This is a genomic window from Tumebacillus sp. BK434, assembly GCF_004340785.1.
Taxonomy (GTDB): domain Bacteria; phylum Bacillota; class Bacilli; order Tumebacillales; family Tumebacillaceae; genus Tumebacillus_A.
Window position 1 is genome coordinate 1 of record NZ_SLXS01000010.1, and the last position, 57,671, is coordinate 57,671.

Here is a 57,671-nt window from a genome sequence, read left to right on the forward strand (position 1 = left end):
AAGGTTGATAGGCTGGAGGTGGAAGCGCCGCGAGGCGTGCAGCTGACCAGTACTAATCGGTCGAGGGCTTATCCTAAGTATTCTTTGACTCACACACTCGCTATTCAGTTTTTGGGGAACACAACCCCAGATGCCGATGTAGCTCAGTTGATAGAGCAATCGATTCGTAATCGATAGGTCGCAGGTTTGAGTCCTGTCATCGGCACCATCTTCACATGCGGTCATGGCGGAATTGGCAGACGCGCAAGATTCAGGTTCTTGTGGGGGCAACCCCGTGGAGGTTCAAGTCCTCTTGACCGCACCAGATGAAAAAAGACTCGATCCATTCGGATCGAGTCTTTTTGCATTCATCATTAGGGACGGAAAAAAGCGGTGGAGATGATCCATGTAGCGAATCCGATCAAGAGCATGGCGATAAACACCTGCGAAAAGGGAATCACGTAATCAAACAGCATTTTGGTCAAAAAACTTGCAAAAAGTTCAACGCCCCCGACCCAGATCATGATGGATGCCAGGGAACGTATGGTTTGTCGGCGCACCTGACAGACTCCTCTCTAACCAGCAGATGGACATACGGTCATCAATTCTATTTTTCATCATACACCTGATAAAAGCACTCCCTCAAGGCGTCACAGTGCGAATCTTTGACAATTCTGTGCCTGCTTCCATCAATCTCTCAACATGGAGCGGCAGGCTTGCGGGAATAGTAGCGATAAGCAGGAGGGATCGACATGGCGAACAAGCATCCGCTGGGCAATACGCGCCGCACGGAACGCGTGGTGCAGGAACTGAAACAGATCACGCTGGAAGATAAGGTGAGTGTGTTGAGCGAACAGATCGAGCGGCTAGCCATTCATATGGAAAAGGCGAACTTTGCCGACTACGTGAGTATGCTCCTCAGGCCAAGGCGGATGATGTTCTATAGTCTGCTGGGCGGTATTGCACGCGGTGTCGGATTGGGCGTCGGGTTTTCCGTGATCGGTGCCACTTTGGTCTACCTGTTACAGAAATTGCAACTGTTGGGCTTGCCTCTGATCGGGGACTATATTGCTGAACTCGTTCGCATTGTGCAATCGAATCTGAATAACCCGTACATGCGATAACCTTGCACACACGCCGCAAAATCTGTCTGAACAGGAGGGGACTCAGATGATGAATCTCACCAACGATCAAATTCGACAGTTGCGTTCCCAACTTGAAGAAGAGATGTCTGACATTCGCGACCGGTTGGACAATCACGATACCTATCAGCTGCAGGAATCGCTGATGGATTCGACCGGCGAACTGTCTCACTATGACAACCATCCGGCCGACCTCGGATCGGAAGTGTTTGAAAGAGGGAAAGATCTGGCGTTGCGTGACGCGGATAGTTTGCGCATCGACGAGATCGACGATGCGCTCGAACGGATGGAGGACGGCACATACGGCACGTGCGCACAGTGCGGCGCAGTCATTCCATACGGGCGTCTGGAAGCCAATGCGGCTGCGAAGCATTGCGTGCGCTGCCAAGAGGAGTTGGACGAACAAGAGATCTCAGCGAATCGTCCGGTCGAAGAAAACTTCCTGTACCCGGGCTTTGGACGCTCGTTTATGGATCACAATGATGAAGACTACAACGGCTATGACGGGGAGGACGCCTGGCAGGACGTGGCCCGCTATGGAACGGCTGCGACCAATGATGAAAACCCGGACGCCCTGCACCCGAACGAATGTTACCTCCATGCCGATGAACGCCTCGGCTATGTTGAGGATATTGAAGGCTTCACGATCACCGACATCGAAGGCAATCCCGTTTCGGACCCGCAATACGTGCACAATGATGCGTACCGCCGGGCGTGGAGAGAAGCTGACGAAGGCTGAGAAAAAAGCTCTGTGCCGCAATTGGCACAGAGCTTTTTGGCCGTTACTTGAACGATCCATCGAGATGGTACGCGCCAGTGCCGTTATAAGAGTACACGCGGACGGTGTACGTGCCGGTCACAGTCGGCTGGAAGGTGATCGTCTCCTGACGCGAGGTGCTCAGCGAGGAGCCGACCTGCGTGCCGGACGGATTGGTTAGGTAGAGGTCGAAGTCGGGCGTCGAAGAACTGGTCCAGTTCGGCATAAGCAGGGTGAGGGCGATCGGTGTCGCCGTTGAAGTCACATTGAACGTGTAGGATTGCGATTGGCCTTTCGCTGTCAGATTGCCCGACCAGAACTGATGGTTCGGCACGCTCGGACCGGTTCCCGTATAGCCGCCGGCCGACTTGATCGCTTCATACGCTTGCAGGCGTCCCCAGCCGTAGTCGACGTCTTGCCCGGTCACGCCCCAGTCCTGTGCGGTGGTGATCAGCTTGTTTTTGATGTCGACCGGCGTCAGCGCGTAGTTGGCATCAAACATCAGCGCTGCCACACCGGCTGTAAACGGCGTTGCCATCGAAGTGCCGCTGTAGGAGACGTATTGGTTGGTCGAGTTCGCCCGCGGTGCCATGATGTTGTATCCGGGGGCCATGATGTCCGGCTTGACCCGCCCATCTGCAGTCGGGCCGCGCGAGGAGAAGGAAGTCACGTTAAACCCGCGTTCGCCAACATCGGCAAACGCCCCGACGGTGATCGCTTCACGCGCCGCACCCGGCGAACCGATCGTCGACTTGCGCGGCCCGGAATTGCCGGCAGCGATGACGGCGACAAGACCGTTGGCCACGGCGTTGTCGATCGCTTGTGACGTGGAGTCATTGCCATCGGAAGAACCGGAGGTGCCAAGCGACAGGTTGATCACTTTGATGCCGTACGTGTTTTTGTTAGCGATTGCCCAGTTGATCCCGGCGTCAACATCGGCCATGGTGCCGCTGCCGTTGCCGTCGAGCACTTTGATTCCGACCAGGCCGGCGCCAGGCGCCACGCCTTTGTATCCGGAATTGCCTTCCCCGGTGCCGGCGATGATGCCGGAGACGTGGGTGCCGTGCCCGTCATCGTCATAGGGTGCCGGGTTCGGAGTCGGACCGACAAAGTCTCGAAAGGCGAGAATTTTGCCGCCGTCGAGGTCGACATGGGTGCCGTCAATCCCGGTGTCGATGACGGCCACCACGACGTCCGTGCTGGAATAGGAAGTCTCGTTGCCGTCGCGGTCCCCGGTCAGGCCAAAGTCGATCCCGGCTTGGCGTGAACCGAAAGAGTCGGGCGCTGTGTTCATCGTCTTATGCACCGGCGCATCATATTGAATCGATTCGATCAGGGGATGTTTTTGCAGTTTCTCGATCTGTGACTTGGTCAAAGCAGCTGCAAATCCTTGGTAGGCATGCTCATAGGTGTGTTTGGTTTTGAAGGTGCCAATTTCGTCTTTGAGTTTGTTCAGCTTGTGTGCGGCAAATTTTTCGTTCAGGCGTACGATGACGTTGATCTCCTCGTTTGACGCTTTGCTTGTGAGCAGTGATTCGAGGTCATCAAACACTTTGTTTTTGTTGCTGTCGACCATTTTCTCGATGTTCTTGCTGTCGCTCGAATCGGGTTTTTTCTCTGCGGCTGCAAAACTCGCGGTCGAGGTGACCGTCAGCGCTGCGGACAGCGCGAGGACAGCCCATGCTTTTTTCTTCATTGTCATGACCACCCATCTTTTATTAATGTCATTATGTGTATTAAATATCGAACTCGGTGTAATTTTACAAGTTGCGCAGTGTTAATATTCCGTATGCTCAGAAAAATATTTTTGTTTGAAATCAAAGCCAGCGGAGCATGGTAAAGTGAAAGGGAATGTGCTACAATGGGCAAGCAAAAAACGGGCTTTTTTGCCTTTTAGAGGTGACAAGATGCTGTTTTATCTGCTGATCGCTCTTGTGGTGGTCCTCGATCAAGTGATGAAATATTACATACGCACGAATATGCAAGTGACCGAGTCGGTTCCGCTGTGGGAAGGCGTGATCAACCTGACGTCGCACCGCAATACTGGCGCTGCATTCGGGATCATGGAAGGACAGCAGTGGTTCTTCATCCTGAGCGTGGTGGCTGTGATCGTCGGGGTGATCTATTTCCGGGCCAAAGGTGAATTCAAAGGCCGGCCGCTGATGGAGACGGGCGTCGCTCTGCTCGTCGGCGGCGCGATCGGCAATGCGATCGACCGCGTGGTTTTTGGCGCGGTGACCGACTTTTTTGACCTGCAGTTCACGAAATTTGCGATCTTCAACATCGCTGACATCGCGATCAATCTCGGGGTTGGTTTGATGATCCTGTCGATGTTGTTGGAATGGGTGCGGACGAGCAAGAAAGTCAGCAGGAAGGGAGATGCCTGATGGAAGAGAATGTGCAAACGGAACTGAACGGGACGGATGATGAGTTCGCCGAACGCGACACGATGTCGTGGACGATCGGCGAGGAGGCAGGCGAGCGCATCGACAAGCTCTTGACCGGCTGGGTGAGCGAACTGTCCCGGACGCAGGTGCAGGAGCTGATCGAAGAGGAAGCGATCCTCGTCAACGGCAGCAAGTCGAAACCGAACTACAAGGTGCGCGCAGGCGACGTGATCACGCTCGACCTGCCCGAGCCGGCAGAAGTGGCTTTGGTCGCGGAAGACATTCCGCTCGACGTGCGCTATGAGGACCAGGATGTGATCGTCGTCAACAAGGCGCGCGGCATGGTTGTGCACCCGGCGGCGGGACATGCCAGCGGCACGCTTGTGAACGCCCTCCTGTTCCACTGCAAGGACTTGTCGGGCATCAATGGCGAAGTGCGTCCGGGCATCGTGCACCGGATCGACAAAGACACGTCCGGCCTTCTGATGGCGGCAAAAAATGACCTGGCGCACCGCCACCTGTCCGCGCAGCTCAAAGAGCACTCCGTGACCCGCAAATACATCGCCGTCGTCCACGGCGTGATCGAACATGATCTCGGCACGGTCGATGCCCCGATCGGACGTCATCCGGTGCATCGCCAGCAGATGGCGGTGATCCGTGAAGGCGGCCGCGAAGCGGTGACGCATTTCCAAGTCATCGAGCGGCTGGAGAAGCATACGGTCGTCGAGTTGAAGCTGGAGACGGGCCGCACCCACCAGATTCGTGTCCATATGGACTTCATCGGGCATCCGCTGGTCGGCGACCCGAAATACGGCAACCAAAAGCGCAATAAATTCGGCGACATCATCGATGGCCAGGCGCTGCATGCCCAAGTGCTCGGCTTTGTGCATCCGCGCACCGAGGAGTATCTGGAGTTCTCGACCGATATTCCGGAAGAGATGACGCGCCTGATCGACTTTTTGCGACAACAGGCTTGACGAGTCTCGCGAATATTGTTATCCTTCAATAGAACTGAATAAGTCCTTTAAACTGATCCTGTGAGGTCGGTAAGGAGTCGGCGCAGAGTCCGGATGCTTGCGAGCATCTCAGGTCTCTGCAACACAACTGTGCGCATAAGCAGTAGGCTTCTTCCATCCAGGGAAGAAGCCTTTTTTGTCGACTTGGGGACACTAGCAAACAAGCCATACCCGCAAGACTGTGTGAGACTGGAGGGGCCACGATGGAACTGACCGAAAAAACGCAGTTGCTCGATGCGGAAGCGATCCGCCGGGCTCTGACCCGCATCGCCCATGAAATCGTCGAGAAAAACAAAGGCACAGAAGATCTGGTGATCATCGGCATCAAAACGCGCGGCATCCACCTCGCCAAACGGCTCGCCGAGCGCATCCAGGCATTTGAGGATCAAACGGTGCCGGTCGGGACGCTCGACATCACCTTGTACCGTGACGATCTCAAACAGCGCACGGAAGAGGCGGTGGTGCACGGCTCGGAGATTCCGTTTGACATCACCGATAAGAAAGTGGTGCTGGTCGACGATGTGCTTTTCACCGGACGCACGGTCCGCGCTGCGCTCGACGCCTTGATCGACATCGGGCGGCCGACACAGATCCAACTGGCCGTGCTGGTCGACCGCGGACACCGCGAACTGCCGATCCGCCCCGACTATGTGGGCAAAAACGTTCCGACCTCCCGCGACGAAGTCGTAGCGGTGAACCTGGCGGAAACGGAGCAAGTAGACAAAGTCATCATCATGGAAAAAGCAAGCACTCTTTAACCGGGTCCCGTGAGGCGCGAAAGAGTGGGATGCTTTGGACAGGCCCTGCCGCACCCTGGCTGTGCCCTGCCCGAACACGCCCTCTCCGGAACGCTGCGGAGAGGTTTTTTGTTACCAAGGGATCGAGGGGTTTGTCATCTGGGGGGTATACATCATGAGTCAACAACGAGTTGTCGATGTCCACGAGCAACTGCCGCTCTTGCAATCGATTCCGCTTAGCCTGCAGCATCTCTTCGCCATGTTTGGCGCGACGGTGCTGGTGCCGTTTCTGACCGGACTGAATCCGGCGATCGCGCTCCTCACGAGCGGGATCGGCACCTTGATCTACATCTTCCTGACCAAAGGCATGATTCCGGGCTATCTCGGATCGTCCTTCGCCTTCATCGCGCCGATCATCGCGGTGTCGAAAGCGGAAAGTCCGGAAGCCGCCCTGTTCGGCTGCCTGATCTCCGGGATCGTGTACATCATCGTCGCTTTGATCATCAAAGGGGTCGGCATCGACTGGCTGAACAAGCTGCTGCCGCCGGTCGTCGTCGGTTCGATCGTCATCGTTATCGGTCTCGGACTCGCCGGTACGGCGGTCAACATGGCTTCGGAAAACTGGATGGTCGCTTTTGTCGCCCTGATCATCGCGATCATCGCCTCCGCGTTCTTCCGCGGGTTTCTCGGGGTGATCCCGATTCTGCTCGGCATCATCGGCGGCTACATCTTCGCGGCGACGCAAGGCATGATCGACTTCTCGAAAGTGGCGGAAGCAAGCCTCGTCGCCATGCCGGAATTCCAAACGCCGAAAGTGTCTTGGACGGCAGCGCTGTTGATCGCGCCGGTCGCGCTGGTCACGATCGCCGAACACATCGGCCACCTGCTGGTCACCGAGAACATCGTCGGCCGCAACCTGATGAAAAAGCCGGGCCTGCACCGTTCGATGCTCGGTGACGGCGTCGCCACGGCGATCGCAGGTGCGCTGGGCGGTCCGCCGTCCACCACATATGGCGAGAACATCGGTGTCATGGCGATTACCCGCGTCTACTCGGTCTGGGTGATCGGCGGCGCGGCGGTGTTCGCGATCCTCTTCGCCTTCAACGGCAAAGTCAACGCACTGATCTCGACGATTCCCGTCCCGGTCATGGGCGGCATCTCGATCCTGCTCTTCGGGATCATCGCTTCGGCCGGACTGCGCATGCTGGTCGAAAGCGGCATCAACTATGGCAACAAACGCAACCTGATCATCTCCTCCGTCATCCTCGTGCTCGGGGTGGGCGGCGCGAAGATCCACATTGGCGAGCTGCCGATCGAAGGGATGGCGCTGGCGACGTTCGCCGGCATCCTGCTCAACCTGATCCTGCCGAAAAACATCAACAATGACGGCGCGGTACAGGCAGAGACGCCGAAGGATCAAAACAAGTAAATAGGTGAAAATAGAAACGTTCTGTGCCTTCACAGCACCTTTAAACCAATACGAGAGATTGGTAAGGTCTGTTCTGTCGGACGTGTAGTTTACTCTGTCTGCGGGACTCCCTTGCCGAAGCGAAATGCCAAGCAATGGGAGTCTTTTTTGTGAGAAGAAACCGGGAGGTAGCCGACATGTACCACGTGCTCAGTGCTTATCAATTTGACCGCAACCAATTGGATCATCTGTTCCGCATGGCGGAGATTATGGAATATACCGCTGCCAACGGCGGTTCGAACGTTTTAAACGGCAAGATCATGGCGGCTCTGTTCTTCGAGCCCAGCACGCGCACCCGCCTTTCGTTTGAATCGGCGATGCTGCGCTTAGGCGGCAAGGTGGTCTCCACCGAAAATGCGGCCCAGTTCTCCTCGGCGATCAAAGGGGAGACGCTCGAAGATTCGATCCGGGTGATCTCGTCGTACGCCGATGTGATCGTGCTGCGCCACAATGAAGTCGGCGCCGCGACCCGCGCGGCGAAAGTGGCCGACGTGCCGGTGCTCAACGCCGGCGACGGCGCAGGCGAACATCCGACCCAATCTCTGCTCGACCTGTTCACGATCCAAAAAGAGTTGGGCACGATCGACAACCTGCACATCGCGATGGTCGGCGACCTGACCTATGGGCGCACCGTACACTCCCTTTCCTACATGCTCGCCCGCTACCAGAACGTGACGATCTCCTTCGTCGCGCCGGAGAATTGCCCGATTCCGCAAAAAGTCAAAGACTATCTCGATCAGCAAGGCGTCACCTACTTCGAAGAAAGCGATCTGCAGCAAGTGGCGGAAAAAGTGGACGTGCTGTACATGACGCGGATCCAGAAAGAGCGCTTCCCGAGCGGTGAAGAATATCTGAAAGCGGCAGGCAAATATGTGATCGACCAAACGGTACTCGATCTGATGAAGCCAAACGCGATCATCCTGCATCCGCTGCCCCGCGCCGGCGAGATTCTGCCGGAAGTGGATGCTGACCCGCGCGCGGCCTACTTCCGCCAAGCGAAAAACGGCGTCTACATCCGCATGGCCTTGCTCGCCTACTGCCTCGGCGGGAAACAGGCGGAAGCGGAACTGGAAGCATTGGCAAAAGTGATGGGCTAACCAAGCCTGGACATACAGAGGAGGATGACGATGGGACTGCTACTGAAAAACGGACGACTGCTGAACTTGAAAACGGGTGAGCTGGAAGCGCGCGAACTGCGTATCGAAGGGGAGATCATCGCTGAGGTGGCGGAGCGCATCGATGCGGCCGGCCATGAAGTGATCGACCTGAACGGCAACGTGATCCTGCCGGGCTTCCTCGACATGCACGTGCATCTGCGCGAGCCGGGCTTTGCAGCGAAAGAGACGATTGAGACCGGCACGGCGGCGGCGGCACGAGGCGGGTTCACCACCGTGGCTTGCATGCCGAACACCCGCCCGGTGATCGACTCGCCGGAACTGATCCGCTACGTGTATGAGACGACCGCAAAGGAAGGCTCCTGCACCGTCCTCCCGTACGGCGCGATCACCAAAGGGGAGCTGGGCGAAGAGCTGACCGACATCGCCGCTTTGAAAGCGGCTGGCGCGCTCGGCATCACCGACGACGGCGTCGGCGTGCAGTCCTCCTCCTTGATGCGCGAAGCGATGCGCGTCGCTGCGGCGCTCGATCTGCCGGTGGTCATCCACTCCGAAGATGAAGACCTCGCCAAAGACGGCTGCATGAACGAAGGCGTCGTCTCCAAGCGCCTCGGCCTGCCGGGCATCCCCGGGCTGGCAGAAAGCGCGATGATCGCCCGTGACATCCTGCTTGCAGAAGACACCGGCGCACACCTGCACGTCTGCCACATCTCCGACGCCGCTTCGGTCGAACTGGTGCGCTGGGCCAAAAGCCGCGGCTTGAAGGTGACGACCGAAGTCACCCCGCACCATCTGCTGCTGACCGAAGAGATCATCGACCGGACGGACGGCCGTGACGCCAACATGAAAGTCAACCCGCCGCTCCGCTCGGAAAAGGACCGCCTGGCCTGCCTGCAAGGGCTGCTCGACGGCACGATCGACATGGTGGCGACCGACCATGCGCCGCACACCGAAGAGGAAAAACAACGCCCGTTTGCCACCGCGCCATTTGGCTTCATTGGCCTTGAGATCGCCTTCCCGCTCCTCTACACCGAACTGGTGCAGCAAGGCACCCTGCCGCTGCATGAACTGGTGCAGAAGTTCACGGTGAACCCGGCGAACGTGTTCAAAATCGACCGCGGCAGCCTCGAAGCGGGCAAAGTGGCCGACCTGACCGTCGTCGATCTGGAGGAAGAGCGCGAGATCGCAGCGGCAGAACTGAAGACCAAAGGACGCAACACGCCGTTCCTCGGCAAAAAGGTCAAAGGATGGAGCGTGCTGACGATCAACCAGGGTCGCATCACCTACCAGAACCACTAGACGAAGCAGCGAACCGAGCAAGCAGACCGACCAGAACATACCAACCAGAGCAAACCAACCAGAGCATGAGACAAAAGAAGGGTGGAGAAGCGAATGCGAGCAAGGCTGATCTTAGAAGACGGAACGGTATTTGAAGGCACCGCGTTTGGCGCGGCCGGCGAGTCGTTTGGCGAAGTGGTGTTCAACACCGGCATGACCGGCTATCAAGAGGTGCTGACCGACCCGTCCTACTACGGGCAGATCGTGACGATGACCTATCCGCTGATCGGCAACTACGGGGTCAATGTTGACGACATCGAATCGAACCATCCGCACGTGCGCGGCTTCGTGGTGCGCGAGTGGTCGGAACACCCGAGCAATTGGCGCAACATGGGCAGCCTCGATGAGTACCTGAAGAAGCACAACATCCTCGGTATCCAAGGCATCGACACCCGCATGCTGACCAAAAAGATCCGTGTCAAAGGCACGATGGGCGGCGTGATCACCACGCTTGAGGACACGGTGGAGGAGTATGTGGCCAAGCTGAATACGCCGCACCTCCTGCCGCGTGACCAAGTGGCCCGTGTCACCACCAAATCGACCTACCGCAGCCCGGGTAAAAACCGCCGCATCGTCGCGATGGACTTCGGGATGAAATCGGGCGTGCTGCGCTCGCTCGTCGCCCGCGGCTGTGATGTGACGGTCGTGCCGGCCGACACGCCGGCGGAAGAGATCCTCGGCTGGAAGCCGCATGGCGTGATGCTCTCCAACGGCCCTGGCGACCCGGCCGACCTGAACGACATCATCGAAACGGTACGCCAACTGATCGGCCAAGTCCCGATCTTCGGCATCTGCCTTGGTCATCAGCTGATCTCGCTGGCTTGCGGAGCGAAGACCGACCGCCTGAAATTCGGCCACCGCGGCGCCAACCACCCGGTCAAAGACCTGCTCAACGGCCGCTGCTACATCACGTCGCAAAACCACGGCTATGTGGTCGTAGCCGAGTCGCTGGAAGGCACCGGCCTGGAACTGACGCACATCAACCAAAACGACGGTTCGGTCGAAGGCGTGCGCCACACCGAACATCCGGTCTTCTCTGTTCAGTACCATCCGGAGGCGCGTCCGGGTCCTGACGACTCCGACTACCTGTTTGACCGTTTCATGGAGATGATTGAAGCACACTGGGAGGGGAAATAAACCATGCCGCTGCGTACAGACCTCAAGAAAATTCTCGTCATCGGTTCCGGTCCGATCGTCATCGGACAAGCTGCAGAGTTTGACTATGCAGGCACCCAAGCCTGCCACGCCCTGCGCGAAGAAGGGATCAGCGTCGTGCTCGTCAACTCCAACCCGGCGACGATCATGACCGACATCGAAACGGCCGACAAAGTATACGTCGAGCCGCTGACCCCGGAATTTGTCGCCCAGATCATCCGCCAGGAAAAACCGGACGGTCTGCTCGCCACGCTCGGCGGCCAAACCGGCCTGAACATGGCGGTCAAACTCCACGAGCTGGGCGTGCTGGAACAAGAAGGCGTCGAACTGCTCGGCACCGCGCTCTCCTCGATCAAGCAGGCGGAAGACCGCGAAGAGTTCCGCTCCCTGATGCATGAGCTTGGCGAACCGGTGCCGGAGTCGGAGATCGTCAACACCTACGAAGGTGCGAAGCAGTTCGCCGAAGAGATCGGCTTCCCGATCATCATCCGCCCGGCATACACCTTGGGCGGCACCGGCGGCGGGATCGCCAAGGACTGGGCGGAATACGAAGAGATCGTCAACCTCGGCCTCCAGCTCTCGCCGATCTCGCAGGTGCTCGTCGAGCGTTCGATCGCCGGCTTCAAAGAAGTGGAATATGAAGTGATGCGCGACAAAAACGACAACTGCATCGTCGTCTGCAACATGGAGAACTTCGATCCGGTCGGCATCCACACCGGCGACTCGATCGTCGTGGCGCCGTCGCAAACGCTGTCCGACCATGAGTACCAGATGCTGCGCGCCTCGGCCTTGAAGATCATCCGCGCGCTCGGCATCGAAGGTGGCTGCAACGTACAGTTCGCGCTCGACCCGGACTCCTTCCAGTACTACCTGATCGAAGTCAACCCGCGTGTCTCCCGCTCCTCGGCGCTGGCATCGAAAGCGACCGGCTACCCGATCGCCAAGATCGCGGCGAAGATCGCCATCGGTTACACCCTCGACGAGATCGTCAACCCGGTCACCAAGCAGACCTACGCCTGCTTCGAACCGGCGCTCGACTACATCGTCACCAAGATCCCGCGCTGGCCGTTCGACAAGTTCGTCTCCGCCAAGCGCGTGCTCGGCACGCAGATGAAAGCGACCGGCGAAGTGATGGCGATCGAGCGCTCCTTTGAAGCATCGCTGATGAAAGCGGTGCGGTCGCTGGAGATCGGTCTCGACTCGCTCGACCTGCCGGGTGCAGACGAACTCGATCAGGAGTCACTGGAGAAACGCCTCGTCGCTGCGGACGATGAACGCCTCTTCCTGCTCGCCGAAGCTTTCAAGCGCGGCTACACGGTGGAGCAGCTGCACGACCTGACCAAAATCGACGAATGGTTCCTGGTGAAAGTGGAAGGCATCGTCCGCCTGCTGCAAACGATCGGCGCGGAAGGCCTGACCGAAGCGAACTTGCGCAAAGCGAAGAAATGGAGCATCACCGACTCGACGATCGCCCGCTATGCACAGACGTCGGAGGACGAGGTGTACGGCACGCGCCAAGCGCTCGGCCTGCGCCCGGTGTTCAAGATGGTCGATACTTGCGCCGCCGAGTTCGACGCCGAGACGCCGTACTACTACTCCGCCTACGAGACGGAAGACGAAGTGGCCGAATCGAACCACAAAAAAGTCGTCGTGCTCGGCTCCGGCCCGATCCGCATCGGCCAGGGCATCGAGTTTGACTACTGCTCCGTCCACGCGGTGTGGGGGTTGAAAGACGCCGGGTACGAGTCGATCATCATCAACAACAACCCGGAGACCGTTTCCACCGACTTCTCGACGTCCGACCGCTTGTATTTCGAGCCCCTGCACATCGAAGACGTCATGCATGTCATCGACCGCGAACAGCCGGAAGGCGTGATCGTCCAGTTCGGCGGACAGACGGCGATCAACCTCGCCGCACCGCTCGCCAAGCGCGGTGTGAAAATCCTCGGCACCCAGCTTGCCGACATCGACCGCGCGGAAGACCGCGAGAAATTCGACCAGCTGCTCACCGACCTCGACATCCCGCGCCCGCAAGGCAAGACGGTCTTTACCGTCGAAGCGGCGGTGCAGGCGGCGAACGAAACCGGCTACCCGGTCGTGGTGCGCCCGTCCTACGTCCTCGGCGGACGCGCAATGGAGATCGTCTACACCGAGCAGGACCTGCTGCACTACATGAAGCACGCGGTAAAAGTCAACTCTGAGCACCCGGTGCTCGTTGACCGCTACCTGACCGGCCTTGAGATCGAAGTCGACGCCATCGCCGACGGCGAGACGGTGCTGATCCCGGGCATCATGGAGCACGTCGAGCGCGCAGGGGTTCACTCCGGTGACTCGATCGCCGTGTATCCGACGCAAAAGCTCTACTCGCACCTGAAAGAGACGATCATCGAATACACGACGAAGATCGCCCGCGCCCTGAACGTCAAAGGGCTCCTGAACATTCAATACGTGGTCTCCAAAGACAAGGTGTACGTGATCGAAGTCAACCCGCGCTCCTCCCGCACCGTGCCGTTCCTCTCCAAAGTGACCGGGGTGCCGATGGTCGACGTGGCGACCCAGATCATCTTCGGCAAGTCGCTGACCGAACAAGGGTACCAAAACGGACTCTGGCCGGAGCCGCAGGACATGGTCGCCGTCAAGGTGCCGGTCTTCTCCTTCGCCAAACTGCGCCGCGTCGACGTCACGCTCGGCCCGGAGATGAAATCGACCGGTGAAGTGATGGGGCAGGAGCGCACGTTCGCCAAAGCGCTGTACAAAGGCCTGCTCGCCGGCGGCATCGACATCCCGGAGCACGGCACGATCATCGCGACGATCGCCGACAAAGACAAGGAAGAGGCGCTGCCGATTCTCAAGGGCTACGCTAACCTCGGCTTCCGCTTCCTGGCGACCAAAGGCACGGCGGCGCTCCTGCGTGCCCAAGGCATCTCGGCGGTCACCGAAGTCAAAAAACTGGCGGAAGGCTCGCCGAACCTCGTCGACCTGCTGCGCCAAGGCAAAGCCGACATGGTGATCAACACGCTGACCCACGGCAGAGACACCTCCCGTGACGGGTTCCGCATCCGCCGCGAATCGGTCGAACACGGCATTCCGTGCCTGACCTCGCTTGATACGGCGCAGGCGATGCTCGACGTGCTGCAGTCGATCCGCTTCTCGACCGTGCCGCTCGGCAAAGGGCAGAACTAACAAAAGGGGGCTGGGACACATGGCACGGCTTACGATTCTCGAACACAAAGCAATCGCCAGCAACATGATGTGGATGGTGTTTGAAGCGCCGGAGAACCTCGACTTTTCCCCGGGCCAGTTTCTGCACATCCGCGTGACCGACGGAGTGGATCATCTGCTCCGCCGGCCCATCTCCCTCTGCAAGGTGCTGGGGGACAAAGCGGGCATCGGCATCGCCTACCGTGTCGGCGGCAAAGGCACCCGGCTCTTGCAGGCGAAACGCCCTGGCGACACGCTGGACGTGCTCGGACCGCTTGGCAAAGGGTTTCCGCTGCACGACGGCGACGAACATGTCCTGCTCGTCGGCGGCGGGATCGGCGTGCCGCCGATGCTGGAGCTGGCCGAACAGCTGACCCGCCAAGGAGTGCGGGTCACGTCGATCGTCGGTTTCCAGACGGAGCAGGTGGCGATCCTGATCGATGAGCTGAACGTGTTTGGCGAAGTGCTGGTCGCGACCAACGACGGGACGCTCGGCAAGCAGGGGTTCGTCACCGATTACATGACCGATCAACTCCTCGCTTCGGCCGACCGCTTTTACGCCTGCGGGCCGACGCCGATGCTGCGCGCGGTGCAGGAGAAGATGAAAGGCAAAGTCGAAGGCTACCTGTCGCTCGAAGAGCGCATGGGCTGCGGCATCGGCGCCTGCATGGCCTGCGTTACTTCGTGCGTGCTGGAGGACGGCACGGTCGGGTATAAAAAAGTGTGCAAAGAAGGGCCCGTGTTCCCGGCGCCGGAGGTGGTTTTGTGATGACAGCAAACGTCGATCTTTCTGTGGAAATCGGCTCCTTGAAACTGAAAAATCCGGTGATGCCGGCATCCGGCTGCTTTGCGTTTGGCAAGGAGTTTGCCGACTTTTACGACTTGAGCCTGCTCGGGGCGATCACGGTGAAAGCGACGACGCTCGAACCGCGCCTCGGCAATCCGACCCCGCGCGTGGCGGAAACGCCGGGCGGGATGCTCAATGCGATCGGGCTGCAGAACCCGGGCGTGGAAAAGATCATCGCCGAGGAACTGCCGCACCTGCGCAAGTATGACATTCCGGTGATCGTCAACGTCGCCGGCACGACGGTGGAAGACTATGTGGCCGTCACGGAGCGCTTGATGGACAGCGAAGACGTCGATGCGATCGAAGTCAACATCTCCTGCCCGAACGTAAAGTGCGGCGGGATTCAGTTTGGCACCGATCCGCAGCAGGCGGCACATGTGACCCGCGAGATCAAGCGCGTGTCGAAGGTGCCGGTGATCGTCAAACTGTCGCCGAACGTGGCCGACATCGTGGGGATGGCGAAAGCGGTGGAAGACGCCGGGGCGGATGCGATCTCGCTGATCAACACGCTGGTCGGCATGTCGATCGACCTGAACAAGCGACGCCCGTTGATCGCCAACGGCATCGGCGGCTTGTCCGGCCCGGCGGTGAAGCCGGTCGCGGTGCGCATGACCTATCAGGTGGCGCAGGCGGTGCAGATTCCGCTGATCGGCATGGGCGGCATCATGACCGGGGAGGATGCGATCGAGTTCATGATGGCGGGTGCGGCGGCGGTGGCGGTTGGCACGGCCAATTTTGTAAACCCGATGGCCTGCCCGGAGATCATCGACGAGATGCGCGCGTATTGTGCGGAAAACGGCGTGGCGCGCGTGCGCGATCTGCAAGGCGCAGCGTGGAAGGAGCTGGCGTGATGAACATGGCACTTCAGCCGCAAGAACGGATCTTTGTCGCTCTCGACTATGACAACATGGACGATGCGCTGCGCATGGCGGAGCGGCTCGGCGACACGATCAGGACGATGAAAGTCGGGCTGCAGCTCTTTTTCAACAGCGGGCCGCAGATCTTGCACCGCTTGCATGACATGGGCTTTCAAGTGTTTATGGACTGCAAGTTTCACGACATCCCGAACACGGTGGCCGGCGCGTCCGACTCGGTGACGCAACACGGCGTGTACATGTTTAACGTGCATTGCGCCGGCGGTGTAGAAATGATGCAGCGCGCCAAGGCAGCGGCGGTCAGACGGGCAGAACAGATGGGCATCGCCGTGCCGAAGCTGATCGGCGTGACACAGCTGACTTCGACGTCGCAAGGGATGCTCAACGACGAGATCGGCGTGCCGGGCGATGTGCAAAGCTCGGTCCTCCACTACGCGACACTGGCGCAACAGGCCGGACTGGACGGCGTGGTGGCGTCGGGACACGAGATCGCGGCGATCAAGAGCGCCTGCGGAGACGACTTCTTGACGGTGATCCCGGGCATCCGGCCGACCTGGGCGGCGAGCAACGACCAAAAAAGGATCATGACGCCGAAGGAAGCGCTGCAGGCCGGTGCGCACTATCTGGTGATCGGGCGTGCGATCACACATGCGGACGATCCGAAAGCGGCCGCCTTGCGCATTCTGGAGGAAGTATAAGCGACACATTTCGAGGGGGAAACTTAGATGACCACGACGACAGCGAACAAAATCTCGAAAGCTTTGCTCGACATTCAAGCGGTGTTCCTGCGCCCGAACGACCCGTTCATCTGGGCGTCCGGAATGCGCTCGCCGATCTACTGCGACAACCGGCTGACCTTGTCCTACCCGGAAGTGCGCGATCTGATCGCGGAAGGATTTGCGGAGCTGATTCAGGAGAAATACGGCGACGTGGACATCATCGCGGGCATGGCGACCGGCGGGATCGCCCATGCGGCGTTTGTGGCGCAGAAGCTGAACAAACCGATGGTCTATATCCGCTCCTCGGCGAAAAAGCATGGCAAGGGCAATCAGGTGGAAGGGTCGCTTCCGGCCGGTAAAAAAGTCGTGATCATCGAAGACCTGATCTCGACGGGCGGTTCGGTGCTCGAAGGCGTGACGGCGGTGCGCGAAGCGGGCGGCGAAGTGCTGGGTGTGGCGGCGATCTTCACTTACGAGTTCCAAAAAGCGGAAGACAACTTTGCGGCTGCCGAGTGCCAATTTGACACGCTGACCAATTACTCGGCCTTGCTGCCGACCGCGGTGGAGTCCGGCTATGTGTCGGAAACGGACCTCGAACTGTTGAGAAAATGGAAAGAAGCGCCGGAGAAGTTTTAATATGCGATCTGCAAGAGACCCTGGACAGGGTCTTTTTTGCATGTTCAGGCAGGAAGTTCGGGGAATGGCGCAGAATGATTATAAATTGCGATAAGTTGTTTTTTAATATCAGTATAGTGAGGTGCGCGGAGATGAAAGTCACCAATTTGATGGAACAGATCGTGGAAGAGGTGCTGGACGAGCAGTGGCACTATCTGAACGTTTCCTGCCCCTGCGAGCTTTGCAAAAATGACATCCTGGCTGTCACGCTCAACGCTCTGCCGCCGCGCTATGTGGCGCATGACCGCGGGCGGGTGATCGTACAGGCGCGGATGATGCAGGAGCAGATGAAAGCGGATGTGCTTAGGGAGATCGCCCGCGCAGCGGGCATTGTCAGCACGAAACCGTCACATCAGTAACGACGGCCAAAGATCGCGGACAGCGGTCTTTTTTCTGATCGGTTGCGTGATTTTCTCGTTGCGAGGAGTACGCATCTGTGTTACTTTATAAAGGGAAGTAACACGATACGATCACACTGGCGAATGGGGAGGGCAGTTCTATGAGCGAATGTGCAATCTGCTACCTCGGACAATATGACCTGTTCAAAGATCTGACTGAAGATGAACTGGATATGCTGGGGCGAGGCAGTCAGCCGACTGTGATTCCAAAGCGCGAGTATATTTTCACGCCGGATGACCCGGGCAATCAGGTATATATGTTGAAATCAGGGCGTGTGCGCATCTCGCGTCTGTCGGAAACGGGCAAACATTTCACCTTGGTCATTTTGGAGCCGGGCGATGTGTTTGGTGAAAACGCGCTGTTTGCAGATGAACCGCGCCGCAATTTTGCAGAGGTGCTGGATGATGCGCAGATTTGCGCCATCGATAAAAAGGAATTCGAAAAGATCGCGATGCGCAATCCGTCTGTGTCGCTGAAGCTGGCCCAGATCGTCGAACATCGCTTGAATGAGGCGCAGGAGCAGATCGAGCATCTCGTGTTTTACGATGTGCAGACCCGTCTGGCCCGCCTGCTGCTGAAGCTGGCCGACATTCACGGCGAACGCGTGGACGGCGGCGTGCAGATCGGAATCAAATTGACGCATGAAGACATCGCGTCGCTGATCGGCTCGACGCGGGAAACGACGAGCAAGATTTTGAACGAATTTAAAGCCAACGGCTGGATCGATGTGAAGAAACGCCACATTATTTTGGTCGATCAAAAGGTACTGGCTGAGATGAAGTGAGAGAGTGCATACATAGCGCTCTCTCTTTTTTTGCGGGAAGAGGAAAGGCCTGACGAGGCACGAAATAGGTTGTAAGTACAGAAAGAAACCGCCAGCGTGGAGCGGGCGGCTTGAGCGCTGCTTAAGCATCATAGGAACGGATCTCGTAGGTGCGGGTGGCTGCAGGACGGGTGGGACGGCGTTTTACCGGGATCTTCGGTTTCGGTTGTGGTGCAGACGGTCGGCGGAATTGGGTGAACAGGAAGATGATGCCGACCAGTTCTGCCAAGCTTCCTGCCATCCCGACGGCGTCTCGGATCATGTAAAACATTTTGTCTTCCAAAGCTGCTCCCCCTTTCCGACCATTTTGATGCGAGTATATGGGAGTTGGACATCAAGCAGAACAAAGGGAGGCGAATTTGGTGCAAGCGATTCATACGGAAGTCTTCAAGGCGGGGCAATCGACGGGGCTTGCGGCGGTGCTGATTCATGGCGCTTCCGATCACAGCGCCCGCTATCGGCATGTGATCGAAACATTGAACGCGGGCGGTATCGATGTGATCAGCGGCGACCTGCCAGGATTTGGCCGTTCCAAGGGGCTGCACGGGCATATCGACCGCTTCGGCGACTATCTGGAAGCGGTGGACGGTTGGGTGCGCGAGGCGGAGCGGGTGGCCGGAGCAGCGGGGCGCGTGGTGATGATCGGGCACAGCATGGGCGGATTGGTCGCCGTGCGCTACCTGCAGGAGTACGGCGCACAGCGGGAGCGGATCATCGGGGCGGCGCTGTCCTCGCCGCTATTGCGCGTGGCGGTGGAGATCCCTGCCTGGAAGCGCCAGATCGCCAAAGTCCTCGACCGCGCGATACCGAAATTGCGCATGCCTAGCGGGATCAGCACGGCGTACCTGACCCGAAACCAAGAGGTCGTCGCACAGTATGAGCTCGACCCGCTTTGCGGCGGTGTGGTCAGCGCCCGCTGGTACGCGGAGATCCAGCGCGCGATGGAATTGGCCAAACGCGAGGCGGGCAAGATCGCCGTTCCGATCCTGTTGCTGCAGGCCGGAGCGGACCGAATCGTCGCGCCGGAGGAAGCGGAGCCGTTTTTCCGAACGCTTCCCGAGCGGGAGAACAACAAGTTCCTCTGCTATGGAGATTGCTACCACGAGCTGTTCAACGAGCCGGAGCAGGATGTGATTCTGGCTGAGCTGCTGGAATGGGTTGCCAAGTTGTAAGCGTTTGGCATATACTTGTGTTGTCAAACATTCCTATATTTCTGAAAGGTGGCATCAAGATTCTACATGATCTACTAAGTTTGCAATTCGACGATCACCAATTGAATCGGTGAGTAGAATTCAAACGCGGCTGCTGAGCTGCGAGAGCGGGACAGGTGTGCCCTGTCACGAGACTCTCGAAGTGGACCCATGTAGACAAACGATTGATGCGCCATTCGCATGCATTGGCTTATTTCGGTATGCGGAAATGGGGAATGGGATCGGATGTTGGAAGCCGTGGTCGCGTTTGCTGACTGCGGCTTTTTTGTGTGGGTGCCCTTCGAATCGGGAGGGATTCACGATGTTAGTTGTCAAGATCAACGATTTGAAAAAGATGTTCGTGACGCGGACGGTGTTTGAGCAACTGGATGCGGCGATCGCCTGGGGCGAAAAGGTGGCGATCGTCGGGCCGAACGGGGTGGGGAAAACCACGCTGCTGAAAATGTTGACCGGGGAAGAGACGCCGGACGACGGGGCGGTCGTGTGGGACCCGCAGCTGGACCGGCAGCGCGTCGGGCTGTTGACGCAGCAGATACAGTTGCGCGACGGCGAGACGGTGCGCGAATATGTGCGCGGGGCACGGCCGGAACTGCTGGCGGTGGAACGTGAGATGAGACAAATTGAGACCAGGATGTCGAAAGATATTTCTCGGGAAATAACGGCTGAAGAGCTTGTGTCACGCTATGGAACGCTGCAGGAGCGCTATGAAGAGCTGGGCGGCTATACGTTCGACAGTGAGCTGGAGCGGGTGCTGAAGGAAGCGGGGGTGGCACCTGAGGTCTGGGAGACGGAGCTTACGGCGGCCAGCGGCGGGCAAAAGACGCGGGCGCAGCTGGCGAAACTTTTGCTCGGTGAACCGCAAGTGCTGCTGCTCGATGAGCCGACCAACCATTTGGATGCAGAGACGATGGATTGGCTGGAAGCGGTGATCCGCGGCTTTGCGGGCACGGTGGTGACGGTGTCGCATGACCGCTACTTTCTGGATCGCACCGCCACGCGCATTTTGGAACTGAGTCCGAGGCAGCTCAGATCGTATCCGGGCAATTACTCGGCGTATCAGGAGCAAAAGGAGCTGGAGCGCCGCACGCAGCAGGCGCTGTACCAGAAGCAGCAGGTGGAGATGCAGCACTTGGAAGAGCTGATCGGGATGTACAAAACGTGGTACATCCGGGCGCACAATGCCGGCGGCGGCAACAAAAAGCGGACGAAAGGTCACATCAGCCGCATGCGCAACAAGGAAAAGCAGTTGGAGCGGCTGCAGGCGGCGCGAGTGGAGCAGCCCAAAGAGGCGCAGTCGATCCAGCTGTCGTTCAACAGCTCCGAGAAACTCGGCAACCGGCTGTTTCTGGTCGAGGATATGGCGGTGCGCTTTGGCGGGCGGACGCTGTACGAAGAGGTGAATTTTGCGGTGGAGCGCGGGGAGCGGATCGCGCTGCTCGGGCCGAACGGGATCGGGAAAAGCACGCTGCTGAAAGTTCTGACCGGCGAGCTGGTCCCGGCGGCCGGCACGGTCAACGTCAGCCCGCAAGTGCGGATCGGCTATTTCGGGCAAGAAGTGGAGCGACTCAACCCGGAGAACTCGATCCTCGAGGAAGTGCTGGAGCTGGAGACGCTGACCCAGACGGAAGCGCGGACGGTGCTGGCCGGATTCATGTTCCGCGGGGAAGCGGTGTTCAAGAAGGTTGGGACACTGAGCCAAGGTGAGAAATGCCGGGTGGCGTTTGTGAAGCTGTACTTCTCCGGGGCGAATGTGCTGGTGCTCGACGAGCCGACCAACTATCTCGACATCCCGGCCCGCCAGCGGGTCGAGCAGGCGCTGCAAAACTTCCCCGGCACGCTGCTGCTCGTCTCGCACGACCGCTACATGGTGCAGCGGCTGGCGACACAGCTGCTCCTGTTTACGCCGGGGCGGGTGACACACTTTGCAGGCGGCTGGCAGGCGTGGCAGGAGCATCAGGAACGCCGCCGCTATACGCCGGAGGACCTGCAGCGTCAGGAACAGCGGATGATCTTGCAGCTGGAGCTGTCGCGCCTGGCCGAAAAGCTCGACAATCCGCACTCGCGGCCGGAGGATCGGGAACTTGCAGCTGCGAAGTTGACGCTGGTGCAAGGACAGTTGCGCGCCTTGTCGTAATAATACGTTATCAAAGATCTTGATCAAAGACTGAGGAGGTTGAGCGAGATGGAGATTCAGATTCGACGCGGCTTGCGGATTCCGATGCGTGACGGGGTGACATTGGCGGCCGATCTGTACCGACCGCTTGGAGCGGGGCAGCATCCGGCGATCGTCGTGCGCACGCCCTACCTGATCAATACCGACATCATTCACGAGACGGCTACTTATTATGCGGAGCACGGGTTTGCCGTGCTGTATGTGGATGTGCGGGGGCGCGGCGATTCGGACGGGGTGTTCGTGCCGTACCGCCACGAAGCGGTCGACGGCTATGACACGATCGAATGGGCGGCGGCGCAGGACTGGTGCACCGGCGCGGTCGGCACGATGGGCGGCTCGTATCTGGGTCGCATCCAGTGGCTGACCGCGCTCATGCAGCCGCCGAGCCTGCAGGCGATGTCCGTCTCGGTGACGCCGTCCGACCCGTTTGTGGAATGGCCGACCGGCATCACCACGCCGCAGCACCTGTGCTGGCTGTACATGACCAGCGGGCGCCTGATGCAAAACGTCGACGTGGTGGACTGGGACAGCATCTACTCCCATCTGCCGCTCGTGACGATGGATGAGCTGACCGGGCGCGACCTGCCGCATTGGCGCGAAGAGATGGAGCATCAAGGGCTCGATGCGTGGTGGAAGGAGATCTGCTATCAGCACCGCTTTGCGGAGCTCGATTTGCCGGTGCTGCATATCTCCGGCTGGTACGACGATGAGCAGGTCGGCACCCCGCTCAATTTTGCCGGGATGACACAGCGGGCGAAAACGGAGCAGGCCCGCCGGAGCCAGAAGATGATCATGGGGCCGTGGCCGCACCGCATCAACGCGTCGACGACGCTTGGCGAGCTTGATTTCGGCCCGGATGCGCTGATCGATCTGCGCGGGTATCATGTGCGATTTTTCAACCATTGGCTGAAAGGGGAGCCGAACGGGCTAAACGAAGAAGCGCCGGTACGGTTGTTCGTGATGGGGGAAAACAAGTGGCGCGAAGAGCAGGAGTTTCCCCTGGCCCGCACCGCGTGGACGAAGTTCTATCTGCATAGCCAAAACGGGGCCAACTCGCGCTTCGGTGACGGCGTGCTGTCGCAAGCAGCGCCGCGTGAAGGGGGCGGGGAAGCGCCGGCCGACACGTATCTGTATGATCCGGCCGATCCTGTTCCGTTTCTGACCGAACCGACTTCAGCGCAGATCGGCGGGCCGGACGACTATGCGCAGGTGGAGGAGCGGCGCGATGTGCTGGTCTACTCCACGGAGGTGTTGACAGAAGACGTAGAAGTGACCGGGCCGGTCAAGATGGAGCTGTTTGCCGCTTCCAGCGCGGTCGACACCGATTTTATGGCCAAACTGCTCGATGTCTGGCCGAACGGATTTGTTCAGCGCCTGACAGACGGCATGGTGCGGGCGCGGTTTCGCGACGGGATGGAGACGATGTCGCTGATCGAGCCGGGCCGGATCTACCGCTATGAAGTGGACTGCTGGAACACCTCGCATCTGTTCAAAAAAGGCCATCAGATCCGCATCGAGATCGCGTCCAGCGCCTTTCCGAAATACGACCGCAACCTGAACACCGGCGCGCCGCTCGGCAAGACGGCCGAGATGGTGACGGCGGAGCAGAGAATTTATCACACCGCGGAGCATCCGTCGGCCATCCTCCTGCCGATCATCCCCCGCTAGCAGACAAAAGAGACCCTTTCCGGCGCAGAAAGGGTCTATTTTCACTGTAAGAAAGCAGTTATCTCGTAAAAGGACTTTCTTCCTATTTGGCGAATAGTACCAGCAGATCAAGGTACTCGGAATGGAGGAGCCACTGTGTTTGGCAAAATGTCGATCAAGTATAAAATCATCTGGCCGATGCTGCTGGTGATGACGCTCGTCATGGGCGTGATGTCGTCTTGGATCTATGTGCGGACGGCCGACAGCCTGCAGCGTCAAGGCTTTGCGATGACGGAGACGGTGCGGATGAGCATCGAAAATGCGCGGCTCGCCCGCCAGACGGCGGAGGAAGTGATGGAGCGGGAGATGGTCGGGCAGGCCGTGCTGTTGTCCAACCTGGTGGCGAAAGGCACGAGCTATGCAGAGCTTGAGGAGCTGGCCCGGCGCTCCGGGCTGGATGAGTTCTGGGTGACAGACGGCACGGGCAAGACGGTCTTGACGAACATGGCGCCGAAGGTCGAGTTTGATTTTGGCTTGGACAAGCAGGCGCAGGCGTATGAGTTTATGGATCTGATCACCGGGAAGCGCGAGACGGTCACGCAGCCGGCGCAGGTGCGCACGATCGACGACAAAGTGTACAAGTTTGTAGGCGTCACCGGCTGGCAGTCGCCGCAGATCGTGCAGGTCGGCCGGGACGGGGCGCGGCTGATGGAGCTGGAAGCGGAGGTCGGCGCAGGCCCGGTCATCGCCCAGATCAAAAATCAGCTCGGCGACCAGATCTTGTTTGCTGCGGTCGTCGGGGCGGACGGCAAGGTCGAAGCGGCGAGCGACGGACAGGTTGGTCAGCTGCCGGCGGAGTTGCTGGGCAAGTTGGGCGAGGCGTTGCAAAACGGGCAGACAGCGTTTTTGTCAAGCGATTATCAGGGGACGAAGGTGACGTACTTTTTTGCTGCGCTCTCGAACGGGCAAGGAGTGGTGCTGGCGTTATCGAATGAGCTTTTGACCTCGATCCAGTGGGTGACGGTCGGGGCGACGGCAGCCGGGCTGCTGGTCATCGCCGTCGTGCTGTTTGTGGTGGTGTCGCGCCAGTTCCGGCGGTTGCAGCTGCTGAAGGAAGCGCTTTTGTCGATCTCAAAAGGGAATGGAGATCTGACGCGCCGCCTGCCGGTCACCGCACAGGATGAGATCGGGGCATTGGCCGATTCGGCCAATGCGATGCTGCAGACGCTGCAAGGCACGGTCCAACGGGTGACGGGGGCGGTTGACAAGTTCCAGCTCGCTTCGTCAAACCTGAAGCATACGACGGAGCAGGTGCGGGTCGCCAACCATCAGATCGCCGATGAAACGCAGGAGGTGTCCAATCTGTCGTCCGCGTCGGATGCGCAACTGACTGCGATGAGCCGAATGATGACGGGGCTGGCCGGGAGGGTGGAGGAGATCGCGGCCAGCGCGAGAGAGTCGGCGCTGTCGACGGAGCACTCCGGGAAGATGGTCACCGCAGGGCGCGGAATTGTGACGTCGGCAACGAGCAAGATGCAAGTGATCCATGAGAACACGCAGGTGAACAACAAGGTGATTGACCAGTTGGCGGTGAAGTCGGCGCAGATCGAGAAGATCTTGAAGATGATCACCGACATTGCCGACCAGACCAACCTGCTGGCGTTGAACGCAGCGATCGAAGCGGCAAGGGCGGGCGAGTCGGGGCGGGGCTTTGCTGTCGTCGCCGGGGAAGTGCGGAAGTTGGCCGAACATGCTGTGCGGTCGACAGCCGACATCGCCAGCATCACGCATGACATTCGCGAAGAGATCCAGACCATTGTGCACAACCGGGGCAAGCATACGCGCGATCTGGAGGAAGGGCTGCAGGCGTTCGGCACCGTGGAGCAGGTGTTTGATGAGATCGCGGCGGCATCTGAAGAGATGGCGGCGCATCTGGAAGCGATCACGCAGGAGAATGAACGGCTGGCCGTCTCCTGGCAGGATCTGATGTCCGGAGTGGAAGACCTGCAGGCCGCATCGCGGCGCACGGTGGGCAGCACGGAGAACATCGCCGCCTGCATCGAGGAGCAGACCGCTTCGATGGATGAGATCGCCGGGTCATCGGCGCTGCTGGCCGACACGGCCGCGGAGTTGCGTGAAACGGTGGCAGGGTATCAGGTATAGCAGAGCGTGGATCGATGCCGTTCGGGGGAGCCCGGGCGGCATTTTTCTGTAGGCGATCCAATTTTTGCATGGCACAGGCGAAAGGTGGAAAGCTTGAGGTACGCGCAAGCTGGGCAAAGGAGGGATCCGACATGTCCGTCTGGTCGAAGTTGAGCCGTTTGTTGACGGTTGACGATACGATCATGGATGAAGACTTTTCGCTCATCGAAGGCGCGGAATACGTGGAGTTGAAAGGCGCCGACCAGTGCTGCGGGTTGGAGATCCTCGACGACAAGATGGAAAAGGTGGAAACAACGGCAGCGCACTATGTCGTCACCTCCAACCCCGGCTGTCTCCTGCAGATGAAAAAAGGCATCGAGCGCGCCGGACAGCAAGAGCGGATGCAGGCGATGCACATCATGGACCTGCTTGCCGATTTAGTATGAGCAAACGGAAAAACGGCGAGCCCTAAGGCTCGCCGTTGCTGCTTTCCTGGTCGTTGCCGCGTCGTTCACGCCGTCTCCACTTCAGACTGAGGATGCCGGGGATCAGCCAAACTATGATTTCCTCCAACTCCAAATTCATGAAGTTCATACGGTGTCACCTCCCAGTAGGGTAGGCAACCGCAGGCGACCGGTTTCCCGCTCTCGCTCTATATCTATGTGCCGTTCGCGATAAACATGACGAAGAGATCGATCAAGCGCATGGAGTCCAAGGACATCCCAAGCGGCAAGCACAGCCCGAGTGCGATCAGCGAAACTCCGGCCAGCATGGGTAGATAGTCTTTGATGCGCTGCATGAGTATCGACCGTCCTTTCCTGCTCTTTCCTGCTAAGAAGTTACGCAGCATAGTTGTCAATTTTGAGGGTCGTTACAAAAAAGGACGGGGTGAGCGTGGAAAAAGTTTCAAACCAACAAGAAAGCTTCCTCGCCGGGAGGAAGCTTTCTTGTTATTTGCCTTTGCTTTCGACCGCCGCTTTGATCGCGCGGGCGACGTTGATCTGACCGTAGCCGTAGTACTCGTCCGGTCCGGTCGGGCCGAGGTCGTCCGCCGTCTCTTCGAGGATGGTGCGGACGTCTTGGGGCGTGAGGTCTTTGTTGATCGAGCGGATCAGCGCCGCGACACCGGCGACGTGCGGTGAGGCCATCGAGGTGCCGGACAGCGCCGCATAGCGGTTGTTCGGGTAGGTGCTCGGGATCGCCACGCCCGGCGCGGAGACGGACGTGTGCTGGCCGTAGTTGGAGAAAGTGGCCGTCTCCTTGTTTTCGTCGTTGGCCGCGACGCCGATCACTTCTTCGTACGCGGCCGGATAGCTCGGGTCGGAGATGCCGTCGTTGCCCATCGCCGCAATGAGCACCACGCCTTTGTCATACGCATAGCGGATCGCTTCATGCAGATAATCGGAGCCGGCGTATTCGCCAAGCGACAGGTTGATCACGTCGGCGCCGTGGTCGGCCGCCCAGATGATGCCGTCGGCGATGTCGAGCACGGAGCCGGAGCCGTCCGCATCCATCGCTTTGACCGGCATGATCTTCCCGGCCCAGTCGATGCCGGCGATGCCTTCCAGGTTGTTGGTGCGCGCTGCGATCACGCCGGCGACGTGCGTGCCGTGGCCGTTGTCATCCTGTGGGCGGTCGGTGCCGGTGAGCATGTTGCGCCCGGCGACCAGTTGGCCTTTGAACTCCGGATGGTTGAGGTCGACGCCCGTATCGACGACGGCGATGATCACGTGCGGGTCGCCCGTCGTGGTCTGCCAGGCTTTGTCGGCCGAGATCAGGGGCAGGTTCCATTGATTGCTGCCGTAAAACATGTCGTTCGGCTGCTCGACCGCCCCGTGCGTCTCTGCGGGCGCTGGCTTCGTGCCGGTCGTGTTGGGGTGCAGCTTCACGTGCTGTTCGGCGATCACCGCGCCGTTGCGCTTGAAATAGGAGATCGCTTCCGACGGCGCGACGCCAAAGCTGAACAGGTAGGTGTGGCGCGAGTTTTTGCGGAGCAGGGTGCCGCTGATGTCGCGGGTGAAGCGTTTGATCTCCTCGTCGGTCAGGTCGCGGGTGAAGCGCACGACCAGCTCGTTTTGCAGCACTTGCGCGTGTTTCGCTCCACGGTTCTGCACGGAGGTGACGTGGACTTTCCAGGCGGTGCCGTCGACTTTCGCTTCTGCTTTTTTGCGGCTCAGCTGCTGGATGCGGATGTTGCCGTTCGGGCCGGACTCCGTTTTCTTCAGCATTTCGTTTTTGCCGTCCATGCCGAGCAGCCGGGTGTCGGTGCCCATCTCGCGGTCCTGGAGGGCGATGATCTGGTTCATGTATCCCATCTCCACATCGGCCGACAGGGAGCCGGTCACTTTCGAATCGCCGACCACAGGGACGCCGACGGTCATCGCAATTTTTTCCTTGGGATCGCCGGCGTGTTTTTTGGTGTAGAGATCGGAGACATAAAAGTCGTCGTTTTGCGTGGTTTTGTACGCTTGCTTGTGCAGATCCTGACGCAGCACGCGGCCGACGGTGACCGGCTCGCCGCTGTTGCTGTGCAGGGTCATCGAGACAAACTGCGGGTGCATCTGCAAGTGGTGCTGCAGCATCGCCCGCTTTTCAGCTGCCGTGTGCGTGTGCGCGAGGTCGTTGGTGATATCGGTCAGCATGATCCGGCAGTCCCGGACGCAAAGCGCCGCCGTGCGGGCGATGTCGCGGGCGACCAGATGCTCGTTGCCTGCCGTTTTTTTGGCGAGAATTCGCTGCACTTCAGCTGTGCGGGCGCTGTTCGTTCCCTGTGTTTTGGCCGGACCGGCTTCCGGGCGTCTGATCGGGTCCGGCTGCGCGTCATGCCAGAAAAATGGAACCATGAGGCCGAGTGTGAGCGCGGTGATCACGCCCCATTTGGCGCGCCGATTCATACTGATTACCTCCCTTGAGTCAACGTTTCCAAGGTAGTATCTGCGCTCCGTGACAGGAGTATGAAACGGGATGATGCGGATACTACTGGAAAGTTTGAAAATCGAGGGGGTGGGGGACAGGCATGAAGAGTTCGTTTTCCAGATTCGGCAAAAAGCTTTGGAACCGGCATCTGCTCCACGCTTCTCTCACCAACTCGGTGTTCCAGCTGCTGGTCTCGCTCGGACTGATGGCGCTGATCTTTCGCTTTACCCCGCCGTTTTTCGGCGGCGATCTCGATACGGCCCGGGGCTATCTGTCCACCGTCGCCTCGACGCTGGCGACGATCCTCGCTTTGTCATTTTCGATGATCATGGTCGCCATCCAGCTGACGGCGAGTAAATACACACACCGCGTGCTCGACTTTTTCGTGCGCTTTCCATTTAACATCACGCTGATCGCTTTTTATTTTGGGACGATCTTTCATGCGATCTATCTGTTGTCGCTGATCGAAGACCACCCCAGCGACCGCCCGTCGAACTGGCTGGCGCAGGGGATGAGCGCCGATCTGCTGCTCTTGATCTTCTGTTTTGTCGCGTTGATCGCCTATCTGTATTTTGTGATCCAGCTCCTGAAGCCGGAGACGATCGTCTATGCGATCCAGCGCGAGTATGTGACCGCCTATCAGAGCGGGGACTATCAGGAGGCGCTGGACAAAGTGGAGCAGATCTGCGACATCGCCAAAAAAGCGGTCTCGGAGATGGACGCGGTGACGGCGGTGTTTTGTGTGGAAAACATCGCGGAGATGATGCACGGGGCGAAACTGCCGAGCGAAGATGCGGACGATGTGCTCTGGTATCATGAACAGATCGTCGGGCAGCTGATCGGCATCGCCTCGATCTCATTCAAAGAGCGCGAGACGGCCGTGTCGGGGCGAATCTTGGACGAGTTGCACGAGATGGGGATGCGCTATGCGGAGAGCGGATCGCTGCAGGCAGCAGAGCTCGTCATCGACGCGTTTGCGCTGATCGTGCGCAACAACCTGGTCGGCCAGCAGTTGATGAACATGATCCAAAAGGCGGTGGAGCAGATCTATTCGATCACCTGTCACGTGGTGAAGAACCGGGAGATGACGAAAGAGACTTCGCGATTTGTGCTGTCGACGTTTCAGAATCTCGGCGACATCGGCAAACTGGTGATCAAAAATGAGACGTACGGGCACAGCTTTGTCGCCAAATGCATCGTGTCGCACGCCTTTGGGCAGTTGCTCAGCACGATCATCGGGTCGCAGGGGCACAAGACGATGGGCGTGGTGCGGGCCTTGCTGTTTGAGTACATGAAGCTCGCCAAGCGGCTGATCCTGAAGTCGGAGATCATCGATGTCGTGCAGATCACGACCTGGCTGCGCAAAGAGATGATCCCGCACCGCGACCAGCAGGAGCGCACCTATCCTTATCTGTATCTGTTTTTGCTGATGACAGCCGAGGCGGTCTATCTGCGGCGCACCGACATCGTGATGCTGCTGATCCGGGCGGTCGGAAAATATTTTGCGCCGGACCAGAAACTGCTCTTGAGCTTGTGCAGAAGCAGGCTGGAGATACGGCGTTTTTTTGACTACCATGAGCCGGAGCGCTACCTGATCAAAGCGTTTGTGCTCTGGCAGGGCTACCACGCCTACACCTCGCAGTATCCGTCCGGCCCGGAGCGGCAGATCGAGCTGAGCGGGGCGGTCGAGGATCAAAGCGCGTGGCGCGATCTGTTCGACGGCCTCGACCCGGAGCCGTTTCTAGGCGGCGGCGCGGCACATTGAGGCGAATGTTGCAGGAGTTTGTCGAGCAGGGGTCGAATGGTAGTAGAAGAGATTGGGTGTTTTTGACAAGCCCTGCAAAGGAGAATCGGACATGCGCAACATTGGCACGGGAAAGGTAGAATTTTTTCTGACCGACGGCAGCATCCGCGAGTATGAAGGGGAAGTCGAAGTAAGCGCTGACCGCGTGGTGGTCACCGAGATCATCAACATCAACGGGCGTCCTGCCGGAGCCCGCGAGATCAGCTTGCCGAAAGGGCAGTGCGTGATCTATTGGGTGCCGGAAGTATACGAAGAAGTATAAGACATAAGATGACATACCCGTGCGCACGTTCGGGGGTATGTCATTTTTGTTGCGAGAATCTGGCAGATGTTTGGGGGGCTTTTGATGCAACTGGAGATTGTAAAAATGGCGGACGGGGAGCAGGAGGCGGAGCTGCGCGCTTTTTGGGGAAAAGACCCGTACTACGGGTTGTTTTTCAGCGGCAACATGCGTTCGATGGGGCTCGGTGATCCGATGTTGGACTATTGGGGCGGTTATGTGCAGGGCCGCTTGGCTGCTGTGCTGATGCGGTACCGCGCAAATTGGTCGATTCTGACGCAGGAGGAAGCGCTCGACCTGTCACCGATGATCCGGCTGGCGGAAGACTCGGGGACGGTCAACACGGTGACCGGACGCGTGTGGGTAGTAGAGCGCTTTGAACAGCAGTTGACGCGCTTTGTCATCGAGGAGCAGTCGCCCAGCCATTTTTGCACGCTGCAGGTGGAACGCTTTGCACCGGCGGCGACAGACGGCGTGCGCCAGGCGTTCAGCGCGGACGGCGAGAAGATTCGCGAGCTGTACCAGGGCGGGGAGATGGATTACCTGTCCGCCGAGATCTTCCGCCGCCGCATGGAGAAAGAAGGAGCGCGCTGCTATGTGCTGGAGGCGGAGGATGGACGATTGATTGCCTGTGCGATGACGCTAGTCGAGACGGAGCAGGCGGCGATGATCGGCACGGTGTACACGCACCCGGTAGAGCGCGGCAAAGGCTATGCTTCACGGGTGATGAGCGCGCTGTGCGCGGCGCTGTTGGCAGACGGCAAAGAGCCGTGCCTCTTCTATTCCAACCCGGCGGCGGGCACCGTCTATCTGCGGCTTGGCTTTGCCGATATCGGCACGTTCAAAATGACCGACTTTCAAGCGGCCGACTAAAAGAGAGACCGGCGTGCCGAACTGGCAGACGGTCTCTCACACGTGTGGTGCTGTATGTAAGATCAACGATTAAAACGCGGTATGGCGGGCGAAGTGGTCGAGGACGCGCGGCAAGTCTTCCTGCCAGAAGCCCCAGGTGTGGTCTTTGTCATATTCGGCATAGTCGACCTCGACGCCTACTTGCTGCAGCAGGTTGTGCAGCGCGCGGTTCTGGCCGAGAATGTCGAGGATTCGGCCGGATGCGGACTGGAAATTCTCTTCCTGCAGGCCGACGACTTGATAGACCGGCACGGTGGCGAGGGTGTTGCCCAGCTTCTGGACGCCGGCCAGCGTCGCTTCGCGGTAGACGCCCGACTGCAAGGCCAAGTAGTGGAACTTCTTTGGGTAGGTGAGCAAAGTGTGGAGGGCTGCGGTCGCGCCGAGCGACGAGCCTAAGATCCCGCGCGCCGGCCCCATCGGGAATGCGGTGAAGCGCTCTTCGATCGCCGGCACCAGTTCGTCTGCGAAAAAGCGCACATAAGATTGGTGCTTGCTGCCTTCCGGGTGGTACTCTTCGCGGCGGACGCTTTTGTCGACCGGGACGAAGACGACGAGAAAGCGCCGCTGGTGGCGGTCGGTGAACCGTTCGTTGAGCAGCGTGATCATCCGGCCCATCGACTCGTAGTCGGAGCCGTCGTTGATGTAGAGAACCGGATATTTATAGAGTGGTGAATAGTTGTGCGGCAGGTAGACGTGGGCTTCGCGGGTTTCGCCTAGAAATTGGCTCTGGATCTCGACCCGCTCCACGGTGCCGGTCAGTTGCTTCTCGAGCGACATGAACATTCCTCCTCGTTCGATTCTTTCTCATTATACCATTCTCAAAGCCAGTTCGTTGTAGTATGCTTGTACGCATGAGCAAAACGGTTTTTCGTAAAGGGGAGTATGTGGTGTGAAGTCCTTTCTCAGAATTTTTCCGTATGTCTTAGTATTCGTTCTCGTCTTTTTGCTGCAGGTCAAGCTGGATGCGGATAACCGTGTTCTGCCGTTCTTGGAACCGTACGGACGTGAGACGGCGATCGGCACCGCGACGCCGAACCGCCCGGCACAAGTGCTGGGCGAGAACCGCTATGCCTGGTTGTCCGGGCAGGAACTGGTCGTGGCGCAGATCGACCCGGCGAAACAGAAGAGCGAACTGGAGAAGCGCCCGCTGCCTTCTTCAGACATCTATACGACCACTACCTTTAAAATCAGTGGCTCCGACCTGTATTGGGTCGGGGAGAAGCGCGTGCTGAAGCACGCCACATGGGAAAATGGCGCCTGGGGTGCCACAAAGTCGTTTGATGCGGACGTGATCGCGCTGGAGCTGCTGCAGCTTGGCGAGCAGCCGTACCTGCTGGTCGGGACGGAAAAGGGCATGAAGATCTACCAGGCGTCCGGCCCGGCGCTGAAAGAGGTCGCCAGTTTCCCGCAGCAGCGCACGATCTACGTGGACGGGGCGGTCGATCAGCAAGGTCTGGCGCACATCGCCATGATGGAGCAGGTCGGCGTGGAGAGCTACAACCTGCAGTACCTGACGTTTGACGGTGCGGCGCAGAAGGTGTCTCTGAAGCAAGTGGTCAAAGCTTTGTCGGTCGGCACGTCGAACATCATCGACGAGATGGTCTTCGGCATGGACCAGACGCACGGCTATTATTTCCTGACCTATAAATCGTCGCGCAAATCGACCACCGAACTGCGCGCCGTGTCCTTCGCTCTGAACGACCCGTCGCCCCGCTCGACCAAAGACATGAAGCTGATCCCGAAAACGCTGGTCGGCGAAGATGCGCCGAACTCGAACGCGCCGTATGTGCGCCCGATTCAGGAGGAGAAGCTGCAGTTCGCCTTCGTGGCCGACTTTGGGAAGAATCCGCGCAACATCGGCCGGGAAGTGCTGCTCTCCACGATGCAAAACGGCGAATGGCAACAAGATGATCTGACTCGTGTGTCCAACCTGCACTCGCTCGGCTTCAACCCGGTGTTTGACAAGCAAGGTGACACGACGACGATGGTCTACATGAAGTTCGCCAAGTTGAAAACGTATGATGTGCTGTTCAACTCGGACGACCAGGCGTATGCCGCGGCGACGAACAAGATCGTCAAGGACGACTATGCGCGGGCGGCGATGGAAGTGCCGCAGTATCTCGGCATGTCGATCATGATGCTCGTCATCGCTTTTGCCTGGCCGATGCTGCCGTTTGGCTACCTGTTCTACCTGGTGATGAAGAAGGAAGATGTGCTGTACGACCAGCCCAACCGTCACCTGCTGATCTCCGTCTTGCTGTACCTGGCGACGCAGATCGCCGTGTTCCTCAAATACGGCAATCTCGACACGCTGTACTACTACATGCCGGAGTGGATGCAGTCCGGCTTTGCTGTCGCTGTGCTGTTCGTGGTGCTGGCGGTGATCTCGTACGGATTTACGATGATCTATGCCCGCACCCGCTATGAGCGCAGCGCGATGGGTGAGTTCTCGTATTTCCTCGGCATCAACATCTGGACGGTCACCCTTGGCCTGTCCTACTATCTGGCCGGCTGATGAATGATCGGAAGCCCCTGATCTCAAGAGATCGGGGGCTTCTGCCGTTCCCAAGCGGACGACCTCGCCGTAGGATACTGGTAGAGGTGAACAGCATGAAATTAACGCCGGGCAGCAAATGGAGCAAACATCGCATCGCGGCGCAAAGCCCGGAGCTGCGGCGCTATCTGCCGGAGACGATGCTGTATTCGAAAGCAGCGCTGACGAAACTGCTCGACCGGCATGACGTGGTGTTCGTCAAACCGGTCTACGGCGGCGGCGGCTACCGCATTTTCCGAGTCCAAAAGCAGGGCGAGCAGTTCGAAGTCAAGCTGGAGCATCAAAAGCGGGTCTTGCGCTCGCTGGAAGCGGTGCATGCGTGGATTGAAAGCGTGCGCAAAGGCAACCGCTTTCTGGTGCAGCAAGGTATCGAGTTGGCTGTGCGGCGGGGGCGTCCTGTCGACATTCGCACCATCGTGCAGAAGATGGAGAGCGGAAGCTGGGAAGTCACCCGGCTGTTTGCCAAGACGGCCGGCCGCAATCTCGCCGTCACCAACATGGTGATCGGCGGCACTGCGTCCACCGTCCGCGAGTATCTGCTCGGCATCGGCTATTCAGCGAAACGTGCCACAGCGGCGATCCGACTCTTGAAAGCGATGTCGCTGCAGATCGCCCGCCAGTACGGACGAGGCTATGCGAATGCGATCTTCGGGCTGGATATCGGGCTGGACCGCAGCGGGAAGTTTTGGCTGATCGAAGTGAACACGGCGCCACAGCTGAGCATTTTCCGAGCGGGCAAGCTGACTTCGGCGGAACAGCGGTCGCTGAAGCTGTGGAAGCTCCATGAGAGCGTGAACAGAGCGGCAGAAAAGCACCGCGGCAGTTGGCGGCGCAGCAAGTAAAGGGAGGTTGCAGATGCAAAGCCTCCCTTTTTGCGTTTAGGTTCGTACGCGTGCATAGAGGGCGCGGAACTGCCGGGCCGTCCGTTCCCAGGAGAAGCGGCGTTCGACCCAGTTCCGTCCTGATACCCCCAGCTGCGCCGCGCCTTGAGGATCGTCAAGCAGTCGGCCGATCTCCCAGGCAAAAGCGGCCGGGTCGGCAAACGCTTCGACGAGGCGTCCGCTGACATCTTGGGCGACCGATTCACAGAGCCCCCAACGCCCGGTCGCCACGACGGGCAGCGCGGCGGCAGACGCTTCCAGATTGACAAGGCCAAACGCTTCCGGTTGCTGGGACGGGCAGACGAACAGGTCGGCCGCCGCATAGTAGGCGGGCAGCCGGTCATGCGGAAGGAAGCCGAAAAAGCGCACCGGCAGCCCGGCCGCCTTTTCACGAAGCAAGGTGTGAAACGGGTGCCGCTCATCGCGGGGGCGTCCGCCGATGATCCACAGCACGCTCTGTGGCTGGGCGGTATGGACGAGACGAAAGGCGTCGAGGAGCTCCGCGATCCCTTTGCGCGGCGTGAAGCGGCCGGCGGTGAGCACGATCTGCTGATCGTCCGCGATCTGGTGCCGCGCACGGACTTTGGCGCGCAAGGCAGCCCCAGTCGGTGAGAAGCGCGAGGGGAATTGCGTCAAGTCGATGCCGGGCTGGATGACGTGGACTTTTTCTTTCGGCAAAACCGGGTAGCGGGCGAGCAGGTCGCCTTGCAGATAGCGGCTGTTGACGACCAGCGCGTCAAGGCGGGAGAGTGACATGCGCAAGGTCAGCGGGGACAGGTCTTGGATCAGGACGTTCGAGTGCAAGTTGAGCACGAGCGGAGTCTGAGCAAAGCGTTTTTTGATAGGGACGACGAACGGGATGCGATTTTCGACATGGAAGAGGGCCGGCGGAGAAGAGTGTTGTTTCACCTCGCGCAGCACATGGCGCAGATAGGAGACCGGGGTGTCGGCACGGACAGCGTCCGTTTTGCCATAGAGCAGGAGCGGTTCGGTGCGGGAAAGTTCGCGGGCGAGATGCCACAGGTAGATCTCGACAGACGTGCAGGGTGCAGGCGGGAAGGGAAACGTGCCGGGGGCGATGCAGCAGATGGTCATAGGGCGGAACCTCCCTCGTACACAGGTTGGTAGCAGTATACGAGGGAATTGTCCGCGAGGTTCAGCAACAGCTTAGGAGCCGGTGCTTTGGTATTTCGTGATGCTGAAGTTCCACATCCGCACCGCCAGCAGCGTCAGGATCAGCGCGACGACCGGCGCGAACCAGGTCAGGAAGCCGAACGGCACCTGATCCGCTTTGCCGAGGAACAAGAGCGAGGGATAGTAGTTCATAAAGGCGAACGGCAGGATGATCGTTACGATGCCGCGCAGCACGTTGTTGAACATGTCGAGCGGGTACTGCTGGACGACGCCCCACGAGAACAGCGAAGCCGCGTTGACGATCGCCCGCGAGCGGGTGGTGAAGAACGAGGTGCAGGCGAGAAGCAGCGTCATCGCCGCTTCGACGATCGCCGATGAGAGCGCGATCAGGGCAAACCAGAGGAACATCCACCAGCTCCAGTCGAGGTGCAGGTTCTGGTAGCTCAGAGTGAGCATCGTCAAGGCCAGCAGCACGTCCCCGACGCCGAGGTAGTGGACTTCGCGGCCGAGGAATTGCACCAGCGGGTTGGCCGGGCGGGTCAGCAACTGGTCGAACGTGCCTTCGACGATAAACTGCTCCAGCATATTGATGTGCCGGAAGAAGATCGCGCGGATGCCGTGGCCGAGCAGCCAGAGGTTGTACAGGAAGACGATCTCCCAGAACAGCCAGCCGTGCAGGTTCTCAAAGCGGCTGAGCAGCACCCACGATGTGGCCAGCGTCCCGGCGTTCAGGATAAACACGCCGGCGATGCCCATCAGGAAGTCGGCGCGGTATTCGAGGCGGGCGAGGACGGCGGCGCGCAGCAGCGCCAGATAAACGGTCATGTTTTCGCGCATAGGCTCACCCTCCCTGTACGACCAAATGGCGGTGGATGCGCGTCCAGATCAAGCGGGCGAGCAGGAAGAGGCCGAAGATCCACGCCGTTTGGATCAAAAGATTTTGCCAGATCACCGCACCGCTGAACACGCCGGTGAAAATGCCGAGCGGCGTGTAGAACACCGCTTGAAACGGCAGCGCATACAAGAGCGGCTGCAATACATCCGGGTACATCCACAGCGGGATGATCTGCCCGGAAGCGAAGCGCACGAGGGCGAAATAGGTGAACATGAAGCCGAGCAGGTCGAGCGTCTTAAAAGAGATCAGGCCGAAGAGAAAATTGCAGAAAAAGAGAATCACCCACGCCTGCAGCAGGGCGAGCACAAAGGCCAGCGCTTCCACGGGACCGGGCAGCATCAGATCAAACAGGAAATAGGCGGCGACCAGCGGCGGGAGCAGGAAGAAGCAGACCCGGGTCACCATCAGGCCGAAGTTGCGCGCCATCATGTGCAGCATAAAATCGACCGGCTTCATCAGGTCGGACGTGATCATGCCCATCCGCACCTGCGTTTGGATGTAGGTATGGACGCCGTCGTCGATCGACAGCACGGAGCCGATCAGCATCCCGAGCACGGCATAGGTGATCATCTGGTTGAGCGACATCGCGCCAAACGAGGCGGGCGTCTGTTCGAACAGCACGCGCCAGAGCGTGGCGACGACATACAACTGCAGAAACAGGCCGAGCATCTCCATCCAGAAGTTCAGGCGGTACGCTGACTGCTGGAAGAAGAGCTGGCGGCTAAACGTCCAGAACAGCGACATGCGGCTCCTCCTTCTTCCGCCCGTTCATCCCGGTCTCGTAGATCTCGCGGACGATCGATTCGATCTCCGGCTCTTCGACGGTCAGGTCGCGGATGGTGTGCACCTGCGCGATTTTCATCATCACATCAGATGCGGTCAACAGGTCGCGGTTGTAGGACAGCCAGACGCGTGCCCCTTCTTCGCGCAGCACGCGGGTGCCGGGGATGTTCAGCGAGTACGGCGCATCGTCGAGCTCGATGATCAGTGTGCGCTCTGAGCCGAACTGCGACTTCAGGTGGTCGATCGAGCCATCGTAGAGGATCTTGCCGTCGTCGATGATCGCCATGCGCTTGCAGAGCTTTTCGATGTCGGTCATGTCGTGCGTGGTGAGCAGCACGGTCACGCCACGATCGCGGTTGATCTCGCGGATGAAAGTGCGCAGGCGCTCCTTGGCGAGCACGTCGACACCGATCGTCGGCTCGTCCAGGAAGAGGATCTGCGGGTTGTGCAGCATCGCCGCCGCCAGGTCGGCGCGCATGCGCTGGCCGAGCGACAGTTGGCGCACGGGGGTGTTTTCAAACTCGTTCAGTTCGAGCAGTTCCCGGAAGGTGTTCAGGTTTTTCGTGTACACGCTGTCCGGGATTTTGTAGATCGTCTTCAGCACTTTGTAGCTTTCGATGACGGGAATGTCCCACCAGAGCTGCGTTTTTTGGCCAAAGACGACGCCGATGTTCTGCGCGTGCTCGCGGCGCTGTTTCCACGGGATCAGACCTGCGATCGAAATATCGCCCGACGTCGGGACGAGGATCCCGGTCATCATTTTGATCGAGGTGGATTTGCCCGCGCCGTTCGGGCCGATGTAGCCGAGCATTTCGCCTTCTTGGACTTCGAACGTGATGTCGTCGACGGCGGTATGTGTGAAGTAGTTGGTATTCCACAGGTTGCGGACACCGGAAAGAAAGCCGGTTTTGGGAATCAAGCGTTTAAATTCTTTTCGTAAATTGCGAACTTCGATCAATGCCACAGTTCATTCGCCTCCATTCCAACATGATAGCACAGTCTGCCCGATTCCGAATGTGAGTAAGATCGCGAAAAAGACCCGTTCCTCCAGCGGGGGAAGAGCGGGCCTTTTCGGTTACAGCGTGGGCGGGGTCTGGATGGCGGCGGGAAGCAATCCGTCTGTCCCAAGCCCGGTGAGCAGCGTTTGTGCGAGATGTGTGAGCGGGGGCAAGAGTTCCGAGGAGGAGAGCGCCGTCTGCAGGCCTGCTGTCTGCGGCAAGTCGGCAAAAGCTTGCAAGATCAGCGCGAGGATGGCCAGTTCGAACAGCGTGAGGACGCCGCCGAGCAGCAGGCCGCCGGCCCGGTTGAGCACGGCGGGCACGAAGTCCTGCGCAATTTTGACCAGCGGCCGCAAGAGCAGATTGAACACGGCGCACAGCACGCCAAGCATGAGGATCAGGCCGAGCACCGTGTGCATCCATTCCGTATACGGGATGGCGATCGCTTCCAGCAGCGGGTGGGAGGCTGCGTACTCGATCATCTGCTCCCGATAGGCGGCCGGGACGCCTGCCGCTTCTAAAATCGGGCGGAGCTGTTCCGGCGGCACCTGCGCGTTGTGCAGCGACTCGGGAATCTGGCCGGCGATCATCGAGCGGACAAATCGCCCTACGCCAAGCCATTCCCCCGCCAGTTGCCCGATCGGGGCAGCGAAACGGGCGGCGAGGAAAAGAGCGGCGAGATAGGCGATGAGGCGGGAGATCCCGCTCAGCAGTCCGCGTGCAAAGCCAGCCCACAGGCCAAGCAGCAGCAGGACCAAAAACAACAGGTCGATCGGCGACATGGACGATTCTCTCCTCAGTTCATTGTCAGATGTTGTAACTGTGTGGGTTGCTATAGAGTACGTGCCGCCCTGCGCTTTTGCGTCGGGCGGCACTTGGCGAATTTTAGGAAGTGCGCAGCGTTTCGGTCAAGCGGGCGCCCGGCGTGACGTAGAGCGTCTTCTGGTTGTCGTACAGCACGAAGCCCGGCTTGGCGCCGTTAGGTTTCCAGACGTGTTTGATCAGGGTGTAGTCGACCGGGACCTGGCTCGATTCGCGCCCTTTGCTGAAAAAGGCGGCCAGCTGCGCCGCTTCGAGCAGCGTCGTTTCCGGCACTTCTTTGGCACGGATGACGACATGGCTGCCCGGGATGTCCTTGGTGTGCAACCAAGTGTCGGTGTTGTGGGCGAACTTCATGGTCAGGTATTCGTTTTGCCTGTTGTTTTTGCCGACGAACAGCTCGATGCCGTCGGAGGAGAGATAGCGCTCCGGCTTGATCGGGGCTTCCTTTTTCTTCGGCGGCTTCTTGCCTTTCGGGAGCGGCTTTTGCTTGATCTTCAGGTAGCCTTCCGCCTGCAGCTCTTCGCGAATCTCCTCGATGTCGCTCCAGGTGGCGGTGGAGAGCTGCTGAAGGACGTTCTCTAAATAGATGACTTCCGCTCGCGTTTCTTCGATCTGCTGGTGGAGGATCGGGATCGATTTTTTGACTTTGTTGTATTTCTTGAAACAGCTCTGTGCGTTTTCGTTCGCCGAAAGCGCCGGATCGAGCGGGATGGTGAGGTCGCTCAGGTTCTCGTCGTAATAGTTCTGGACGGTGACCGACTCCATGCCGCGCTCGATCTGGTAGAGGTTAGCGGTGATCAGCTCGCCGTAGATGCGGTATTGCTCCGCTTCGGACGCTTCGGCGATCATCGTCTCGAATTTGGCGATTTTGTTGATGTTTTTTTGCAGCTCATTCGACAGCAGGCGCTCCAGATCCTGAGATCGTTGGCGGAGGGCGTCGCGCCATGCTTTTTCTGAATAGAAGCGTTCGATCGCTTCGCTTATCGTGCCAAACGCTGTCGCTTCGCCTTCGACGTGGGTGAGGGCGACACAGGAGAACGCCTTGGGACGGTCTTCGTGGTAGACGATCGTCGGCTGGTAGCGGTGAGCGCGGCAATCGTCGAGGAGGCCGGCGAACGCCTGCCACTCCTGCTCTTGAGTCGGCGCGCCGCTGCCGAGGCGGTGCGTGATCTCTTTGGCGAGCAGCGGCGAGATCCCGGTGAAGCTGCTCACTAAAAATTTGTCAAAGGCGAGGCCTGCCTGCTCGTCGCGCAGGGCTTGAAAGCGGCCGAGCGAGACGCCAAACGGGTTCTCTTTGCCTTGCTCGGGCGGCTCGACGTAGGTGCGGCCGGGCAGCACTTCGCGGTGGCGGGACGTGCCGAAATTGACGTGGACAAGCGAATCGAGGATGCGGTTCTCCGCCGGGTCGAGCAGGATGACGTTGGAGTGGCGGCCCATGATCTCCACGACGAGGATGCGCTCGGTCAAGTCGCCGAGCTCATCGCGGTTCTCGATGGCGATGTGCAGGATGCGCTCATTGCCGACCTGTTCGATGCGCGTGATGCGCCCGCCTTCACAGTGTTTGCGCAGGAGCATGCAGAACATCGGCGGTTCGGCCGGATTGTGGCCTTTGTACTCCTGCACGAGATGCGCGCGCGGGAAGGAAGCGTTCGCGGTCAGGAGCAGCTTGTAGTTCTGGCCACCGCGGCGGATGTGCAGGAGCAGATCGCGGTCGAGTGGCTGGTAAATTTTATCAACACGTCCGGTCAAAAGCAGTTCGGACAATTCATGTGCAACAGCGTGCAGGACGATGCCGTCAAACGCCATATTCGATCACCTCTATATAAGAAAAGGCACTTCCGCCAAGGGGAACGTGCCAGTGTTTACGCCATTATACTTGGGATTTGGCGGCGTGGCAATGGGTGCTATACTTGAAAGATACAGAGTTGGAAGAGAAAGGAGCAGAAAGATGATTTTAGGAAATGCGACAGCGGAAGGCACGAAAGCGTATATGGAAAGTTTTGCAGATCTGCAGCATTGCGAGCTCGGGAGGACGGGGCTGTTGGTCAGCCAGGCAGGATTTGGCTGCTATCGGGTAGATGTCAGCGTGGAGGAGCATCGTATGGCGCTGCGCAAGGCGCTGCAATGCGGTGTGAATCTGATCGATACGAGCGCGAATTATGGGGACGGAGGCTCGGAGGAACTGGTCGGCGCGGTGCTGGAGGAGATGATCGCGGCAGGCGAGGCGGGGCGCGAACAGGTCGTGGTCGTGTCCAAGGCCGGGTATTTGCAGGGGCAGAACTACTTGCTCAGCCAAGAGCGCAAGCGCGAGGGCCGTCCATTTCCCGATCTGGTGTCGTACGGGCCGGGGCTGGAGCATTGCATCCACCCCGTGTTTTTGGCAGATCAGTTGACGCGGAGTCTGGCCCGGCTGCGCATGGAGCGGCTCGATGTGTATCTGCTGCACAACCCCGAGTATTATTTGATGGCGGCGAAACAGGAGAATGTGCCGCCGGAAACTGCACGGGCGGAGTATGAGCGGCGGTTGGAGCTGGCGTTTCGGCATTTGGAGCGGGAAGTGGAGCAGGGGCGGATCGGGTGCTACGGGATCTCGTCGAACACGTTTCCGGCCCGGCGGGACGATGTGACCTTTACGTCGCTCGAGGATGTGCTGGCCCTGGCTGAAAAGGTGTCGGCAGCTCATCATTTTCGAGTGATCCAACTGCCGATGAACCTCGTGGAGACGGGCGGGATGACAGAGGCGAACCAAGCCGGGGGAAAAAGCGTGCTGGAGCTGGCGGTAGAAAACGAGCTCGGCGTGTTGATCAACCGGCCGCTGAATGCGATCGTCGGTGGTCGCTTGGTGCGGCTGGCTGACGGGGATGCCGTTCCGGTGGATGTTGCGTCTGTGCAAACGCAGGTGGAGCGGCTGGCGGAGGCGGAGCGTTCGTTGAAAGAGAAGTTGTTGGCCGCAGTGCTCGAGGATGATCAGGAGCGGGAGGAGGCGGCAGACAAGTTGTCAGCAGGCCGTCTTTTGCAGGAACACTGGCGGAGCTTTTCTTCGGCGGAGCATTGGCGGGAGGTGCAGGGGCAGTTTTTGGTGCCGACGGTGCAGACCGGGATTCGCAAACTGCTGGAGAGCGGCAAACTGACCACAGCGGCTGCCGAGTGGGTGGAGGCCTATGTGGACGGCGTGAATGGCGTGCTTCCGGAAGTGACCGCCTACTATCAGTGGAAGGGAGCGGAACAGGTTCGCGCGATCACATCCCGCGCCGAAGCGGCAGCCGCAGACTGGGCCGGGGCCGGCCGTGCAAGCCACCTCGCGCTGCGTGCACTCCGCTCGACGCAAGGGGTGAGCAGCGTGCTCGTCGGCATGCGCCGGGCGGCGTACGTGGAGGATGTGATCGCAGAATTGAAGGAAACGGTGGCGATCAAGCCGCGCAGAGCGGAATGGGAAGCGCTGAGTTAAATAAAAAAGGCTGTGACGCAAGGCGTCAACAGCCTTTTGGGTTGGGATGATTTGAACAGGAGAAGTGGTGATGCGGGGTGTCAGCGGCGGTTCTTCAAGTTCATCGCGCGCAGAACTTGATTGAAGTTCGTCTCTTGATCTTCCTCCGATTGGCGAATGAAATCATAGACTTGATCGAATCGTTCTTCTAGAAGTGCCTGATTCTGATCGAACCGTTCCTTCATAAAAGTCAAAAGCTTCTCTTCGCCAACCTCGAGATGATCGAGACGCTGCTTGATAAACTCGGAATCTGCCTCCAAATGATCCAGCCGTCTGTCTTGTTGATCGAAGCGCTCTCGTATCGTTTGCAGGCCCTCCCGCAGTTCCTGCTGCAGGGCCTCCCATTTGGCGTCCAATTCTTTTTGGAGATGCATCTCCATTGCTGCCACTCTTTTGCCAATGCCTTCGAAGTACCCGTCAAGGCCGCGGAACCGTTCGTCGATCTGCTGCAACAGCTGGGTTTGCCATTGCGAGAAGAGGTCGAGGAACTTTGCTTCGGTGAGCATGTGCCATCGCTCCTTTCTATGAAATTTCACCTCGGAGCCAGTATATACGAGACTGCTTGTGTAAAGGTAGCCCCGGGACTTTTTTTAATCGTTTTGAAGGTCGTTCAAGGCCGTGGGGGACTTGTCATGCTTGGTCTACCTGCTGCGGGTCAAGCATAGACATGTTCTCAGGACAACGATGTGGAAAAAGGGGTGGCACCTGGTGCAGAAGAATCATTGGCATACGATGGACGTACATGACGTACTCCAGATGCTCTCCGTACCGCCGGACGGCCTGACGAATGCGGAGGCCGAAAAACGGCGTGAACAATTCGGGGAGAACAGACTGAACGAAGCTGAGCAAAAATCATGGCTGACTTTATTCCTGAACCAGTTCCGTGATTTTATGGTGTTGGTGCTGCTGGCAGCAACGTTGGTTTCCGGTCTGCTTGGCGAACACGCAGACGCGATCACGATTATCGCGATCATTATCGTCAACGGCATTCTCGGTTTCTACCAAGAACTTCGCGCTGAAAAATCGCTCGCTTCGCTGAAGCAGTTGACCGCGCCGTCCGCCCACGTGCTCCGTGACGGAAAGAAGATCAGCATTCCTGCTGCCGACCTCGTCCCTGGCGACGTCATCTTCCTCGAGAGCGGCGACCGCGTGCCGGCCGACGTCCGCATCCTCGAATCTGCCAGCCTGGAAGCGGAAGAATCCGCCCTGACCGGCGAATCGCTCCCGGTGCAGAAGATGACCGCTTCGATCGGCGACATCAACGCCACGCTTGGCGACCGCAAAAACATGGCCTACATGGGCACGATGATCACCCGCGGCAAAGCGAAAGCGCTGGTCACCTCCACCGGCATGCAGACGGAAATGGGCCTGATCGCCGACCTGATCCAGACGGCCGAAGAGACGGAGACCCCGCTCCAGCGCCGCCTCGACCAGCTCGGCAAAATTCTTGTCTACGTCGCGCTCGGCATCACCGCGGTCGTTGTGATCGCCGGCATCCTGCACGGCAATGACATCTATACGATGTTCCTCGCCGGCGTCTCGCTCGCCGTCGCGGCGATTCCGGAAGGCTTGCCCGCGATCGTCACCGTCGCGCTTGCCCTCGGCGTTCAGCGCATGATCAAGCGCAAAGCGATCGTCCGCAAACTGCCTTCTGTTGAAACGCTCGGCGCGGCGACCGTCATCTGTTCCGACAAAACGGGCACCCTGACGCAAAACAAAATGACCGTCCAGCGCGTCTGGATCGGCGGTCAGTTCTATGAAGTAACCGGCACCGGCTATGACCCGGCAGGCGAGTTTCACTTCGCGGGCAAAAAGTTCGATCCGAAGCGCCGCCCCGACCTGATGCGCCTGTTGGAAGTCTCCGTGCTTTGCAACAACGCCGTCCTCTTCCAAGACAAGCAGAAGAAGCACACCGAATGGGCGGTGCAAGGCGATCCGACCGAAGGAGCGCTGATGGTGCTGGCCGCCAAAGGCGGACTGCACGGTCCGGACATGGAAGCGCAGCAGCCGCGCCTTGATGAACTCCCGTTCGACTCCACCCGCAAAATGATGTCCGTCCTCACCCGCGATCAAAAAGGCAACCTGTTCATGCTGACCAAAGGCGGTCCGGACGTTTTGCTCGAACGCTGCGGCTACATGCTGATCGACGGTAAAGTCACGCCGCTCTCGGGGTCGCTGCGCAAGAGCATCATGCAGGCCAACCATGCGATGGGCGCTGAAGCGCTGCGCTGTCTCGCCGTCGCTTACCGCCCGCTGCGCCATGAGGGGCAGTTCAAAGAAAAGGATCCGGAGCGCGACCTCGTCTTCGTCGGTCTGACCGGCATGATCGATCCGCCGCGTGCCGAAGTGTTCGATGCGATCGCCCGCACCAAAAAAGCGGGCATCAAAACGATCATGATCACCGGCGACCATCAGGTGACCGCCGAAGCGATCGCCCGCCAGCTCGGCATCCTGCCGTCGGGCGGTTTGACAGTCAACGGACACGATCTCTATAATATGTCTGATGAAGAATTGCAAACGCGCGTCGATGACATTTTTGTCTACGCCCGCGTGTCTCCGGAACACAAGCTCCGCATCGTCAAAGCTCTGCAGGCGCGCGGCAACGTGGTCGCGATGACCGGCGACGGCGTCAACGACGCGCCGGCGATCAAAGCGGCCGACATCGGCATCTCGATGGGCCAGGGCGGCACCGATGTGGCCAAAGACGCATCGTCGCTGATCCTGTCCGACGACAACTTCGCCACCATCGTCGCCGCGATCGAGGAAGGGCGCGGCATCTATGACAACATCCGCAAGTTCGTCCGCTACCTGCTCGCCTCCAACGTCGGCGAGATCGTGACGATGTTCCTCGCGATGATGATGGGCATGCCTTTGCCGCTCGTGCCGATCCAGATCCTCTGGGTCAACCTCGTCACCGACGGTTTGCCGGCGATCGCGCTCGGCGTCGACCAGGCGGAGAAAGACATCATGCACAAGCCGCCGCGCAACGTGCGCGAATCGATCTTTGCGCGCGGCCTCGGCTTTAAGATTCTCTCCCGCGGGATTTTGATCGGTTTGGCGACGCTCGCCGTGTTCTGGTTCACCTTGCAGATGGAGCCGGACAATCTGGTCAAAGCGCAGTCGATGGCGTTCACGACGCTCGTCATGGCGCAGCTGATCCACGTCTTTGACTGCCGCAGTGTCGAAGGCAGTATCTTCTCCCGCAACATCTTTGAAAACAAATGGCTGATCGCATCGGTCATCTCCTCGGTCGTGCTCCTGCTCGGCGTCATGTACATCGAAGCGTTCCAGCCGGTGTTCCACACCGTTCCGCTGGACCTCGTCGACTGGATGATCGTGCTGGTGGCGGCTGCCATCCCGACGTTCGCGCTCGCCGCCCGCCGGGTGACCCGCAAACGCACCGCACACCTTGGCTTCTCCGGTGCAAGGAGGAAATAAACTCAGATGAAGTTCACCAAAATGCATGGTCTCGGCAACGACTTTGTCGTCGTTGCCGAGTTTTCTTCCGTTCCGGAGGGAATATCGGAACTGGCGCAAAAGGTCTGTGACCGTCATTTCGGCATCGGGGCGGACGGCCTGGTGCTCGTGCTGCCGCATGCCGGCGGGGCCGATTTTGCGATGCGCATCTTCAATGCGGACGGCACGGAAGCCGAACAGTGCGGCAACGCGGTGCGCTGTGTCGCCAAATACGTGTATGACAAGGGCCTGACCGACAAGACGGAAGTACTGCTCGAAACTCGCATCGGCGTGCAGAAGCTGACGCTGTTTGCGGAACGCGGCGCCGTGTCCCAAGTCACCGTGGACATGGGGGAACCGACGCTCGCCGGAGCGCAGATCCCGACGACGGTCGACCGCACACAGGTCGTCAGCCATCCGGTGGCTGTGCCGGACGGCGAGTTTTCCCTGACCGCCGTCTCGATGGGCAACCCGCACGCCGTGATCTTCGTGGAAGACATGCAGGAGATCCGTCTGCACAGCACCGGCCCGCAGATCGAGACGCACCCGATGTTTCCGCGCAAGACGAACGTGGAATTCGTGCAGGTGCATGCGCCGGATGACGTGACGATGCACGTCTGGGAGCGCGGCTGCGGCGAGACGCTGGCCTGCGGGTCGGGCGCCTGCGCCGTTGTCGTCGCCGGCGTCTTGACCGGACGGACGGCGCGCAAGACGACCGTTCATCTGAAAGGCGGCGACCTGCAGATCGAGTGGCGGGAAGCGGATGGGCGCGTGTATATGACCGGGCCGTCGGTCATCGTTTTTGAAGGCAGCTGGTAACGGCGCAAGGGTCACTTTTGCCGCAGTCACTTTTTCGCGGCAGGTGATCCTTTTTGCTTGCATCTTGGCAAGAAATTGCGTAATATGAGCAGGAAACGCCCGAAAAACGGCAATATCCTGTTCCTTGTTACATATTTCCGTAGTATGATAGAGGCGAAAGAAGGGAATCTCGATGCTCAAAAGCATGACGGGATACGGCCGGGCCGAAGCGTCAGATCACGGGTACCGCATTCTCGTCGAGATCAAAGCGGTCAACCACCGCTATGCGGAAGTGATGGTGCGCATGCCGCGTGACTACCTGATGTTCGAAGACGGCATCAAAAAGGCCGTTTCCGAGCGCGTCTCGCGAGGCAGGCTGGATTGTTACATAACCATTGAAATGACCGAGCAGCAAGGGCGCACAGTCACCCTTGATGAAGAGCTGGCCGTCAAGATCAAAAGCGCGGCCGACGCGCTGGCCGAGCGCCTCGGGATGGTGGAGCGGCTGGCGCTTTCCGACCTGCTGCGCCAGCCGGACGTCATGTCGGTGACGCAGGAGGAGAGCGATCCGGAGCTCCTCGGCCGTCTGCTGTTGCAACTGACCGGCGCTGCGGCAGACGATCTGGTCCGCATGAGGCAAGCGGAAGGCGCGCGACTGGCGGTAGACGTCAAAGAGCGCATCGACAAGCTGCGCATTGTCACCGAATCGGTGTCCGCCCGCTCGCCGCTTTTGGTGAGCGAATACCGCGAGCGTCTGGAAAAGCGCCTGCGGGAGGCGCTCGCAGGGCAGTCGTTCGTCGTCGACGAAGCGCGGCTTTTGACCGAGGTGGCCGTGCTGGCCGACCGGGCGAGCATCGTCGAAGAGCTGGTGCGGCTGAACAGCCACTGCGCCCAGTTTGACGAGCTGCTGCTTACCACCGAGCCGGTCGGCCGCAAGCTCGATTTTTTGGTGCAGGAAATGAACCGGGAAGTCAACACGATCGGTTCCAAAGCGAACGATCTGCAGATCGCCCAGCATGTGGTGGAGATGAAAGCCTTGCTGGAGCAGGTCCGCGAACAGATTCAAAACGTAGAATAACAGCCGGCTCTGGTATCAGAAGCTGCCGTCATGGCAACAATGCAGGCAGAGAGGCTGCGAATTTAGGAGGAATGGGTCGTGAGCATTAAGCTGATCAATATCGGGTTTGGGAATATCGTTTCCGCCAATCGCATCGTGTCGATCGTCTCTCCGGAGTCTGCGCCGATCAAGCGGATCATTCAAGAGGCGCGCGACCGCGGCATGCTGATCGACGCGACATACGGTCGCAGAACCCGCGCCGTCATCATCACCGACAGCGATCATATCATTTTGTCGGCAGTTCAGCCGGAAACTGTGGCGCACCGTCTGGTAGCGAAAGACAACAGCCAAGACGACGAAGAGTAAAACCACAACGTCCGGAGGGGTAGAATGATGATTCAGAAAGGGTTGCTCATCGTCTTGTCAGGTCCGTCCGGCGCAGGGAAAGGGACGGTCTGCAAAGCGCTGCTTCCGAGCATGAACACGACGCATTATTCCGTTTCCTGCACGACGCGCCAGCCGCGCGAAGGCGAGATGGAAGGCATCAACTACTTTTTCAAAAGCGTCGACCAGTTTCAGGAGATGGTCAAGCACGACGAGCTTCTGGAATGGGCCGAAGTATACGGCAATTATTATGGCACGCCGCGCAAGTATGTGGAAGACACGCTGAACGCCGGCGAAAACGTGCTGCTTGAAATTGACATCCAAGGCGCGCTGCAAGTCAAGCAGAAGTTCCCGAACGGCGTCTTTATCTTCCTGATTCCGCCGAGCCTCGATGAGCTGAAGAGCCGCATCATCGGCCGCGGTTCGGAGACGGAAGAATCGTTTAACCGCCGCTTCGGGGCAGCGACCGACGAGATGAAATACATCTCCGAATACGATTATGTCGTCGTCAACGACGAAGTGGACAACGCCTGCACCAAGGTGCGCAGCATCATCACCTCCGAGCTGTGCAGCGTCTCCCGCAATTTGGAATACTATAACCGTTTGATTCATGAGGGGGGCAAATAACATGATTTATCCTTCCATTGACAAATTGATGCATCTGGCCGACAGCAAATACTCGCTGGTCGTGGCCGCTTCCAAGCGCGCCCGCCGCATTCAGGACGGCGCCGACAAACTGGTGCAAGTGGCAACCAACAAAAATGTCACCGTGGCGCTGAACGAAATTTCTGATGAGAAAGTGCGTTTCGTGCGCACGAAAGACGGCATTAAGTAATACGACGAGAAACAACCTCCCGCAGGTTGTTTCTTTTTGTAGAAACAGAGATCGCCACTAGCGATCACCATGAGGAGAGGAGACGGTCGCCATGATCAAAGGCAAAACGATCGTGCTTGGCGTGGCCGGCGGGATCGCCGCATTCAAAGCGGCGTTGCTGGCCAGCCTGCTGACCAAAGCCGGCGCGAACGTGCATGTCATCATGACTGAATCTGCGCAAAAGTTTATCACCCCGCTCACCTTCCAGAGCCTGACGAAAAAGCCGGTGCACCTCGACACGTTCACCGAGCCCGACCCGTCCGAACTCGCTCACATCGCCCTCGCCGACAAGGCCAACCTGATCGTCGTCGCTCCGACCACCGCCAACGTGATCGGCAAAGTGGCGCACGGCCTCGCTGACGACATGCTGACCACGACGATCATGGCAAGCAAAGCGCCCGTCCTGTTCGCAGTGGCGATGAACGTCAACATGTACGACAACCCGATCGTACAGGACAACATCCGCTACCTGCAGGAAAAAGGGTATCTGTTCGCCGAGCCCGGCGTCGGCTATCTGGCTTGCGGATGGACAGGCAAAGGCCGGCTGATGGAGCCGGAGGAGATCGGAGCGTGGATCGAAGCTTTTTTTGCAGAGCAGGAGCAGCGACAGGACTTGAACGGCCTGCGCGTTCTGATCACCGCCGGGCGCAACGCCGAGCCGATCGACCCGGTGCGCTTCATCACCAACCGCTCGACCGGGAAGATGGGGTACGCGCTCGCCGAAGCGGCCGTACAGCGCGGTGCGGAGGTCACATTGGTGACCGGTCCGTCCGAATTGTTGCCGCCCCCAGGCGTCACGACGATCCGCGTGCAGACGGGACTGGAGATGCACGACGCCGTGATGACGCATGTCGAGGCGCAAGATGTGATCATCGGGGCTGCCGCGGTCGCCGACTATCGACCCAAGCTGCGCCATGAGCAGAAGCTGAAGAAAAAAGACGGCCCGCTGACCATCGAATTTGAGCGCAACCCGGACATTTTGCTGGAAGTCGGCAAACGAAAGCGCGCCGATCAAGTCTTGGTCGGCTTTGCTGCCGAGACGGAACAGGTCTTGGAAAACGCGCGCGGCAAACTGGAGCGCAAACACGCCGACCTGTTTGTCGCCAATGACGTGTCACAGGCCGGAGCTGGTTTTGGCACCGACACGAACATCGTCACTTTGGTCGACCGCCACGGCGACACCCCGCTGCCGCTGTTGTCCAAGCGCGAAGTGGCCGACCGCATTCTCGATCGCGTGCAAGAGCTTCGCAGGCAGGAGCGGGGCCCGGTCTCATGAGCGGCAAACGCTTTGCGGAAGTGATCGTCGAACTGCGCTCTTCGCAGGTCGACCGCCCCTTTCACTATGAGGTGCCGGAGCGCTGGCAGGAGCAGGTGCAGATCGGCACCCGCGTCCTCGTGCCGTTCGGTCCGCGGCGGCTGGAAGGCTACATCGTCGGCTTCTCGTTGGCGGCCGATGTCAGCAAGACCAAGCCGATCCTCGAAGTGCTCGACGACGAACCGCCGCTGACGCCCGATCTGGTCGACTTGGCGGGCTGGCTCTCCGAACGCTACCTCTGTACAAAAGCAGCCGCTGTGCAGGCGCTGCTGCCGAGCGGCATGCGGGCGAAAGCGAGCACCAAGCTCCATCTGGCCGGTGAGCCGCCGTATGTGCTGCCCGGCTCTCTGGAAGACGACCTGCTGCAGAGCCTGTACGAATCCCCGAACAAAACGAAAGAGCAACTGATCGCGGAACGGCCCGAGTGGCGGCCGATCCTCCGCGCCTGGGTGGCGGAAGGGATCTTGGCCGAATCGTACCGCGTCAAGCAAGGTGCGCAGGTCAAGACGATCACCGCGCTGGCATGTTCGCTGGACAGCGCCGCCTTCCAAGCGGCGCTTGCAGAGCTGAACCGCGCCAAAAAGCAGCAGGAGGTGCTCGCCTACCTGTTCGACAAAGGGGAAGCGGTGCCGATGAGAGACGTGCTCAGCGAGCTGGGCGCTTCCTCGTCGACGCTCAAGCCGCTATTGGCGAAAGGCTATCTGCAAAAAGTCGAGCAGGAAGTGCTCCGCGACCCATACGGCATCGCCCATGCACAGCCGGAGCAGCCGTTGCCGCTGACCGAACTGCAGCAGGCCGCGTACGATCAGATCGCCGCAGCGGTCGATACGCGCAAGCCGGAGACCTTTCTGCTGCAAGGCGTGACCGGGTCGGGGAAGACAGAAGTCTACCTGCAGGCGATCGCCACCTGTGTGGAGCAGGGACGTCAGGCGATCATGCTCGTGCCGGAGATCTCCTTGACGCCGCAGATGGTCGAGCGGTTCAAAAAGCGCTTTGGCGATGCGGTCGCAGTGATGCACTCCCGCTTGTCGGCCGGCGAGAAGTTTGACGAGTGGCGGCGCATTCGCCAAGGTGACGTGACGATCGTCGTCGGAGCGCGCTCAGCGATCTTCGCCCCGTTTCGCTCGATCGGACTGATGATCATCGACGAAGAGCATGAAGTTTCTTATAAGCAGGACGACCATCCGAAATACCTCGCCCGCGAAGTGGCGATGTACCGTGCCCGTCAGCATGGCGCGACCGTCGTTCTCGGCTCGGCAACCCCGGCGCTGGAAACGCGCTGGTGGGCGCATCAGGGGCAGATCGGCCGCATCGAGATGGGCGAGCGCGTCATGGGGCAGCGCCTGCCGAAGGTCAAAGTGATCGACATGCGCAACGAACTGCACGAAGGCAACCGCTCGATGTTTTCCAAGGCATTAAAAAAGGGCATCGAGGCGCGATTGGAAAAAGGGGAGCAGATCATCCTCTTTTTAAACCGCCGCGGGTTTGCGACGTTTGTGCTTTGCCGATCCTGCGGATATGTCGCCCGCTGCCGGGAGTGCGAGATTCCGCTCACCTACCACAAAGCGCGCGGGCTGGAGCAGCTGCGCTGCCACTATTGCGGCTATGCGGAGCGGATGGCGGAGACCTGCCCGGACTGCAAAGGCGATCACGTCCGCCACTTCGGCACCGGCACGCAGCGCGTCGAAGAGGAGCTCCACCGCGTGTTCCCGGAGGCGAAGGTGATCCGGATGGATGTGGACACAACGTCCGGTAAAGGGTCGCACGCCGAGCTTTTGCAGCGCTTCCGCAACAAGGAGGCGCAGATTCTGCTCGGCACGCAGATGATCGCCAAAGGGCTCGATTTTCCAAACGTCACCCTGGTCGGCGTCATCTCGGCCGACACGTCGCTGTTCGTTCCCGATTTCCGGGCGGCGGAGCGCACCTTCCAGCTGTTGACACAGGTGGCCGGGCGCGCCGGGCGGCACCAGCTGCCGGGCGAAGTGGTCGTGCAGTCCTACAATCCGCAGCATTACGCCGTGCAGTTTGCGAAGCGGCAGGAGTATGAGGAATTTTTCCAGCATGAGATTCGCGTTCGCTATGGCGTGCACAATCCGCCGTTTCGCGAGCTGACCGCGTTCACGTCGGTCAACACCGATGAAGACGGGGCGCTGCTGATCGCCCGCAAGCTCGAAGACCGCCTGCGCGCGCAGTTTCACGGGCGGGACGACATCATCATTCTCGGCACTTCGCCCGCGCCGCTTTCCCGTCTGCAAGGGAAATACCGCTTCAACGTGGTGCTCAAATACGTCCGCTTCAAACAGGTCGGCGACACGATTCGCGCCGTCTATCTGGAGGCGGCGCAGGAAGCGCAAAAAGCGGGGGGTTATCTGTCGATCGACGTCAATGCACAAATGATCCTGTAGGGGAAAATCTTCCCTTTCGAAACGCGGGTTGGTTTGGTAAGATGAAAGATGGTGCTTTTTCGTTTTCTGGAAGCATTGGAAGCGCAGTCAGGAGGTAACCATCAGATGGCAATCAAAATCATCCGCAAGGAAGGAGACCCGGTGTTGCGCCAGGTCGCCAAACCGGTCGCGGAAGTGACTTCACATATACAAAAACTGCTGACCGACCTCGCCGACACGATGTACGACGCCGGCAACGGGATCGGGCTCGCCGCAACGCAGATCGGCATTTTGAAGCGTTGCATCGTCGTCGATGTCGGGGACGGGCTGATCGAACTGGTCAATCCGGAAGTCGTCACCGCAGAAGGTGAGCAGGTCGGCCCCGAAGGCTGCCTGTCGATGCCGGGCAAGTCGGGCGAAGTGCTGCGCGCGTACCGCGTCGTCGTCAAAGGGCTGAACCGCGAAGGGGAAGCGATCACCATCACAGGCGAAGGCATGCTGGCCCGCTGCCTGTTGCATGAGATCGACCACCTCGACGGCATTTTGTTCACCGACCGTCTGGTGCCGGAGGGCACCGCAAACAAGACGGCCGGGAAAAAACGTTAAGGGCAGGTGATTGCAGATGCGTATTTTGTTCATGGGAACACCCGATTTTGCCGTGCCGTGCCTCGACGCACTGATCGAAAACGGCTATGAGGTCGCGGCGGTCGTCACCCAGCCGGACCGCCCGAAAGGCCGCAAAGGCGAAATGACGCCGCCGCCGGTGAAAGTGGCGGCACTGCGCCACAACCTGCCGGTGCTGCAGCCGGAGAAAGTCCGCGTGGAAGAAGCGCTGCAGGAGCTGGAAGCAATCGGTGTCGATCTGCTCGTCACCGCCGCGTACGGGCAGATTCTGCCCAAGCGCCTCTTGGACATGCCGCGCCTTGGCTGCGTCAACGTCCATGCGTCGCTGTTGCCGCGCTGGCGGGGCGGCGCGCCGATTCACCGCGCCATTCTCGAAGGCGATGCCAACTCCGGCGTGACGATCATGCGCATGGTGCAGGCGCTCGACGCCGGGGACATGATCTCGCAAGTCGTCGTGCCGATCGCCGAAGCGGACACCGTATCCTCCCTGCATGACAAACTGGCGGCGGCAGGCTCGAAGCTGCTGATCGAAACCCTGCCGTCGATCGAAAACGGCACGCACACCGAAACACCGCAAGATGAGAGCCTGGTGACCTATTCGCCGAACCTGTCGCGCGACGACGAACGCATCGACTGGAGCCGCGACGCCCGCACCCTTTACAATCAGGTGCGCGGACTCAACGCCTGGCCGGTCGCCTTTACGACCTACTCTCATAAAGTGATGAAGATATGGCAAGCTAGGATAGAAGAGGAAACGAGCGCTCCGCATGCCGAGCCGGGCACCGTCGTCAAAACGACCGATGACAGCATCATCGTGCAGTGTGGCCAAGGCACGCTGGCGCTCCTTGAAATTCAGCCTGCGGGCAAGCGCCGCATGCTCGTCAGCGAGTATCTGCGCGGCGTGCAGCCGGCCCCGGGCAGCAAGTTTGGAGATCGGGAGGAGTAAGCGCATTGGTTCAGACAGCAAGAGACACCGCTTTGGACGTACTGCTTGCCATCGAAGAGAGAGGCGCCTACAGCAACCTGGCGCTGACCAACGCGTTGCGCAAAACACGGCTCAGCCCCCGCGATGTGGCGCTGACCACGGAACTGGTGTATGGCACGGTCGGGCGGATGAACACGCTCGACTATTACTTGACCCCGGCACTCAAGACTCCGCTGCATAAACTGGAGCCTTGGGTGCGCAATCTGCTGCGCCTGACCGTCTACCAGCTGTTTTATCTGGAACGGATTCCGCCTTTTGCGGCGATCAACGAAGCGGTGGAGATCGCCAAGCGCCGCGGCCGCAAAGCGAGCGGCTTCGTCAACGGCGTGCTGCGCGGCACTTTGCGCAACAAAGACGCGATCAAACTCCCCTCGAAGGAGAAACATTGGACGCGGCACACGGCGCTGCTGCACTCCCACCCGGAGTGGATGGTGCAGATCTGGGCGGACGCGTTCGGGCGCGAGACGGCCGAGCAGCTCTGTGCCGCGAACAATGACCGTCCGGCGCTGACGCTGCGCGTCAATTCGAACCGCGCCACCCGTGACGAACTGCTCGAAGAGCTGGCCGAACAGGGCATCGGCGCCCACCCCTCGCTCGTTTCGCCATTCGGGATCATCCTGCACGAAGGGCTGGACGTGACCCGGCTGCCCGCTTTTCAAGAAGGGCGCTGCACCGTACAGGATGAAAGCTCGATGCTCGTCGCGCAGGCGCTCGACCCGCAGGCCGGGGAGCGCGTCCTCGACTGTTGTGCGGCACCAGGCGGCAAGACGACACATCTCGCCGAGCTGATGGGCGACGATGGCGAAGTGGTCGCCGTCGATGTGCACGAGCATAAGATCGAACTGATCGAAAACGTGGCGGGCCGCCTCGGCCTGCAATCGATCAGCACCCGGGCCGGCGACATTCGCCGGGTGATCGCCGACGCCGGCACGTTCGACCGCATCTTGCTGGACGCGCCGTGCAGCGGGCTTGGCGTGATCAAGCGCAAGCCCGATCTGAAATGGCGCAAAGTTCAAGGCGACATCACAGAGATCGCCGAGTTGCAGCGCGATCTGCTGAACACGGTCGCCCAGGCGCTGCGACCGGGCGGTGTGCTCGTCTATTCTACCTGCACGGTGATGCCGGAAGAAAACATAGACGTGGTGCGCGCTTTTTTGGCCGAGCATCCCGATTTCGAACCCGACCTCATCGCACCGTTCCTGATGGAAGCGGTGCACGGGGCGATTCAAGACGACTGCGCGGTGCAGCTCATGCCGCAGCAGTTTGACAGCGATGGATTCTTCATCGCACGCTTACGTCGAAAGCAGGTGACCTAACATGGAAACGATCCCCATGATCAACGAACAACAGAACCTTTCAGATGCCGGGCAAAAAATGCATCTGCTCAACCTCGAACTTGAAGACTTGGAAAAATGGGTGCAGAGCATCGGGCAGCCGAAGTTTCGCGGCAAGCAGATCTACCAGTGGCTGTACGTCGAACGCGTGACCGAATTTGACGCGATGACCAACCTGCCGCAAAAGCTGCGCGATCAGCTGAAGGAGACGGCGGTGATCTACACGATGCGCGAAGTGACGCGCCAAGTGTCGACCGACGGCACGATCAAGTGGCTGTGGGAGCTGTACGACGGCTCGACGATCGAGACGGTGCTGATGCGCCATGACTATGGCAACTCGGTATGCGTCTCTTCGCAGGTCGGCTGCCGGATGGGCTGCACGTTTTGCGCCTCCACGCTCGGCGGGCTGGTGCGCAACCTGACCGGCGGCGAAGTGGTGGAGCAACTGCTCAACGTCCAGCGCTTTCTGGACGAAGAAGAAGAGCGCGTTTCGTCGGTCGTACTGATGGGCTCGGGCGAGCCGATGGAGAACTACGATGAGGTGATGAAGTTCGTCGACATCATCAACGACCAGAACGGCTTGAAGATCGGCGCGCGCCACATCACGATCTCCACGTCCGGCCTGGTGCCGGCGATCCGCCGTCTGGCCGATGAAAAGCGCCAGATCACGATGGCGATCTCGCTGCATGCGACGCGCGATGATATCCGCTCGGCGCTGATGCCGATCAACCGCCGCTGGGGCATCGACGAACTGCTCGAAACCTGCCGCTACTACATCCGTCAGACCGGGCGCCGCATTTCCTTCGAGTACGCGCTGGTCGGTGGGCAGAACGACGATTTGGCGCACGCGCGCGAGCTGGCCGGACTGCTGACGAACATCGACTGCCACGTCAACTTGATTCCGGTCAACTACGTGCCGGAGCGCAACTATACGCGGACCCCGAAAGATCAGATTCGGGCGTTTGTGAACGAACTGAACCGCCTGGGAGTCAACGCGACGGTCAGACGGGAAAAAGGACACGACATCGCGGCTGCCTGTGGACAGCTGCGTGCCGAGCAGGGGAGAAGCTGAGGTGATGGAGATGCTTTATGCGGCGAGAACCCATATCGGACTCGTCCGTCAGCTCAATGAAGACTGCTATGCGGTCGCCGCCGATCTGACGCCGTTTGGCGTCGCGGTGTTAGCGG

At 59.5% G+C, this 57,671-nt stretch carries 54 protein-coding genes and 2 tRNA genes (1 of these 56 running past the window's edge); 42 read left to right on the forward strand and 14 right to left on the reverse strand.

Features of this window, described 5'->3' with window-relative positions:
- The first annotated feature begins 132 nt into the window (after nt 1-132).
- Nucleotides 133-208 (forward strand) — tRNA-Thr (locus EV586_RS18230).
- Nucleotides 209-217: 9 nt separating this feature from the next.
- A tRNA-Leu gene (locus EV586_RS18235) sits at nt 218-304 on the forward strand.
- Between the two features lie 49 nt (nt 305-353).
- Here EV586_RS18235 and EV586_RS18240 read toward each other — a convergent pair.
- Nucleotides 354-539, reverse strand: a complete 186-nt coding sequence (locus EV586_RS18240) for a hypothetical protein (RefSeq protein ID WP_087457695.1) — start codon at nt 537-539, stop codon at nt 354-356.
- A 192-nt stretch (nt 540-731) separates the two neighbouring features.
- Between EV586_RS18240 and EV586_RS18245 the strand changes: the two genes are divergently transcribed.
- Nucleotides 732-1,103, forward strand: a complete 372-nt coding sequence (locus EV586_RS18245) for a DUF5665 domain-containing protein (protein ID WP_243653086.1) — start codon at nt 732-734, stop codon at nt 1,101-1,103.
- A gap of 46 nt (nt 1,104-1,149) precedes the next feature.
- Entirely contained in the window at nt 1,150-1,860 is a 711-nt protein-coding gene (locus EV586_RS18250) for a TraR/DksA C4-type zinc finger protein (protein ID WP_132946521.1), read from the forward strand.
- A gap of 43 nt (nt 1,861-1,903) precedes the next feature.
- Here EV586_RS18250 and EV586_RS18255 read toward each other — a convergent pair whose 3' ends face one another.
- On the reverse strand, nt 1,904-3,574 hold the full coding sequence (locus EV586_RS18255; RefSeq protein WP_207893941.1) for a S8 family serine peptidase: 1,671 nt from the start codon (nt 3,572-3,574) through the stop codon (nt 1,904-1,906).
- A 211-nt stretch (nt 3,575-3,785) separates the two neighbouring features.
- On the opposite strand from EV586_RS18255, the gene lspA reads away from it, so the two are divergent.
- The 14 genes from lspA (at nt 3,786) to EV586_RS18325 (ending at nt 18,594) form a co-directional block, all read left to right on the forward strand.
- Entirely contained in the window at nt 3,786-4,265 is a 480-nt protein-coding gene (lspA, locus tag EV586_RS18260) for a signal peptidase II (RefSeq protein ID WP_243653087.1), read from the forward strand.
- Nucleotides 4,265-5,242: an RluA family pseudouridine synthase gene (locus EV586_RS18265; protein WP_132946523.1), complete on the forward strand. Its 978-nt coding sequence runs from the start codon at nt 4,265-4,267 to the stop codon at nt 5,240-5,242. The genes lspA and EV586_RS18265 overlap by 1 nt, the downstream gene beginning before the upstream one ends.
- 242 nt (nt 5,243-5,484) lie before the next feature.
- Nucleotides 5,485-6,039 carry a bifunctional pyr operon transcriptional regulator/uracil phosphoribosyltransferase PyrR gene (pyrR, locus tag EV586_RS18270; RefSeq protein ID WP_132946524.1) on the forward strand — a complete coding sequence of 185 codons (555 nt, stop codon included), beginning with the start codon at nt 5,485-5,487 and terminating at the stop codon, nt 6,037-6,039.
- Between the two features lie 154 nt (nt 6,040-6,193).
- On the forward strand, nt 6,194-7,447 hold the full coding sequence (gene uraA, locus EV586_RS18275; protein WP_132946525.1) for a uracil permease: 1,254 nt from the start codon (nt 6,194-6,196) through the stop codon (nt 7,445-7,447).
- A 176-nt stretch (nt 7,448-7,623) separates the two neighbouring features.
- Nucleotides 7,624-8,583 carry an aspartate carbamoyltransferase gene (gene pyrB, locus EV586_RS18280; protein ID WP_132946526.1) on the forward strand — a complete coding sequence of 320 codons (960 nt, stop codon included), beginning with the start codon at nt 7,624-7,626 and terminating at the stop codon, nt 8,581-8,583.
- A gap of 30 nt (nt 8,584-8,613) precedes the next feature.
- Complete coding sequence (locus tag EV586_RS18285) at nt 8,614-9,900, forward strand: dihydroorotase (protein ID WP_132946527.1); 1,287 nt, start codon at nt 8,614-8,616, stop codon at nt 9,898-9,900.
- Nucleotides 9,901-9,993: 93 nt separating this feature from the next.
- On the forward strand, nt 9,994-11,076 hold the full coding sequence (gene carA / locus EV586_RS18290; RefSeq protein WP_132946528.1) for a glutamine-hydrolyzing carbamoyl-phosphate synthase small subunit: 1,083 nt from the start codon (nt 9,994-9,996) through the stop codon (nt 11,074-11,076).
- A 3-nt stretch (nt 11,077-11,079) separates the two neighbouring features.
- Complete coding sequence (carB, locus tag EV586_RS18295) at nt 11,080-14,277, forward strand: carbamoyl-phosphate synthase large subunit (protein ID WP_132946529.1); 3,198 nt, start codon at nt 11,080-11,082, stop codon at nt 14,275-14,277.
- A gap of 19 nt (nt 14,278-14,296) precedes the next feature.
- A complete protein-coding gene (locus EV586_RS18300) occupies nt 14,297-15,064 on the forward strand; it encodes a dihydroorotate dehydrogenase electron transfer subunit (protein ID WP_132946530.1) in 768 nt (255 codons plus the stop codon).
- On the forward strand, nt 15,064-15,993 hold the full coding sequence (locus EV586_RS18305) for a dihydroorotate dehydrogenase (protein ID WP_132946531.1): 930 nt from the start codon (nt 15,064-15,066) through the stop codon (nt 15,991-15,993). Before EV586_RS18300 ends, EV586_RS18305 begins: the two co-directional genes overlap by 1 nt.
- Nucleotides 15,993-16,715, forward strand: coding sequence for an orotidine-5'-phosphate decarboxylase (gene pyrF / locus EV586_RS18310; protein WP_132946532.1), 723 nt, complete (start codon nt 15,993-15,995; stop codon nt 16,713-16,715). Before EV586_RS18305 ends, pyrF begins: the two co-directional genes overlap by 1 nt.
- A 27-nt stretch (nt 16,716-16,742) precedes the next feature.
- Nucleotides 16,743-17,372: an orotate phosphoribosyltransferase gene (gene pyrE / locus EV586_RS18315; RefSeq protein WP_132946533.1), complete on the forward strand. Its 630-nt coding sequence runs from the start codon at nt 16,743-16,745 to the stop codon at nt 17,370-17,372.
- A gap of 131 nt (nt 17,373-17,503) precedes the next feature.
- Nucleotides 17,504-17,770: a late competence development ComFB family protein gene (locus EV586_RS21255; protein WP_165898693.1), complete on the forward strand. Its 267-nt coding sequence runs from the start codon at nt 17,504-17,506 to the stop codon at nt 17,768-17,770.
- Nucleotides 17,771-17,910: 140 nt separating this feature from the next.
- Nucleotides 17,911-18,594: a Crp/Fnr family transcriptional regulator gene (locus EV586_RS18325; protein WP_132946535.1), complete on the forward strand. Its 684-nt coding sequence runs from the start codon at nt 17,911-17,913 to the stop codon at nt 18,592-18,594.
- A 121-nt stretch (nt 18,595-18,715) separates the two neighbouring features.
- Here EV586_RS18325 and EV586_RS18330 read toward each other — a convergent pair whose 3' ends face one another.
- Nucleotides 18,716-18,916, reverse strand: a complete 201-nt coding sequence (locus EV586_RS18330; protein WP_132946536.1) for a hypothetical protein — start codon at nt 18,914-18,916, stop codon at nt 18,716-18,718.
- Between the two features lie 79 nt (nt 18,917-18,995).
- On the opposite strand from EV586_RS18330, the gene EV586_RS18335 reads away from it, so the two are divergent.
- The 5 genes from EV586_RS18335 to EV586_RS18355 all read left to right on the forward strand — a co-directional run bounded on the left by EV586_RS18335 (nt 18,996) and on the right by EV586_RS18355 (nt 26,252).
- Nucleotides 18,996-19,805: an alpha/beta hydrolase gene (locus EV586_RS18335; protein ID WP_165898694.1), complete on the forward strand. Its 810-nt coding sequence runs from the start codon at nt 18,996-18,998 to the stop codon at nt 19,803-19,805.
- Between the two features lie 340 nt (nt 19,806-20,145).
- Nucleotides 20,146-21,978, forward strand: a complete 1,833-nt coding sequence (gene abc-f, locus EV586_RS18340; protein WP_165898695.1) for a ribosomal protection-like ABC-F family protein — start codon at nt 20,146-20,148, stop codon at nt 21,976-21,978.
- 48 nt (nt 21,979-22,026) lie between these two features.
- Nucleotides 22,027-23,685 (forward strand): CocE/NonD family hydrolase, encoded by a 1,659-nt coding sequence (locus EV586_RS18345; protein ID WP_132946539.1) that lies wholly within the window; start codon nt 22,027-22,029, stop codon nt 23,683-23,685.
- A gap of 135 nt (nt 23,686-23,820) precedes the next feature.
- On the forward strand, nt 23,821-25,827 hold the full coding sequence (locus EV586_RS18350; protein WP_132946540.1) for a methyl-accepting chemotaxis protein: 2,007 nt from the start codon (nt 23,821-23,823) through the stop codon (nt 25,825-25,827).
- Between the two features lie 131 nt (nt 25,828-25,958).
- Nucleotides 25,959-26,252, forward strand: a complete 294-nt coding sequence (locus tag EV586_RS18355; protein WP_132946541.1) for a heterodisulfide reductase-related iron-sulfur binding cluster — start codon at nt 25,959-25,961, stop codon at nt 26,250-26,252.
- A 22-nt stretch (nt 26,253-26,274) separates the two neighbouring features.
- On the opposite strand, the gene EV586_RS21675 is transcribed toward EV586_RS18355, so the two are convergent.
- The 3 genes from EV586_RS21675 to EV586_RS18360 form a co-directional block, all read right to left on the reverse strand.
- Nucleotides 26,275-26,400: a hypothetical protein gene (locus EV586_RS21675; RefSeq protein WP_279388310.1), complete on the reverse strand. Its 126-nt coding sequence runs from the start codon at nt 26,398-26,400 to the stop codon at nt 26,275-26,277.
- Nucleotides 26,401-26,464: 64 nt separating this feature from the next.
- Complete coding sequence (locus EV586_RS21260) at nt 26,465-26,605, reverse strand: hypothetical protein (RefSeq protein ID WP_165898696.1); 141 nt, start codon at nt 26,603-26,605, stop codon at nt 26,465-26,467.
- 151 nt (nt 26,606-26,756) lie between these two features.
- Nucleotides 26,757-28,700, reverse strand: coding sequence for a S8 family serine peptidase (locus EV586_RS18360; RefSeq protein ID WP_243653088.1), 1,944 nt, complete (start codon nt 28,698-28,700; stop codon nt 26,757-26,759).
- Nucleotides 28,701-28,822: 122 nt separating this feature from the next.
- On the opposite strand from EV586_RS18360, the gene EV586_RS18365 reads away from it, so the two are divergent.
- The 3 genes from EV586_RS18365 (at nt 28,823) to EV586_RS18375 (ending at nt 31,679) form a co-directional block, all read left to right on the forward strand.
- Nucleotides 28,823-30,487: a DUF2254 family protein gene (locus EV586_RS18365; protein WP_132946542.1), complete on the forward strand. Its 1,665-nt coding sequence runs from the start codon at nt 28,823-28,825 to the stop codon at nt 30,485-30,487.
- Nucleotides 30,488-30,578: 91 nt separating this feature from the next.
- Nucleotides 30,579-30,788: a hypothetical protein gene (locus EV586_RS18370; protein ID WP_132946543.1), complete on the forward strand. Its 210-nt coding sequence runs from the start codon at nt 30,579-30,581 to the stop codon at nt 30,786-30,788.
- A gap of 84 nt (nt 30,789-30,872) precedes the next feature.
- Nucleotides 30,873-31,679: a GNAT family N-acetyltransferase gene (locus EV586_RS18375; RefSeq protein ID WP_165898697.1), complete on the forward strand. Its 807-nt coding sequence runs from the start codon at nt 30,873-30,875 to the stop codon at nt 31,677-31,679.
- Nucleotides 31,680-31,748: 69 nt separating this feature from the next.
- On the opposite strand, the gene EV586_RS18380 is transcribed toward EV586_RS18375, so the two are convergent.
- Nucleotides 31,749-32,495 (reverse strand): alpha/beta hydrolase, encoded by a 747-nt coding sequence (locus EV586_RS18380; RefSeq protein WP_165898698.1) that lies wholly within the window; start codon nt 32,493-32,495, stop codon nt 31,749-31,751.
- Nucleotides 32,496-32,607: 112 nt separating this feature from the next.
- Between EV586_RS18380 and EV586_RS18385 the strand changes: the two genes are divergently transcribed.
- Nucleotides 32,608-34,233 (forward strand): hypothetical protein, encoded by a 1,626-nt coding sequence (locus tag EV586_RS18385; protein ID WP_132946546.1) that lies wholly within the window; start codon nt 32,608-32,610, stop codon nt 34,231-34,233.
- A 95-nt stretch (nt 34,234-34,328) separates the two neighbouring features.
- Nucleotides 34,329-35,114 carry a YheC/YheD family protein gene (locus EV586_RS18390; RefSeq protein ID WP_165898699.1) on the forward strand — a complete coding sequence of 262 codons (786 nt, stop codon included), beginning with the start codon at nt 34,329-34,331 and terminating at the stop codon, nt 35,112-35,114.
- 36 nt (nt 35,115-35,150) lie between these two features.
- Here EV586_RS18390 and EV586_RS18395 read toward each other — a convergent pair whose 3' ends face one another.
- From EV586_RS18395 to EV586_RS18420, 6 genes are all read right to left on the reverse strand, one after another.
- A complete protein-coding gene (locus tag EV586_RS18395) occupies nt 35,151-36,248 on the reverse strand; it encodes a glycosyltransferase family 4 protein (RefSeq protein ID WP_132946548.1) in 1,098 nt (365 codons plus the stop codon).
- Between the two features lie 72 nt (nt 36,249-36,320).
- Nucleotides 36,321-37,124 carry an ABC transporter permease gene (locus EV586_RS18400; RefSeq protein WP_132946549.1) on the reverse strand — a complete coding sequence of 268 codons (804 nt, stop codon included), beginning with the start codon at nt 37,122-37,124 and terminating at the stop codon, nt 36,321-36,323.
- A gap of 4 nt (nt 37,125-37,128) precedes the next feature.
- Nucleotides 37,129-37,926 carry an ABC transporter permease gene (locus EV586_RS18405; protein WP_132946550.1) on the reverse strand — a complete coding sequence of 266 codons (798 nt, stop codon included), beginning with the start codon at nt 37,924-37,926 and terminating at the stop codon, nt 37,129-37,131.
- Nucleotides 37,904-38,929, reverse strand: a complete 1,026-nt coding sequence (locus tag EV586_RS18410) for an ABC transporter ATP-binding protein (protein ID WP_132946551.1) — start codon at nt 38,927-38,929, stop codon at nt 37,904-37,906. Before EV586_RS18410 ends, EV586_RS18405 begins: the two co-directional genes overlap by 23 nt.
- Before the next feature lie 111 nt (nt 38,930-39,040).
- Entirely contained in the window at nt 39,041-39,745 is a 705-nt protein-coding gene (locus EV586_RS18415) for a CvpA family protein (RefSeq protein WP_132946552.1), read from the reverse strand.
- Nucleotides 39,746-39,848: 103 nt separating this feature from the next.
- Nucleotides 39,849-41,591 carry an Rqc2 family fibronectin-binding protein gene (locus EV586_RS18420; RefSeq protein WP_132946553.1) on the reverse strand — a complete coding sequence of 581 codons (1,743 nt, stop codon included), beginning with the start codon at nt 41,589-41,591 and terminating at the stop codon, nt 39,849-39,851.
- A 142-nt stretch (nt 41,592-41,733) separates the two neighbouring features.
- Between EV586_RS18420 and EV586_RS18425 the strand changes: the two genes are divergently transcribed.
- Nucleotides 41,734-43,233 (forward strand): aldo/keto reductase, encoded by a 1,500-nt coding sequence (locus tag EV586_RS18425; protein ID WP_165898700.1) that lies wholly within the window; start codon nt 41,734-41,736, stop codon nt 43,231-43,233.
- A gap of 80 nt (nt 43,234-43,313) precedes the next feature.
- Here EV586_RS18425 and EV586_RS18430 read toward each other — a convergent pair whose 3' ends face one another.
- A complete protein-coding gene (locus EV586_RS18430; RefSeq protein ID WP_132946555.1) occupies nt 43,314-43,778 on the reverse strand; it encodes a hypothetical protein in 465 nt (154 codons plus the stop codon).
- A 202-nt stretch (nt 43,779-43,980) separates the two neighbouring features.
- Between EV586_RS18430 and EV586_RS18435 the strand changes: the two genes are divergently transcribed.
- The 13 genes from EV586_RS18435 to EV586_RS18495 form a co-directional block, all read left to right on the forward strand.
- Complete coding sequence (locus tag EV586_RS18435; RefSeq protein WP_481937773.1) at nt 43,981-46,710, forward strand: calcium-transporting P-type ATPase, PMR1-type; 2,730 nt, start codon at nt 43,981-43,983, stop codon at nt 46,708-46,710.
- Between the two features lie 6 nt (nt 46,711-46,716).
- Entirely contained in the window at nt 46,717-47,547 is an 831-nt protein-coding gene (gene dapF, locus EV586_RS18440) for a diaminopimelate epimerase (RefSeq protein ID WP_132946556.1), read from the forward strand.
- Between the two features lie 172 nt (nt 47,548-47,719).
- Nucleotides 47,720-48,604 (forward strand): YicC/YloC family endoribonuclease, encoded by an 885-nt coding sequence (locus EV586_RS18445; protein ID WP_132946557.1) that lies wholly within the window; start codon nt 47,720-47,722, stop codon nt 48,602-48,604.
- Between the two features lie 78 nt (nt 48,605-48,682).
- Nucleotides 48,683-48,949 carry an extracellular matrix/biofilm regulator RemA gene (gene remA, locus EV586_RS18450; protein WP_087457736.1) on the forward strand — a complete coding sequence of 89 codons (267 nt, stop codon included), beginning with the start codon at nt 48,683-48,685 and terminating at the stop codon, nt 48,947-48,949.
- A gap of 24 nt (nt 48,950-48,973) precedes the next feature.
- Nucleotides 48,974-49,594, forward strand: coding sequence for a guanylate kinase (gene gmk / locus EV586_RS18455; protein WP_132946558.1), 621 nt, complete (start codon nt 48,974-48,976; stop codon nt 49,592-49,594).
- A 1-nt stretch (nt 49,595) separates the two neighbouring features.
- Nucleotides 49,596-49,802 (forward strand): DNA-directed RNA polymerase subunit omega, encoded by a 207-nt coding sequence (gene rpoZ, locus EV586_RS18460; RefSeq protein ID WP_132946559.1) that lies wholly within the window; start codon nt 49,596-49,598, stop codon nt 49,800-49,802.
- Nucleotides 49,803-49,893: 91 nt separating this feature from the next.
- Nucleotides 49,894-51,117, forward strand: a complete 1,224-nt coding sequence (coaBC, locus tag EV586_RS18465) for a bifunctional phosphopantothenoylcysteine decarboxylase/phosphopantothenate--cysteine ligase CoaBC (RefSeq protein ID WP_132946560.1) — start codon at nt 49,894-49,896, stop codon at nt 51,115-51,117.
- Nucleotides 51,114-53,561 carry a primosomal protein N' gene (priA, locus tag EV586_RS18470; RefSeq protein WP_132946561.1) on the forward strand — a complete coding sequence of 816 codons (2,448 nt, stop codon included), beginning with the start codon at nt 51,114-51,116 and terminating at the stop codon, nt 53,559-53,561. Before coaBC ends, priA begins: the two co-directional genes overlap by 4 nt.
- Before the next feature lie 105 nt (nt 53,562-53,666).
- Entirely contained in the window at nt 53,667-54,146 is a 480-nt protein-coding gene (gene def / locus EV586_RS18475; RefSeq protein ID WP_132946562.1) for a peptide deformylase, read from the forward strand.
- Between the two features lie 16 nt (nt 54,147-54,162).
- Nucleotides 54,163-55,110 (forward strand): methionyl-tRNA formyltransferase, encoded by a 948-nt coding sequence (gene fmt / locus EV586_RS18480; protein WP_132946563.1) that lies wholly within the window; start codon nt 54,163-54,165, stop codon nt 55,108-55,110.
- Between the two features lie 5 nt (nt 55,111-55,115).
- Entirely contained in the window at nt 55,116-56,465 is a 1,350-nt protein-coding gene (gene rsmB, locus EV586_RS18485) for a 16S rRNA (cytosine(967)-C(5))-methyltransferase RsmB (protein WP_132946564.1), read from the forward strand.
- Between the two features lie 16 nt (nt 56,466-56,481).
- A complete protein-coding gene (rlmN, locus tag EV586_RS18490) occupies nt 56,482-57,555 on the forward strand; it encodes a dual-specificity RNA methyltransferase RlmN (RefSeq protein ID WP_132946619.1) in 1,074 nt (357 codons plus the stop codon).
- A 4-nt stretch (nt 57,556-57,559) separates the two neighbouring features.
- On the forward strand, nt 57,560-57,671 hold the 5' portion of the coding sequence (locus tag EV586_RS18495; protein WP_132946620.1) for a Stp1/IreP family PP2C-type Ser/Thr phosphatase. The gene runs 647 nt beyond the window's last position; 112 of the gene's 759 nt are visible here — the first part of the coding sequence; it begins with the start codon at nt 57,560-57,562; its stop codon lies beyond the right edge, outside the window.

Coding starts and splice junctions, on each gene's coding strand:
- uraA (WP_132946525.1), top strand. CDS start 6,194: ATGAGTCAACAACGAGTTGTCGATGTCCACGAGCAACTGCCGCTCTTG.
- EV586_RS18390 (WP_165898699.1), top strand. CDS start 34,329: ATGAAATTAACGCCGGGCAGCAAATGGAGCAAACATCGCATCGCGGCG.
- EV586_RS18430 (WP_132946555.1), bottom strand. CDS start 43,778: ATGCTCACCGAAGCAAAGTTCCTCGACCTCTTCTCGCAATGGCAAACC.
- EV586_RS18445 (WP_132946557.1), top strand. CDS start 47,720: ATGCTCAAAAGCATGACGGGATACGGCCGGGCCGAAGCGTCAGATCAC.
- rlmN (WP_132946619.1), top strand. CDS start 56,482: ATGATCAACGAACAACAGAACCTTTCAGATGCCGGGCAAAAAATGCAT.
- EV586_RS18305 (WP_132946531.1), top strand. CDS start 15,064: ATGACAGCAAACGTCGATCTTTCTGTGGAAATCGGCTCCTTGAAACTG.
- fmt (WP_132946563.1), top strand. CDS start 54,163: ATGCGTATTTTGTTCATGGGAACACCCGATTTTGCCGTGCCGTGCCTC.
- EV586_RS21675 (WP_279388310.1), bottom strand. CDS start 26,400: ATGAACTTCATGAATTTGGAGTTGGAGGAAATCATAGTTTGGCTGATC.
- EV586_RS18395 (WP_132946548.1), bottom strand. CDS start 36,248: ATGACCATCTGCTGCATCGCCCCCGGCACGTTTCCCTTCCCGCCTGCA.
- EV586_RS18405 (WP_132946550.1), bottom strand. CDS start 37,926: ATGTCGCTGTTCTGGACGTTTAGCCGCCAGCTCTTCTTCCAGCAGTCA.
- EV586_RS21255 (WP_165898693.1), top strand. CDS start 17,504: ATGAAAGTCACCAATTTGATGGAACAGATCGTGGAAGAGGTGCTGGAC.
- pyrF (WP_132946532.1), top strand. CDS start 15,993: ATGAACATGGCACTTCAGCCGCAAGAACGGATCTTTGTCGCTCTCGAC.
- coaBC (WP_132946560.1), top strand. CDS start 49,894: ATGATCAAAGGCAAAACGATCGTGCTTGGCGTGGCCGGCGGGATCGCC.
- lspA (WP_243653087.1), top strand. CDS start 3,786: ATGCTGTTTTATCTGCTGATCGCTCTTGTGGTGGTCCTCGATCAAGTG.
- EV586_RS18420 (WP_132946553.1), bottom strand. CDS start 41,591: ATGGCGTTTGACGGCATCGTCCTGCACGCTGTTGCACATGAATTGTCC.
- gmk (WP_132946558.1), top strand. CDS start 48,974: ATGATGATTCAGAAAGGGTTGCTCATCGTCTTGTCAGGTCCGTCCGGC.
- abc-f (WP_165898695.1), top strand. CDS start 20,146: ATGTTAGTTGTCAAGATCAACGATTTGAAAAAGATGTTCGTGACGCGG.
- carB (WP_132946529.1), top strand. CDS start 11,080: ATGCCGCTGCGTACAGACCTCAAGAAAATTCTCGTCATCGGTTCCGGT.
- EV586_RS18255 (WP_207893941.1), bottom strand. CDS start 3,574: ATGAAGAAAAAAGCATGGGCTGTCCTCGCGCTGTCCGCAGCGCTGACG.
- pyrB (WP_132946526.1), top strand. CDS start 7,624: ATGTACCACGTGCTCAGTGCTTATCAATTTGACCGCAACCAATTGGAT.
- EV586_RS18360 (WP_243653088.1), bottom strand. CDS start 28,700: ATGAATCGGCGCGCCAAATGGGGCGTGATCACCGCGCTCACACTCGGC.
- EV586_RS21260 (WP_165898696.1), bottom strand. CDS start 26,605: ATGCAGCGCATCAAAGACTATCTACCCATGCTGGCCGGAGTTTCGCTG.
- EV586_RS18300 (WP_132946530.1), top strand. CDS start 14,297: ATGGCACGGCTTACGATTCTCGAACACAAAGCAATCGCCAGCAACATG.
- EV586_RS18285 (WP_132946527.1), top strand. CDS start 8,614: ATGGGACTGCTACTGAAAAACGGACGACTGCTGAACTTGAAAACGGGT.
- rpoZ (WP_132946559.1), top strand. CDS start 49,596: ATGATTTATCCTTCCATTGACAAATTGATGCATCTGGCCGACAGCAAA.
- EV586_RS18400 (WP_132946549.1), bottom strand. CDS start 37,124: ATGCGCGAAAACATGACCGTTTATCTGGCGCTGCTGCGCGCCGCCGTC.
- EV586_RS18345 (WP_132946539.1), top strand. CDS start 22,027: ATGGAGATTCAGATTCGACGCGGCTTGCGGATTCCGATGCGTGACGGG.
- priA (WP_132946561.1), top strand. CDS start 51,114: ATGAGCGGCAAACGCTTTGCGGAAGTGATCGTCGAACTGCGCTCTTCG.
- EV586_RS18355 (WP_132946541.1), top strand. CDS start 25,959: ATGTCCGTCTGGTCGAAGTTGAGCCGTTTGTTGACGGTTGACGATACG.
- pyrR (WP_132946524.1), top strand. CDS start 5,485: ATGGAACTGACCGAAAAAACGCAGTTGCTCGATGCGGAAGCGATCCGC.
- carA (WP_132946528.1), top strand. CDS start 9,994: ATGCGAGCAAGGCTGATCTTAGAAGACGGAACGGTATTTGAAGGCACC.
- EV586_RS18325 (WP_132946535.1), top strand. CDS start 17,911: ATGAGCGAATGTGCAATCTGCTACCTCGGACAATATGACCTGTTCAAA.
- EV586_RS18365 (WP_132946542.1), top strand. CDS start 28,823: ATGAAGAGTTCGTTTTCCAGATTCGGCAAAAAGCTTTGGAACCGGCAT.
- EV586_RS18370 (WP_132946543.1), top strand. CDS start 30,579: ATGCGCAACATTGGCACGGGAAAGGTAGAATTTTTTCTGACCGACGGC.
- EV586_RS18250 (WP_132946521.1), top strand. CDS start 1,150: ATGATGAATCTCACCAACGATCAAATTCGACAGTTGCGTTCCCAACTT.
- pyrE (WP_132946533.1), top strand. CDS start 16,743: ATGACCACGACGACAGCGAACAAAATCTCGAAAGCTTTGCTCGACATT.
- EV586_RS18380 (WP_165898698.1), bottom strand. CDS start 32,495: ATGTCGCTCGAGAAGCAACTGACCGGCACCGTGGAGCGGGTCGAGATC.
- EV586_RS18245 (WP_243653086.1), top strand. CDS start 732: ATGGCGAACAAGCATCCGCTGGGCAATACGCGCCGCACGGAACGCGTG.
- EV586_RS18425 (WP_165898700.1), top strand. CDS start 41,734: ATGATTTTAGGAAATGCGACAGCGGAAGGCACGAAAGCGTATATGGAA.
- EV586_RS18265 (WP_132946523.1), top strand. CDS start 4,265: ATGGAAGAGAATGTGCAAACGGAACTGAACGGGACGGATGATGAGTTC.
- EV586_RS18415 (WP_132946552.1), bottom strand. CDS start 39,745: ATGTCGCCGATCGACCTGTTGTTTTTGGTCCTGCTGCTGCTTGGCCTG.
- EV586_RS18375 (WP_165898697.1), top strand. CDS start 30,873: ATGCAACTGGAGATTGTAAAAATGGCGGACGGGGAGCAGGAGGCGGAG.
- def (WP_132946562.1), top strand. CDS start 53,667: ATGGCAATCAAAATCATCCGCAAGGAAGGAGACCCGGTGTTGCGCCAG.
- dapF (WP_132946556.1), top strand. CDS start 46,717: ATGAAGTTCACCAAAATGCATGGTCTCGGCAACGACTTTGTCGTCGTT.